The organism is Micromonospora sp. HK10 (genome assembly GCF_000982955.1).
Classification (GTDB): Bacteria; Actinomycetota; Actinomycetes; order Mycobacteriales; family Micromonosporaceae; genus Micromonospora.
Window position 1 is genome coordinate 1 of record NZ_KQ058859.1, and the last position, 45,932, is coordinate 45,932.

At 74.5% G+C, this 45,932-nt stretch carries 38 protein-coding genes and 1 pseudogene; 21 read left to right on the forward strand and 18 right to left on the reverse strand.

Features of this window, described 5'->3' with window-relative positions:
* Positions 1-42 precede the first annotated feature (42 nt).
* Positions 43-372 (reverse strand): hypothetical protein, encoded by a 330-nt coding sequence (locus LQ51_RS22600; RefSeq protein ID WP_046568922.1) that lies wholly within the window; start codon positions 370-372, stop codon positions 43-45.
* Between the two features lie 177 nt (positions 373-549).
* Between LQ51_RS22600 and lpdA the strand changes: the two genes are divergently transcribed.
* The 6 genes from lpdA to LQ51_RS22630 all read left to right on the forward strand — a co-directional run bounded on the left by lpdA (position 550) and on the right by LQ51_RS22630 (position 8,016).
* Complete coding sequence (gene lpdA / locus LQ51_RS22605; protein WP_046568863.1) at positions 550-1,941, forward strand: dihydrolipoyl dehydrogenase; 1,392 nt, start codon at positions 550-552, stop codon at positions 1,939-1,941.
* A 67-nt stretch (positions 1,942-2,008) separates the two neighbouring features.
* Positions 2,009-3,865 (forward strand): 2-oxoglutarate dehydrogenase, E2 component, dihydrolipoamide succinyltransferase, encoded by a 1,857-nt coding sequence (sucB, locus tag LQ51_RS22610; protein WP_046568864.1) that lies wholly within the window; start codon positions 2,009-2,011, stop codon positions 3,863-3,865.
* A 160-nt stretch (positions 3,866-4,025) separates the two neighbouring features.
* Positions 4,026-5,357: a low temperature requirement protein A gene (locus tag LQ51_RS22615; protein WP_046568866.1), complete on the forward strand. Its 1,332-nt coding sequence runs from the start codon at positions 4,026-4,028 to the stop codon at positions 5,355-5,357.
* Between the two features lie 93 nt (positions 5,358-5,450).
* On the forward strand, positions 5,451-5,963 hold the full coding sequence (locus tag LQ51_RS22620) for a hemerythrin domain-containing protein (protein WP_046568867.1): 513 nt from the start codon (positions 5,451-5,453) through the stop codon (positions 5,961-5,963).
* The gene (locus LQ51_RS22625; protein ID WP_046568868.1) at positions 5,960-6,868 is read left to right on the forward strand and encodes an oxidoreductase; all 909 of its coding nucleotides are present in this window, start codon (positions 5,960-5,962) and stop codon (positions 6,866-6,868) included. Before LQ51_RS22620 ends, LQ51_RS22625 begins: the two co-directional genes overlap by 4 nt.
* A gap of 230 nt (positions 6,869-7,098) precedes the next feature.
* A complete protein-coding gene (locus LQ51_RS22630; RefSeq protein WP_046568869.1) occupies positions 7,099-8,016 on the forward strand; it encodes an LLM class flavin-dependent oxidoreductase in 918 nt (305 codons plus the stop codon).
* 402 nt (positions 8,017-8,418) lie between these two features.
* Here the strand turns inward: LQ51_RS22630 and LQ51_RS22635 are convergent, their stop codons facing one another.
* Positions 8,419-8,805, reverse strand: a complete 387-nt coding sequence (locus tag LQ51_RS22635) for a MerR family transcriptional regulator (protein ID WP_046568871.1) — start codon at positions 8,803-8,805, stop codon at positions 8,419-8,421.
* Positions 8,806-8,877: 72 nt separating this feature from the next.
* Here LQ51_RS22635 and LQ51_RS22640 point away from each other — a divergent pair, with 72 nt between their 5' ends.
* Both LQ51_RS22640 and LQ51_RS22645 read left to right on the forward strand, forming a co-directional pair.
* Positions 8,878-9,888 (forward strand): aldo/keto reductase, encoded by a 1,011-nt coding sequence (locus tag LQ51_RS22640; RefSeq protein WP_046568872.1) that lies wholly within the window; start codon positions 8,878-8,880, stop codon positions 9,886-9,888.
* Positions 9,889-9,988: 100 nt separating this feature from the next.
* Complete coding sequence (locus LQ51_RS22645) at positions 9,989-10,888, forward strand: TIGR01777 family oxidoreductase (protein WP_046568924.1); 900 nt, start codon at positions 9,989-9,991, stop codon at positions 10,886-10,888.
* A 27-nt stretch (positions 10,889-10,915) separates the two neighbouring features.
* On the opposite strand, the gene LQ51_RS22650 is transcribed toward LQ51_RS22645, so the two are convergent.
* Entirely contained in the window at positions 10,916-12,142 is a 1,227-nt protein-coding gene (locus LQ51_RS22650) for an extracellular catalytic domain type 1 short-chain-length polyhydroxyalkanoate depolymerase (RefSeq protein ID WP_046568874.1), read from the reverse strand.
* 187 nt (positions 12,143-12,329) lie between these two features.
* Here LQ51_RS22650 and LQ51_RS22655 point away from each other — a divergent pair, with 187 nt between their 5' ends.
* The 5 genes from LQ51_RS22655 (at position 12,330) to LQ51_RS22675 (ending at position 17,046) form a co-directional block, all read left to right on the forward strand.
* The gene (locus LQ51_RS22655) at positions 12,330-14,153 is read left to right on the forward strand and encodes a TgpA N-terminal domain-containing protein (protein WP_046568876.1); all 1,824 of its coding nucleotides are present in this window, start codon (positions 12,330-12,332) and stop codon (positions 14,151-14,153) included.
* A 183-nt stretch (positions 14,154-14,336) separates the two neighbouring features.
* A complete protein-coding gene (lipB, locus tag LQ51_RS22660) occupies positions 14,337-14,981 on the forward strand; it encodes a lipoyl(octanoyl) transferase LipB (protein ID WP_046568877.1) in 645 nt (214 codons plus the stop codon).
* Positions 14,982-15,021: 40 nt separating this feature from the next.
* On the forward strand, positions 15,022-15,414 hold the full coding sequence (locus tag LQ51_RS22665) for a VOC family protein (RefSeq protein WP_046568878.1): 393 nt from the start codon (positions 15,022-15,024) through the stop codon (positions 15,412-15,414).
* Between the two features lie 17 nt (positions 15,415-15,431).
* On the forward strand, positions 15,432-16,256 hold the full coding sequence (gene nadE / locus LQ51_RS22670) for an ammonia-dependent NAD(+) synthetase (protein WP_046568880.1): 825 nt from the start codon (positions 15,432-15,434) through the stop codon (positions 16,254-16,256).
* A 109-nt stretch (positions 16,257-16,365) separates the two neighbouring features.
* Entirely contained in the window at positions 16,366-17,046 is a 681-nt protein-coding gene (locus LQ51_RS22675; RefSeq protein ID WP_046568882.1) for a lytic polysaccharide monooxygenase auxiliary activity family 9 protein, read from the forward strand.
* A 62-nt stretch (positions 17,047-17,108) separates the two neighbouring features.
* Here the strand turns inward: LQ51_RS22675 and aspS are convergent, their stop codons facing one another.
* Positions 17,109-18,395 carry an aspartate--tRNA(Asn) ligase gene (gene aspS, locus LQ51_RS22680; protein ID WP_046568884.1) on the reverse strand — a complete coding sequence of 429 codons (1,287 nt, stop codon included), beginning with the start codon at positions 18,393-18,395 and terminating at the stop codon, positions 17,109-17,111.
* A 383-nt stretch (positions 18,396-18,778) separates the two neighbouring features.
* Between aspS and lipA the strand changes: the two genes are divergently transcribed.
* The gene (gene lipA / locus LQ51_RS22685) at positions 18,779-19,825 is read left to right on the forward strand and encodes a lipoyl synthase (RefSeq protein WP_197087878.1); all 1,047 of its coding nucleotides are present in this window, start codon (positions 18,779-18,781) and stop codon (positions 19,823-19,825) included.
* Positions 19,826-20,026: 201 nt separating this feature from the next.
* Here lipA and LQ51_RS22690 read toward each other — a convergent pair whose 3' ends face one another.
* A complete protein-coding gene (locus LQ51_RS22690) occupies positions 20,027-22,996 on the reverse strand; it encodes a helix-turn-helix transcriptional regulator (RefSeq protein ID WP_231605835.1) in 2,970 nt (989 codons plus the stop codon).
* Between the two features lie 407 nt (positions 22,997-23,403).
* Positions 23,404-23,574, reverse strand: a complete 171-nt coding sequence (locus LQ51_RS33500; protein ID WP_197087879.1) for a hypothetical protein — start codon at positions 23,572-23,574, stop codon at positions 23,404-23,406.
* 213 nt (positions 23,575-23,787) lie between these two features.
* Here LQ51_RS33500 and LQ51_RS22695 point away from each other — a divergent pair, with 213 nt between their 5' ends.
* The gene (locus LQ51_RS22695; RefSeq protein WP_046568888.1) at positions 23,788-24,477 is read left to right on the forward strand and encodes a DUF4191 domain-containing protein; all 690 of its coding nucleotides are present in this window, start codon (positions 23,788-23,790) and stop codon (positions 24,475-24,477) included.
* A gap of 63 nt (positions 24,478-24,540) precedes the next feature.
* On the opposite strand, the gene LQ51_RS22700 is transcribed toward LQ51_RS22695, so the two are convergent.
* Positions 24,541-24,951: an RDD family protein gene (locus LQ51_RS22700; RefSeq protein ID WP_046568891.1), complete on the reverse strand. Its 411-nt coding sequence runs from the start codon at positions 24,949-24,951 to the stop codon at positions 24,541-24,543.
* Between the two features lie 339 nt (positions 24,952-25,290).
* Between LQ51_RS22700 and glnA (LQ51_RS22705) the strand changes: the two genes are divergently transcribed.
* Complete coding sequence (glnA, locus tag LQ51_RS22705) at positions 25,291-26,715, forward strand: type I glutamate--ammonia ligase (protein ID WP_046568895.1); 1,425 nt, start codon at positions 25,291-25,293, stop codon at positions 26,713-26,715.
* 182 nt (positions 26,716-26,897) lie between these two features.
* Here the strand turns inward: glnA (LQ51_RS22705) and mptB (LQ51_RS22710) are convergent, their stop codons facing one another.
* From mptB (LQ51_RS22710) to LQ51_RS22730, 5 genes are all read right to left on the reverse strand, one after another.
* The gene (mptB, locus tag LQ51_RS22710; protein WP_046568927.1) at positions 26,898-28,499 is read right to left on the reverse strand and encodes a polyprenol phosphomannose-dependent alpha 1,6 mannosyltransferase MptB; all 1,602 of its coding nucleotides are present in this window, start codon (positions 28,497-28,499) and stop codon (positions 26,898-26,900) included.
* 12 nt (positions 28,500-28,511) lie between these two features.
* Positions 28,512-29,927 carry a polyprenol phosphomannose-dependent alpha 1,6 mannosyltransferase MptB gene (mptB, locus tag LQ51_RS22715; RefSeq protein ID WP_046568897.1) on the reverse strand — a complete coding sequence of 472 codons (1,416 nt, stop codon included), beginning with the start codon at positions 29,925-29,927 and terminating at the stop codon, positions 28,512-28,514.
* Between the two features lie 62 nt (positions 29,928-29,989).
* Entirely contained in the window at positions 29,990-31,507 is a 1,518-nt protein-coding gene (locus LQ51_RS22720; RefSeq protein ID WP_231605836.1) for a hypothetical protein, read from the reverse strand.
* Positions 31,508-31,634: 127 nt separating this feature from the next.
* Positions 31,635-34,745 carry a bifunctional [glutamine synthetase] adenylyltransferase/[glutamine synthetase]-adenylyl-L-tyrosine phosphorylase gene (locus LQ51_RS22725; RefSeq protein WP_046568900.1) on the reverse strand — a complete coding sequence of 1,037 codons (3,111 nt, stop codon included), beginning with the start codon at positions 34,743-34,745 and terminating at the stop codon, positions 31,635-31,637.
* A 1-nt stretch (position 34,746) separates the two neighbouring features.
* The gene (locus tag LQ51_RS22730) at positions 34,747-35,514 is read right to left on the reverse strand and encodes a type 1 glutamine amidotransferase (RefSeq protein WP_046568928.1); all 768 of its coding nucleotides are present in this window, start codon (positions 35,512-35,514) and stop codon (positions 34,747-34,749) included.
* A 76-nt stretch (positions 35,515-35,590) separates the two neighbouring features.
* On the opposite strand from LQ51_RS22730, the gene LQ51_RS22735 reads away from it, so the two are divergent.
* Positions 35,591-36,520 carry a S66 peptidase family protein gene (locus tag LQ51_RS22735; protein ID WP_046568902.1) on the forward strand — a complete coding sequence of 310 codons (930 nt, stop codon included), beginning with the start codon at positions 35,591-35,593 and terminating at the stop codon, positions 36,518-36,520.
* Here LQ51_RS22735 and LQ51_RS22740 read toward each other — a convergent pair.
* Positions 36,501-37,415 carry a Vgb family protein gene (locus LQ51_RS22740; protein WP_046568903.1) on the reverse strand — a complete coding sequence of 305 codons (915 nt, stop codon included), beginning with the start codon at positions 37,413-37,415 and terminating at the stop codon, positions 36,501-36,503. The genes LQ51_RS22735 and LQ51_RS22740 overlap by 20 nt on opposite strands.
* A gap of 181 nt (positions 37,416-37,596) precedes the next feature.
* On the opposite strand from LQ51_RS22740, the gene LQ51_RS22745 reads away from it, so the two are divergent.
* Positions 37,597-38,088, forward strand: coding sequence for a hypothetical protein (locus LQ51_RS22745; protein WP_046568906.1), 492 nt, complete (start codon positions 37,597-37,599; stop codon positions 38,086-38,088).
* Positions 38,089-38,161: 73 nt separating this feature from the next.
* Here the strand turns inward: LQ51_RS22745 and LQ51_RS22750 are convergent, their stop codons facing one another.
* The 3 genes from LQ51_RS22750 to glnA (LQ51_RS22760) form a co-directional block, all read right to left on the reverse strand.
* Positions 38,162-38,533, reverse strand: coding sequence for a VOC family protein (locus LQ51_RS22750; RefSeq protein ID WP_046568907.1), 372 nt, complete (start codon positions 38,531-38,533; stop codon positions 38,162-38,164).
* Positions 38,534-38,644: 111 nt separating this feature from the next.
* Positions 38,645-39,337 carry a helix-turn-helix transcriptional regulator gene (locus LQ51_RS22755; RefSeq protein ID WP_046568930.1) on the reverse strand — a complete coding sequence of 231 codons (693 nt, stop codon included), beginning with the start codon at positions 39,335-39,337 and terminating at the stop codon, positions 38,645-38,647.
* A gap of 46 nt (positions 39,338-39,383) precedes the next feature.
* A complete protein-coding gene (gene glnA, locus LQ51_RS22760; protein ID WP_046568911.1) occupies positions 39,384-40,733 on the reverse strand; it encodes a type I glutamate--ammonia ligase in 1,350 nt (449 codons plus the stop codon).
* Positions 40,734-40,963: 230 nt separating this feature from the next.
* Between glnA (LQ51_RS22760) and LQ51_RS22765 the strand changes: the two genes are divergently transcribed.
* The 3 genes from LQ51_RS22765 (at position 40,964) to LQ51_RS22775 (ending at position 44,407) form a co-directional block, all read left to right on the forward strand.
* The gene (locus LQ51_RS22765; RefSeq protein WP_046568913.1) at positions 40,964-42,727 is read left to right on the forward strand and encodes an NAD+ synthase; all 1,764 of its coding nucleotides are present in this window, start codon (positions 40,964-40,966) and stop codon (positions 42,725-42,727) included.
* Between the two features lie 132 nt (positions 42,728-42,859).
* Positions 42,860-43,705 (forward strand): 3-methyl-2-oxobutanoate hydroxymethyltransferase, encoded by an 846-nt coding sequence (gene panB, locus LQ51_RS22770; RefSeq protein ID WP_046568915.1) that lies wholly within the window; start codon positions 42,860-42,862, stop codon positions 43,703-43,705.
* 60 nt (positions 43,706-43,765) lie between these two features.
* The gene (locus LQ51_RS22775) at positions 43,766-44,407 is read left to right on the forward strand and encodes a ribonuclease FAU-1 family protein (protein ID WP_046568917.1); all 642 of its coding nucleotides are present in this window, start codon (positions 43,766-43,768) and stop codon (positions 44,405-44,407) included.
* A 3-nt stretch (positions 44,408-44,410) separates the two neighbouring features.
* Here the strand turns inward: LQ51_RS22775 and npdG are convergent, their stop codons facing one another.
* Together npdG and LQ51_RS33505 are read right to left on the reverse strand one after the other, a co-directional pair.
* Positions 44,411-45,109 carry an NADPH-dependent F420 reductase gene (npdG, locus tag LQ51_RS22780; RefSeq protein ID WP_046568918.1) on the reverse strand — a complete coding sequence of 233 codons (699 nt, stop codon included), beginning with the start codon at positions 45,107-45,109 and terminating at the stop codon, positions 44,411-44,413.
* A gap of 576 nt (positions 45,110-45,685) precedes the next feature.
* Positions 45,686-45,932 (reverse strand): annotated as a pseudogene (locus tag LQ51_RS33505) (hypothetical protein); the annotation flags it as partial.

Here is a 45,932-nt window from a genome sequence, read left to right on the forward strand (position 1 = left end):
CGGGGCGCCCTCCCGGGAGGGCGCCCCGTCGGCGGGTACGGGTCAGAAGAGTTCCGGGCGCCGCTTGCGGCGCTCGTTGTAGTCGCGCATCCGCTGCGGGTAGCCCATCAGCCGCACGTCGTAGATCGGGATGGCGGTCCGGTGGGCCCAGCGCCGGGCGTCCTCCGGGCTGCCGACCCGCCGCCGGGTCCATTCCCCGTCGTCGGCGATGAGCATGACCGTGGTCTCGGTGACCGTGGTCCGGGGTTCCAGGTACGCCTCGACGCCCCGCCGGGTCCGGACGAAGTTCTCAAGGTGGTCCAGATCGGCGCGATCGGCGGCACGGTCGCGGCTCGCCGCGGCCACCCGCTTGCGTCGTCGGAACAGCGCCACCGGACCCACTCCTCCCCCGGCCGTCATCGAAGACGATGCCAAGGGTACGTGCCGGCGACGTGTCGTTGGGCACCTCGGTACGCGCTCGGCCCTCGGTGGTGACAAGATGACCGAGGTGGGGTGTGCCTGTTACTCCGCCGTAACCCCCGATGCAGTGACGCGACCTGGGAGTTGGATGTGAGCGAGCCGAACGACACGACCTTCGACATCGTCATCCTCGGAGGTGGTAGCGGCGGCTACGCGACCGCGTTGCGCGCCGTCCAGCTGGGCCTGAATGTCGCCCTGATCGAGAAGGGCAAGCTCGGCGGCACCTGCCTGCACAACGGCTGCATCCCCACCAAGGCGCTGCTGCACGCCGCCGAGATCGCCGACCAGACCCGCGAGTCCGAGCAGTTCGGCGTGAAGGCCGAGCTGGTGGGCATCGACATGGCGGCGGTCAACTCGTACAAGGACGGCGTGATCGCCCGCCTCTACAAGGGCCTGCAGGGGATGCTCAAGAGCAACAAGTCGATCACCATCGTCGAGGGCTACGGCAAGCTGGTCGGCAAGAACGTGGTCGAGGTCGACGGCAAGCGCTACACCGGCCGCAACGTCGTGCTGGCCTCCGGCTCGTACGCGAAGAGCCTGCCCGGCCTGGAGATCGACGGCGAGCGGATCATCACCAGCGACCACGCGCTCACCATGGACCGGATCCCGGCCTCGGTGATCGTGCTCGGCGGCGGCGTGATCGGCGTCGAGTTCGCCAGCGTCTGGAAGTCCTTCGGCGTCGACGTGACCATCGTCGAGGCGCTGCCCCGCCTGGTCGCCGCCGAGGACGAGGAGTCGTCGAAGGCGCTGGAGCGGGCGTTCCGCAAGCGGAAGATCAACTTTAAGGTCGGCAAGCCGTTCGAGAAGGTCGAGAAGACCGACAAGGGCGTGAAGCTGACCATCCAGGGCGGCGACACGGTCGAGGCCGAGCTGCTGCTGGTCGCCGTGGGCCGCGGCCCGAACACCGCCAACCTCGGTTACGAGGAGCAGGGCGTCAAGATGGACCGCGGCTACGTGCTGACCGACGAGCGGCTGCGCACCAGCGTGCCGAACGTCTACGCGGTCGGCGACATCGTGCCCGGCCTCCAGCTCGCGCACCGCGGCTTCCAGCAGGGCATCTTCGTCGCCGAGGAGATCGCCGGCCAGAACCCGGCCGTGATCGACGAGGTCGGCATCCCGCGCGTCACCTACTGCGACCCCGAGCTGGCGTCGGTCGGCCTGACCGAGACGAAGGCCAAGGAGCAGTACGGCGCCGACAAGGTCAAGACCTACACCTACCCGCTGGGCGGCAACGGCAAGAGCCAGATCCTCAAGACCACCGGCCACGTGAAGCTGGTCCGGGTGGACGACGGCCCGGTGGTCGGCGTGCACATGGTCGGCGCCCGGGTCGGCGAGCTGATCGGCGAGGCCCAGCTCATCTACAACTGGGAGGCCTACCCGGCCGAGGTGGCGCAGCTCGTGCACGCCCACCCGACCCAGAACGAGGCCCTGGGCGAGGCGCACCTGGCCCTGGCCGGCAAGCCGCTGCACGCGCACAACTGACCACGACAACCGCGGCGTCCGGCGACGGGCGAGGATCCCACCAGGGGAACAAAGGAGTCTGGAGAACATGCCGGTATCGGTCACCATGCCCCGGCTCGGCGAGAGCGTCACCGAGGGCACCGTCACGCGCTGGCTCAAGCAGGAGGGTGACACCGTCGAGGTCGACGAACCCCTGCTGGAGGTGTCGACCGACAAGGTCGACACCGAGATCCCGTCGCCCGCGGCGGGCGTGCTGAGCCGGATCGTGGTCGGCGAGGACGAGACCGCCGAGGTCGGCAGCGAGCTGGCGGTCATCGCCGGCGAGGGCGAGGACGCCGGCGCGGCGCCCACCCAGGAGGCCGAGCCGGCCACCGAGCCGACGGCCGCCGCCGAGGGCACCGGCCCCGAGCCGGAGCAGCAGGCCGCGCAGGCCGCGGCCGAGCCGGGCGCCGAGGCCGAGCAGTCGGCCGTCGCGGAGCCGGCGCAGCCCGCCGCGCCGTCGGGCGAGGGCACGCCGGTGACCATGCCGGCCCTGGGCGAGAGCGTCACCGAGGGTACGGTGACCCGCTGGCTCAAGCAGGTCGGCGAGACCGTCGAGGTCGACGAGCCGCTGCTGGAGGTCTCCACCGACAAGGTGGACACCGAGATCCCGTCGCCGGTCGCCGGCACGCTGCTGGAGATCAAGGTCCCCGAGGACGAGACCGCCGAGGTCGGCGGCGTCCTGGCGATCGTCGGGGCGGCCGGCGGCGCGCCGGCCCAGCCGCAGGCGCAGCCGAAGCCCGAGCCCAAGGCCGAGGCGAAGCCCGAGCCCAAGCCGGAGCCCAAGGCCGAGCCGAAGCCGGAGCCGAAGGTCGAGGAGCCGACCCCGGGCCTGTCGTACAACGAGCCGGCCGCCGAGGCCGAGCAGGCCGCCCAGCCGGCCAAGGCCGAGCAGGCCGCGACCCCGCCTGCGGCGGCCAGCGCCCCGCAGCGGCCGGCCCAGGCCGGCGGCGAGGAGGCCGCCGGCTACGTGACCCCGCTGGTGCGCAAGCTGGCCGCCGAGCACGGCGTGGACCTCTCCTCGCTCAGCGGCAGCGGCGTCGGCGGCCGGATCCGCAAGCAGGACGTGCTGGACGCGGCCGAGAAGGCCAGGGCCGCCAAGGCCGCGCCGGCCGCCGTCGAGCCGCCGGCCGCCGCCAAGGCGCCAGCCCAGCCGGCCGCCGCCAAGCCGCAGCCCAGCGCCAAGCGGGGCACCACGGAGAAGTTGCCGCGGATCCGGGCGACCATCGCCAAGCGGATGCAGCAGTCGCTGCACGAGACGGCGCAGTTGACCACGGTCGTCGAGGTCGACGTCACCAAGGTCGCCAAGCTGCGGGCCCGGGCCAAGGACTCCTTCCAGCAGCGGTACGGCGTGAAGCTGTCCTTCCTGCCGTTCTTCGCGCTGGCGGCCATCGAGGCGCTCCAGACCCACCCGATCATCCAGGCCAGCATGGACCTGGAGGGCGGGACGATCACCTACCCGGCCGCGGAGCACCTGGGCATCGCGGTGGACACCGAGCGCGGGCTGCTCGTGCCGGTCATCCACAACGCCGGTGACCTCAACATGGGCGGCATCGCCAAGCGGATCGCCGACCTGGCCGAGCGCACCCGGGCCAACAAGATCACTCCGGACGAGATGGCCGGCGCGACGTTCACGCTGACCAACACCGGCAGCCGGGGCGCGCTCTTCGACACCCCGATCGTGCCGTCGCCGCAGTCGGCGATGCTCGGCACGGGTGCCGTGGTGAAGCGCCCGGTCGTGGTCAACGACCCGGAGCTGGGCGAGGTCATCGCGGTCCGGTCGATGGTCTACCTGGCCATGTCCTACGACCACCGGCTGATCGACGGCGCCGACGCCGCCCGCTTCCTGACCTCGGTCAAGGAGCGGCTGGAGGGCGGCAACTTCGAGGCCGAGCTGGGGCTCTGACCTCCTGACGGGTCGAAGGGGCGCGCGGCGAGAGCCGCGCGCCCCTTTCGCCGTCCACGGGTCGGCCGCACCGGCGGCGTGCGCACCGACGCGGTACGCCGACGTGCTCGCTGAACCCAATCCGGCCCGCCGTCGACCCGGACGCTGACAGACTCGGTCGGTGAGCGGCTTCGGGTGGCGGGGACGCCTCGGGCCGGCGGTGCCGGTGGCCCCCGGGGCCCGGGTGGACCGGTTCGAGGTCTTCTTCGACCTGGTCTTCGTCTTCTCGTTTTTCATCATCACCCGGGCCACCGCGCTCCAGGTCAACGGCGCCGCGCTGCTGCACGCGCTGCTGGTCCTCGCCGTGCTGTGGTGGACCTGGGTGGTGCACAGCATCGTGGCCACCCGGATCCGGCTGGGCGAGGGCTTCGTCCCGGTGCTCATGACGGTCGGCATGGCCGCCCTGTTCACCTTCGCCCTGTCCCTGCCGAACGCCTTCCGGGACCCGCGCGGCAACGCGGCCGGGCCGATCGTCGCGGCGATCAGCTACATCGTCATCCGCGGCGTTCACCTGCTGCTCTACCTGCACGCCGTGCGGGACAGCCCGGCGGAGCGGCGCCAACTGCTCCGGTTCATGCCCGAGCTGGTGGGCAGCACGCTGCTGCTCGGGGTCGCCGCGCTGATCCCGCCGAAGATCGACGATCTGGTCTCGGCCGCCGTGGTCCGGGACGGGCTCTGGGCGATCGTGGTGCTGCTCCAGTACTCCACCGGCCTCGTCGCGGGCACCTGGGGTTGGGGCGTCGCCTCCGCCGAGCACTGGACCGAACGATACGACCTCATTCTGATCATCGCGCTGGGCGAGTCGGTCATCTCGGTGGGCGTCGGCAGCAACCTGCTCGGCCACCCGCCGACCTGGCCGGCCGTGGCCGCCGCCGCGCTCGGCATCTTCTTCACCGCCGCGCTCTGGTGGGCGCACTACGACATGATCGGGCCGGCCGCCCGGATCGCCCTGCACGCCGCCGAGGACGGCCCCCGCGTCGCCATGGCCCGGGACGCCTACGGCTACCTGTTCCTGCCGATGATCGCGGGCATCATCCTGTTCGCGCTCGGCGCGGAGATGATCGTGCACCAGATCGCCGACCCGGAGGTGCCACAGCACCTGCCGACGCTGGGCCCCGGCGTACCGCTGCTCTTCGGCGGGGTGATCTGCTACCTCTGCGGCAACATGCTCTTCCAGCTGCGCACCCTGCGCACGCTGAGCTGGACCCGGATCGTCGCCGTCCTGTTGCTCGCGGTGACCATGCCGCTCGCCCGGCACCTGCCGGCGCTGGTCGCGTTCACGATGCTGACCGCCATCACGGTCGGCCTGGTGGCGGCCGAGGTGGTGCTCTTCGACGAGGGCCGGCGGGCGCTGCGCGGGCTGGTCTTCGAGGAGCGCACCAGCCACGAGGCCCACGAGGCGGAGTACCGCGCCCGCTGGCACGAGCCCCGCGAACCCGACGAGGGCGAGTGAGCACAGCGGTGTCCTAGACTGCCGGGCAGCGTCGCGGTGCACCCGGCAAACAGGCCGCCGTGGGCATGGAGGCGCGGGACAGCAGGGGACCATGTGCAGCCATCCCACCCGTCGAGCGGCCGGCTGACCGCCCTCGGCATCCAGTTGATCGAGATCCACGACTGGCTCCGCGAGGAGCTGGCCCGGCTCCGCGCGAGCCTCGACTCCCCCACCGGCGGTGGCGCCCTCACCCGGGAGCTGCGCGCGCACTGCGTCGGTTTCTGCGCCGCGCTGGACCGGCACCACACCGGCGAGGACGGCGGCGCGTTCCCAGCCCTGGCCGAACGGGTGCCCGAGCTGCGTCCGGTGCTCGCCGAGCTGAGCGCCGACCACCGGGTGGTCGCCGACCTGCTGCGCCGGATCGACGCGCTGCTCGCCGGCGCGTCCGACGGCCGGTCCGTCCGGGCCGAGTTGGACGGGCTGGCCGGGCTGCTGGAGTCGCACTTCAGCTACGAGGAGCGGAAACTCGTCGCCGCGTTGAACCGGCTGGCCGGCGACCCCGTGGAACTGCTCGGCAGCACGCCACCCGGGAACGGGGAGAGCCTCGAACGGACGGAGACCGCATGACCATCGACACCGTCGACGCCGCCGCTGCGGGCACCTGGCAGCTCGGCGACCTGACCGTCAACCGGATCGGCTTCGGCGCGATGCGGCTGACCGCCAACGCCGACGGCAGCCCCAGCGACCGGGACCGGGCGGTGGCGGTGCTGCGCCGCGCGGTCGAGCTGGGCGTCAACCACATCGACACGGCGGCGTTCTACTTCTCGCCGCTGCGCTCGGCCAACGAGCTGATCAACCGGGCGTTGTCGCCGTACCCGCAGGACCTGGTCATCGTGGCCAAGGTCGGGCCGGGCAAGGACCCGTCCGGCCAGTGGCTGCCGATGGCCCGGCCGGACCAACTCCGCGGCCAGGTCGAGGAGAACCTGCGCCAGCTCGGCCGGGACCACCTCGACGTGGTCTACCTCCGGGTGTTCGGTCCCGAGCCGCTGGCCGAGCACTTCGGCGCGCTCGCCGAGCTGCGCGACGCCGGCCTGATCCGGCACCTCGGCGTCTCCGCCGTGCGGGCGCACCAGGTCACCGAGGCGCGGACCATCGCCCCGGTGGTCTGCGTGTCCAACTCGTACGGCCTGGGTTACCGGGCCAGCAACGACGCGTTGATCCACGACTGCGCCGCGCACGGCACCGCGTTCGTCCCGTTCTTCTCGCTGGTCACCAACGGCCGCGAGGCGGGCGCGACCGGGGCCGAACACGACGAGGTCCGTGCCGTCGCCCGCGAGCACGGGGTCAGCGCGGCCCAGGTCCGGCTCGCCTGGACGCTGAGCCGGGGCCCGAACGTGCTCGCCATTCCCGGCACCGGCAACCCGGACCACCTGGTGCAGAACGTGGCGGCCGGTGCGCTGCGCCTGTCACCGGAGGACCTGGCCCGGCTGGACGCCGTGCACCGGGCCGCGGCCGAACAGCCCGCCGGCTGACCCCGGCGGGCCCGCGAGTCGCCGACTGGCCGGCTGGCCGGCGTCTCCGCCGGCCAGCCAGCGCGGGCGGGCGATCCGCCGGGCAGGCCGGCGCGGGCGGGCGATCCGCCGGGCAGCCCGGCCCGGGCGGGCGATCCGCCGGTCAGCCCGGCCCGGGCGGGCGATTCGCCGGTCAGCAGAATCGGCCGAGGCGGCTGGCCGGACGGCGCCGGCGCGGCCATGCTGGGCCGATGGCGATCTTCTCCGTGCAGGCCCGACCCACCGACGCGGCGAGCTGGACCGAGCTGGCCCGCCGGGTCGAGGCGGCCGGCTACGACGCGTTGCTGGCGGCCGACCACCCCGGTCACGGCGCGTCCCCGTTCGTGGCGCTCGCCGCCGCCGCGGCGGTCACCTCGACGCTGGGCCTCGGCTCGTACGTCTCCAACGCCGGCATCCGGGAGCCGATCCTGCTCGCCACCGACGTGGCCACCCTCGACGTGGTCTCCGGCGGGCGGGCCCGGCTCGGCCTGGGCGCCGGCCACACCCCGGCCGAGTGGCGGGCGGTCGGGTGGGAGCGGCCCGACGTCGCCGGCCGGGTCCGCCGGTGCGTCGCCGTGGCCGAGGCGGTGCGGGCCCTCCTGGCCGGCGAGGAGGTCACGGTGGACAGCCCCGAGCTGGCCGCGTACGCCACCCGCCTCACCGAGCTGCGGCCGGTCCAGGACCGGATCCCGCTCACCATGGGTACGGCCAACTCCACCCTGCTCCGCTGGGCCGGCGCGCACGCCGACGTGGTCGGCCTGACCGGCTTCGGCCGTACCCTGCCCGACGGCCACCAGCACGAGGTCCGGTGGGGGTCCGACCAGATCGAGGCGCAGCTCGCCCAGGTGACCGCCGGGGCGGCCGGCCGGGACCGCCCGCCGGCCCTGGAGGCCCTGGTCCAGCAGGTCACCGTCACCGACGACGCCGAGGCCGCCGCCGCGGTGATCGCCGCCGACACCGGCCTCACCACCGCCGCCGTGCTGGCCACCCCGTTCGTGTTGATCGGCACGGCCGACGAGATCGTCGCGGCCGTCGGCCACCACCAGCGCCGCTGGGGGATCACCCGCTTCGTGGTACGCGTCGACGCCGTCGAGGCGTTGGCCCCCCTCCTGCCCCGGCTCACCGCCTGATCGGCCCGACGGCGACGCCGCCGAACCGCGTCCGGTGGCGTGACAAGACGGCGAAGTGCCGAGCACGTCCGACCGTCATCGTGCACGCGGGAAAGACTGCCCGGCGAACACCTCCGACCGTCATCGTGCACGCGGGAAAGACTGCCCGGGAAACACGGTCGGCCGTCATTGTGCATGCGGGAGAAGACTGCCGGGGAAAGCGATATGCCTCTCCGGCATATTCATGTCGGAGAGGCATATCGCTCTCAGGTCTTCTCGCGCCCGTTCGCTCTCAGGTCTTCTCGCGCCCGTTCACTCTCAGGTCTTCTCGCGCCTGTCGAGGTCCGGTCCCGGCGCCACGAGCAGCGAGGTGCCGACGATGCTGCCCGGCCCGCCTTGTTCCCGGCCAGCGGGGTCGGGCGGTCAGTTGGCCGGTGCGGCGGTGGCGGCGACGACGCCCTCGTAGTAGCGGATCTTGTCGCGCAGGTGGTCGTACTGGCGGCGGAGCAGGGCCATCTGCTCCTCGACCCGCCCGGCGTGCCGTTCCAGCAGCTCCTGCCGTTCCCGGGCGGTGTGCTCACCGTCGCGGGCCAGCTCGGCGTAGCGGCACATCTCGGCGATCGGCATGCCGGTGTCGCGCAGGCAGCGGAACACCTCCAGCCAGCCCAGGTCCTCATCGGTGAAGACGCGGCGGCCGCCGGCCGTGCGGCCGATGCCGCTGAGCAGGCCGATCTTCTCGTAGTAGCGCAGGGTGTCGAGGCTGAAACCGCTGCGTCGGGCCGCCTCGGACGGCGAGTATCGTCCGCTCACGTCCCGCAGGGTAGCCGTCGGTCCACAACCCGCGCTTGACCTGGAGCGCACTCCAGGTTGAACAGTGGTCCCATGACGACGACACGACGACTGGGTCGCAGCGGGATCGAGGTCAGCGCCATCGGCATGGGCTGCTGGGCGATCGGAGGGCCGCTGTGGGACGGCGAGCAGCCGCTCGGCTGGGGCGAGGTGGACGACGACGAGTCGATCCGGACGATCCACCGGGCGCTCGACCTCGGGGCCACCCTCTTCGACACGTCCAGCAACTACGGCGCGGGGCACAGCGAGCGGGTGCTCGGCCGCGCGCTCGCCGGCCGCCGTGACCGGGCGGTGATCGCCACCAAGTTCGGCTACCCCACCGACGAGGCGACCCGGCAGGCCACCGGCGAGGACGCCAGCCCGGCGTACGCCCGGCGCAGCCTGGAGGACTCGCTGCGCCGGCTGGGCACCGACTACATCGACCTCTACCAGTTGCACCTCAACGGGCTGCCGGTGCCGGCGGCGCTGGATCTGGTGGGCACGCTGGAGGACCTGGTCGGCCAGGGCAAGATCCGGGCGTACGGCTGGAGCACCGACGACCCCGGCTCGGCGCGGGCGTTCGCCGCCGCGGGCCCGCACTGCACGGCCATCCAACACGACCAGTCCGTGCTGCGGGACAACGCCGCGATGCTCGCGGTCTGCGACGAGTTCGACCTGGCCAGCCTCAACCGGGGGCCGTTGGCGATGGGCCTGCTCACCGCCAAGTACCAGGGCACGCCGGCCGCCCGGGGCGGCGACGACGTGCGCGGGATCGCCCCCGAGTGGCTGCCCTGGTTCAGCGGCGGGGTGCCGCGCGCCGAATGGGCCGACCGGGTGGCCCGGGTCCGGGCGGTGCTCACCGCCGACGGCCGGACCCTGGCCCAGGGGGCGCTGGGCTGGCTGCTCGCCCGCAGCGAGCGGACCCTGCCCATCCCCGGCTGCCGGACGGTGGCCCAGGCCGAGGAGAACCTGGGCACCCTGGCGTACGGCCCGCTTCCCGACGCGGCCTTCGCCGAGGTGGAGCGGCTCCTCGCCGAGCTGCGCGGCGCCCCGGCGCACGCCTGACCCGCGGGCCGGGCGCGCGGCCGTGAGGGACACCGGCGTGATGAGGTGAGTGATGTCGCTCAACGCATCCGCCCGCGGCCGCGTACCCGAAGATATGCACATGCGGATCCTCATGGCCGGTGTGTCCGGCTTCCTCGGCACCCGACTGGTCGACCGGCTCACCGCGGACGGGCACCAGGTCACCCGCCTGGTCCGCCGCCCACCCCGGGGCAGCGACGAGCGGCAGTGGAACCCGTCCGCGGCGCAGCTCGACCCGCAGCTCGTCGCCGAGTCCGACGCCGTGGTCAACCTGGCCGGGGCCGGGGTGGGCGACAAGCGCTGGGACGCGGCGTACCAGGGGTTGATCCGGAGCAGCCGGGTGGACAGCACCACCACGCTCGCCATCACCATGGCCGGCCTGCCCGCCGCGGACCGGCCGGCTGTCCTGCTCAACGCCTCCGCGGTCGGCTGGTACGGCAACACCGGCGACCGGGTGGTCGAGGAGGACTCGCCGGCCGGGGACGGCTTCCTGGCCGACGTGTGCCGGGTCTGGGAGGCCGCGACCCGGCCGGCCGAGGACGCCGGCGTGCGGGTGGTCCGGCTGCGCACCGGGCTGCCGCTGGACCGCGCCGGCGGCCTGCTCAAGCCGCAGCTGCTGCCGTTCCGGTTGGGTGTCGGCGGTCGGCTGGGCAACGGCCGGCAGTGGCTGCCCTGGATCTCGATGCGGGACTGGCTGGACGCGCTGACCTTCCTGCTCGACCGCGCGGATCTCGCCGGGCCGGTCAACGTGGTCGGTCCGGCGCCGGTGACCAACGCCGAGTTCAGCCGGGAGCTGGGCCGGCAGCTGCACCGGCCGGCGGTCATGTGGGTGCCGGCGCTGGCCTTGAAGATCGCCCTGGGTGGCTTCGCCCACGAGGCGCTGACCAGCGCGCGGGTCCTTCCGGGGGTGCTGGACCGGGCCGGGTTCCGGTGGACCCATCCCGACCTGCCGGGCGCGCTGCGCGCCGCTCTCACCGGCTGAGCCGGCGGGAGCGGCGCGGGCCGCGGGTCAGCAGCCGATCACCCAGTAGCCGGGGCCGGTCTGCTTGAGGGTGGACGTGTAGAAGGTGTTGTAGAGCCCCATCCGCTGGTTGCTGCCAAGCGCGTAGGCGTAGCCGCCGGACTGGTAGGCCCGGCCGGCGGTCACGTGCGCGTAGTTGCTGGCGGTGACGCAGACCGGGGCGACGGTCGGCGAGGGCGACGCCGTCGGGGTCGGGCTCGGGGACGCCGTGGGGGTCGCGGTCGGGCTCGGCGTCACCCCGCCGTCGAGGCCGAAGAAGAGCGCGTCCCGGTACGTCGAGCAGATGGTGTCCAGGAAGTACGCGGCGGTGCTGCCGCACTGGTCGGTGGCGGAGCCGGGGTCGACCGGCGTGCCGTGGCCCATCCCGGAGACCCGGTAGAGCCGGACCTGGTCGGCGCCGTACACCTCGAGGCTGGTGCCGCCGGGCAGGGTGCCGGTGCTGGTCGGGGTCGACGGGACGCCGAGCACGTTGGTCCACTGGTCGCGCGACTCGGCGGCGTTCAGCGGCGCGACCGTGGTGTCCGAGGTGCCGTGCCAGATGGCCACCCGGGGTCGCTTGCCGCCGTAGCCGGAGTAGGCGTTGCGGACCAGGTCGCCCCACTGCGCCGGGGTCTTGTCCACGCCCGGGTTCATGCAGCTGAAGGCGTTGACCATGCTGGTGGCGCAGCGGTAGGGCAGGCCGGCGATCACCGAGCCGGCGGCGAACACGTCGGGGTAGGTGGCGAGCATGACGGCGCTCATCGCGCCACCGCCCGACAGGCCGCTGACGTAGACCCGGCCCGGGTCGGTGCCGTAGCTGGTCTTCGCGTGGTCGACCATCTGTTTGATCGACAGCGCCTCGCCCTGGCCCCGGGCGGTGTCGCCGGTCTCGAACCAGTTGAAGCACGAGTTGGCGTTGTTGGCCGAGGGCTGCTGGGGCACGATCAGGGTGAACTTCCACAGGTCGGCGTACTTCTGCCAGCCGGAGTTGGTGAAGTAGCCGGTGGCGTTCTGGGTGCAGCCGTGCAGCAGCACCACGGCGGGCGCGTTGGCCGGCAGCCCGTCCGGCCGGTACGCGTACATGGCCAGGTTGCCGGGGTTGGAGCCGAAGCCGGTGACCTGGGTGAGCGCGGCGGCCTGGGCGGGCAGGGCGGCGGTGAGGACGGCGGCGGCGGCCAGCACCACGCCGGCGGCCGCCCCGGCGAGTCGGGTGAGCAGGGTCGAGGAGCGGCGCACGACGGCCTCCCTGGTGGCGGAATGTGAACTGGGTCACTTTCGAGTTGCCGAGACGTTACGACGTTGTTTCACCGCGCCGGAATGGCGTCCACTCACACATTCACGACCGCCGAAGTGTTGACCGCCGGATGAGGAAAGGTTAGGAGTCTGACCGGCCTGTCCAGGTCCGGTTGGTAACGTCCGCTCCGTGCCGTCCTCCCCGTCCCTGGTCCCGGGCCCGCCGCCCGCCTCCGAGCCCGGCCACCGGGACCGGCGGGCCGACCTCGTCGTGGTGCTCGCCGCGGTGGCCCTGGCCTGCTGGGTGACCAGCGGCATGTGGTGGGGCCCGAACACCCGGGCCATCACGGTCAACTCCAGCGACCAGGCGCTCTTCGAGTGGCTGCTGGCCTTCGGTGGGCACGCGCTCACCCACGGCGGGAACCCTTTCTTCACCGACCTGATCAACGTCCCGGACGGGGTCAACCTCGCGGTCAACACCTCGATCACCGCGTACGCCGTGGTCTTCGCGCCGCTGACGTACCTGATCGGGCCGCCCGCCACCTTCCTGGTGATCCTCACCCTCAACCTCGCCGCCACCGCGGTGGCCTGGTACTGGCTGCTCAGCCGGTACCTGGTCGGCAGCCGGCTGGCCGCCGGGGTGGGCGCGCTCTTCATCGCCTACTGCCCGGCGATGGTCTCGCACGCCAACGCGCACCTGAACTGGACCGCCGGCTGGCTGGTGCCGCTGCTGATCTGGGGCGTGTTCCGGCTGCGCCGACCCGGCCGGGCGATCCGCGGCGGCATCGTGCTCGGCGTGCTGGTCGCGGTCGCCTTCTCGATCGCCGCCGAAGGGCTCTTCTTCACCGCCCTGGCGCTCGCCTTCTTCCTGCTGGTCCGCACGGTGCACCCGGCCCGCCGGGCACAGGCCCGGGCGGATCTGCTCCCCTTCCTGCGCGGCCTCGGGGTGACCGCGCTGGTGGCCGGGGTGCTGCTGGCGTACCCGCTGTGGCTGCACTTCGCCGGCCCGCAGCGCTTCCACGGCACCGGCTTCGACCCGATGATCCACTCCGAGGACATCGCGGCGTTCGGGTCGTACCCGCGCCGGTCCCTGGCCGGCTGGGCCGGGCTGGGCACCTCGCTGGCCCCCAATCCGACCGAGGAGAACTCCTTCTTCGGCATTCCGCTGCTGCTGCTCGCGGCCGGCTGCTTCGCCTTCCTGTGGACCCGGGCGGACCGGGCGTTCCGGGCCACCCTCACCGCGCTGGGCCTGACCGCCGTGGTCTTCGCGGTGCTCTCCTGGGGACCCCGGGCCAAGTGGAACGGCCGGCGCACCGACCAGCTCCTGCCGTTCGGGGTGCTGGACAACCTGCCGGTGATCAACGCGGCGCTGCCGTCCCGGCTGGCCCTGGTGGTGGCCCCGGTGATCGGCCTGCTGCTGGCGTACACCATCGACGGGCTGCGCGCCCGGCCACCCCGGCCGCGCTGGACCGGGCCAGTCTGGGTGCTCGCCTTCGTCGCCGCGCTGCTGCCGTTGCTGCCGACCCCGCTGCTCACCAGCGTGCGCGAGCCGATCCCCGACTTCATCACGAGCGGGACCTGGCAGCGCTACGTCTCGCCCGACGGGGTGCTCACCCCGGTGCCGACGACCGTCGACCTCTACCCCGACGGCCAGCGCTGGCAGGCGTACGCGCTGGCCCACCAGCAGCGCACCTTCCGCATCCCGGCCGGATTCTTCCTCGGCCCCGGCGGGCCGGACGGGCGCGGGCGGATCGGGCCGGTGCCGCGCAGCTTCAGCGCCCTGATGGACCAGGCGGGGCGGACCGGCCTGGTGCCGATCATCACCGACGGCAGCATCCGGGAGGCGCTGGCCGACCTGCACTACTGGCGGGTCGAGACGGTGGTGCTGGCGGACCGGGTGCACGGCGCCAAGTTCGACGTCGACGAGGAGGCGGTGCGGCGCACCGCCACCGCGCTGCTCGGGCCGCCCGAGCGGGTGGACGACGTCTGGCTCTGGCGGGTCCCGCCCGGGTGAGCCGGCGCGCCTCCCCGGGACGGCGCTCGCGGTGAGCCGACGCACCTCGCCGGGACGGCGCTCGCGGTGAGCCGGCGCACCTCGCCGGGACGGCGCTCGGCCCGCCGGCGCGACCGCTCACCCGGGCCCGACGCGACGAGGCTCACGCCGCCCGCCCGCCCGGGACGGGACTAGGCTGGACGGGTGAGCGTGACGACTTCCGGGCTGACCACCGTCCGTGCCGGGGTGCTGGACTACCAGGCCGCGTGGGACGAGCAACGCCGGCTGCACGAGGCCGTGGTGGCCGGCGGGCGCGGCGACACCGTGCTGCTGCTGGAGCACCCCAGCGTCTACACCGCCGGCAAGCGGACCGAGCCGTGGGACCGCCCGATGGACGGCACCCCGGTGGTCGACGTGGACCGCGGCGGCAAGATCACCTGGCACGGCCCGGGGCAGCTGGTCGGCTACCCCATCGTCACGCTGCCCGACCCGGTCGACGTGGTCGCCTACGTGCGACGCGTGGAGCAGATGCTGATCGACGTGTGCGCCGAGTTCGGGCTGGCCGCCGGCCGGGTCGAGGGGCGCAGCGGCGTCTGGGTGCCGCAGGACGACCGGGGGCCGGCGCGCAAGGTGGCGGCCATCGGCATCCGGGTGGCGCGCGGCGTGACCCTGCACGGCTTCTCGATCAACTGCGACTGCGACCTGACCTACTTCGACCGGATCGTCCCGTGCGGGATCCGGGACGCCGGGGTCACCTCGCTCAGCGCCGAGCTGGGCCGCCCGATCACGGTGGCCGACGTGCTGCCGGTCGTCGAGCGGCACCTCGCCACCATCGTCGCGGCCGGCTGACCGCGTCCCGCGGGTCCGGGCCGGCGCGTAGTCTCGTCGGGTGCGGATCGATCTCGTCACCCTGGTCGTCGCCGAGTACGACCCGGCGATCACCTTCTTCACCGAGGTGCTCGGCTTCGAGCTGGTGGAGGACAAGCCGTCGCTGACCAACGACGGACGGCCCAAGCGGTGGGTGGTGGTCCGCCCGCCGGGCGGCGGCACCGGCCTGCTGCTGGCCCGCGCCGACGGCCCGCACCAGGAGGCTGCGGTGGGCGAGCAGACCCACGGCCGGGTCGGCTTCTTCCTCCAGGTCGACGACTTCGACGCCACCTACCGGCGGATGGTCGAGGCCAAGGTCGAGTTCGTGCGCCCCCCGCGCACCGAGCCGTACGGCCGGGTCGCCGTCTTCCGGGACCTGGCCGGCAACCCCTGGGACCTGCTCGGTCCCGCCTGACCCGAGAGAGGACCTCGATGACCGACGTGCTGCCGATCCAGCGACGGATCGCCGCGGAGCTCCAGGTGCCGGCGACCTTCGACGCCGCCGAGGAGATCGAACGACGGCTGGTCTTCCTCGCCGACCGCCTGGTCGACACCGGCCTGGCCACCCTGGTGCTCGGCATCAGCGGCGGCGTCGACTCCACCACCGCCGGGCGGCTCTGCCAGCTCGCCGCGGCACGGGCCCGGGAGGCCGGTCACCGGGCCGAGTTCGTCGCCATGCGCCTGCCGTACGGGGTGCAGGCCGACGAGCAGCACGCCCAGGCCGCGCTGGATTTCATCCGTCCCGACCGGGTGCTCACCGTCGACGTCAAGCCGGCCGCTGACGCCGCCCTGGACGCGCTGGTCGCCGGCGGGCTGACGTTCCGCGACGCGGCCCAGCGGGACTTCGTGCTCGGCAACATCAAGGCCCGGCAGCGCATGGTCGCCCAGTACGCGGTCGCCGGCGCGACGGGCGGGCTGGTGGTGGGCACCGATCACGCCGCCGAGGCGGTCACCGGCTTCTTCACCAAGCACGGCGACGGGGCGGCGGACGTGATCCCGTTGACCGGGCTGACCAAGCGCCGGGTGCGGGCGCTGGCCGAGGCGCTCGGCGCCCCCGCCGAACTGGTCGGCAAGGCGCCCACCGCCGACCTGGAGAGCCTGGCCCCCGGCAGGCTCGACGAGGACGCGCTCGGCCTGGCGTACGAGCAGATCGACGACTACCTGGAGGGCCGGCCGGTGCCCGCGGAGGTCGAGGAGAAGCTGGTCGCCCGCTACCGGGCCACCGACCACAAGCGCCGGCTCCCGGTCGCCCCGTAGGGCACCTCGGTCCACTATATAGACGTCGATTGATATCGATCACCCTTGATGCAAGGCTGGCTTGGAAGCGCTCCCACCACCGACTCCACGCGCCGAAGGAGGACGTATCGTGCGTTCCCACCAGCCCGAGCAACCCGGCCGGCAGCCCCGGTCAGCCGTCCGCCATCCCGTACGAGCGCTTGCCGTGGTGCTGACCATGCTGGTCGGCCTGCTCACCGCGCCCGGCGCGGCCGGGGCCCACGGCACCATCGTCAGCCCGGGCACCCGGGCCTACAAGTGCTGGCAGACCTGGGGAAACAACCACACCAACCCGGCCATGCAGCAGCAGGACCCGATGTGCTGGCAGGCGTTCCAGGCCAACCCCGACACCATGTGGAACTGGATGAGCGCGCTGCGGGACGGCCTCGGCGGGCAGTTCCAGGCCCGTACCCCCGACGGGCAGCTGTGCAGCAACGCCCTCTCCCGCAACGACAGCCTGAACCGGCCCGGAGCGTGGAAGACGACCAACCTCGGCCGCGCCTTCACGATCCAGCTCTACGACCAGGCCAGCCACGGCGCCGACTACTTCCGGGTGTACGTCAGCAAGAACGGGTTCAACCCCACCACCCAGCGCCTGGGCTGGGGCAACCTCGACTTCATCACGCAGACCGGACGGTACGCGCCGGCACAGAACATCAGCTTCAACGTCTCGACCTCCGGATACACCGGGCAGCACATCGTCTTCGTCATCTGGCAGGCATCGCACCAGGACCAGACGTACATGTGGTGCAGTGACGTGACCTTCACCTGATCCGCCCGACCGCACCACTCCGGCCCAGGGCGTGCGCGTCCCGGGCCGGAGCCGGCCGGCGGTCAGGGCGTGAGCCGGTGCAGGTCCCGGGGGAAGGCGGTCACCTCCCGGACGTTGGCCGCGCCGGTCAGCCGGGCCACGAACCGTTCCAGCCCGATCGCGAAGCCGCCGTGCGGCGGCATGCCGTGCCGGAACGCGTCCACGTACCCGGCGTACGGCTCGACCGGCTCACCCCGGGCCGCCAGGGCGGCCAGGTAGTCCTCGTACCGGTGCAGTCGCTGCCCGCCGGTGACCAGCTCCAACCCCCGGAACAGCAGGTCGAAGCCGTTGGAGTGGCCCGGCCGGGCCGGGTCCGGGTGGGTGTAGAAGGGCCGCTTCGCCATCGGGTAGCCGGTGACGAAGAGGAAGTCGCTGCCGTGCTCGGCCCGCGCCCACTCCCCCAGCGCCCGCTCGTGGGCCGGGGCGAGGTCCGGCTCGTCGGCCGGCGCCCCGGCGATCGCCAACGCCTCGGTGAAGTGCACCGCGGGGATCTCGGCGGGCACCCCGGGCAGGGTCAGGCCCAGCGTGCCGAGCGCGGTGCCGGCCCGGTCCGCCACCGCCGCCAGCATTCCGGCGAGGACGTCCCGCAGCACCGCCATCACCTCCCGGTGGTCGGTGACGAAGCCCAGCTCGACGTCGAGCGAGGTGTACTGGGCCAGGTGCCGGACCGTGTCGTGCGGCTCGGCGCGGAACACCGGCCCCACCTCGTACACCCGCTCGAAGACGCCGACCATGAGCTGCTTGTAGAACTGCGGCGACTGGGCCAGGTACGCGGGCCGGCCGAACCAGTCCAGCGCGAAGACGTTCGCCCCGCTCTCGGTGGAGGTGGCGACCACCTTCGGGGTGTGGATCTCCACGAAGCCGCGTTCGTCCAGCGCGGCCCGGAAGCCGGCCACCGCCGCCGCCGAGATCCGCAGCGCCGCCGCCCGGGTGGGGTGGCGCAGCGCCGTCGGGGCGTGGTCGAGCTGGGTGGGCAGGGAGGCGGTGAGCGCCGGCCGGTACAGGTCGAACGGCGGCGGCACGGCGGGCGGCCCGAGCGGTCGTACCGTCGGGTCGACGACCTCGACCCCGGCGGGCGCGGTCGGGTTCGCGACCGCCGTGCCGGTGACCTCGACGACGCTCTCCTCGGGCAGCGCCTCGAGCGCGGCGCGCGCGGCGGGGTCGGTGACCACCACCTGGGCCAGGCCGGCGGCGTCCCGGACGATCAGGAAGGCCACCGACTTGAGCAGCCGGCGGCGGTGCGTCCAGCCGGCGATCCGGACGGGTCCGCCGACATGGTGGTTGAGCTGGGAAGACAGGATGCGTTGCATGGTGGCTACCTCCTTGATCAATCGCAACGCGATCCCCAGGGAGTGTGGGCGAGCGGGATCCTCGCGGTGCCACCACACCTTCGCCCCCGCTCCCGCGGGGGCCTCGTTCGACGCCTTTTCACCGGGGCCAGCCGGGCGGGTTCTACTGGGTGCGCCTGCTCGGCGGGCGTTTCCACCCCGCCCCGCACCGTTCTTCCCGCAGCTCGGGAGGGTCTTCGCGCGCCGGCGCCAGACCGCCTCTCAGCAACCGGCGGCTCTCTGCGCTGGCGGGTCGGCGCGCTACTCGGCTCCGTCGCAGCTCTGCCGGCCACGCTAACACCCGGAGCGGGCCGCTGTGACGGCCATTTTTCTCCACTGGTGTCCGGTGTCACAACATCTGGCGCGTGACGCCCGTCGCCCGAAGTCCATCGACGGCCACCGACCGGCGTACGCTCGGCGTTGTGACGATCGAGCACTCCGCGCCGACGACTGGGCAGGCCGCGCGCCCCGCAACCGTCGCCCCCGAGGGGCGGCGGATGCTGCGGATCGAGGCGCGCAACGCCGAGACGCCGATCGAGCGCAAGCCACCGTGGATCAAGGTCAAGGCCAAGATGGGCCCGGAGTACACCCAACTGCGCGGGCTGGTCTCGCGGGAAGGGCTGCACACCGTCTGCCAGGAGGCCGGCTGCCCCAACATCTACGAATGCTGGGAGGACCGGGAGGCCACCTTCCTCATCGGCGGCGACCAGTGCACCCGGCGCTGCGACTTCTGCCAGATCGACACCGGCAAGCCGGCCGATTTCGACGCCGACGAGCCGCGCCGGGTCGCCGAATCGGTCGCCGCGATGGGCCTGCGCTACGCCACCATCACCGGCGTGGCCCGCGACGACCTGCCCGACGGCGGCGCCTGGCTCTACGCCGAGACGGTCCGGCAGATCCACGCCCTCCAGTCCGGCTGCGGCGTCGAGCTGCTGATCCCCGACTTCAACGCGGTGCCCGAGCAGCTCGCCGAGGTCTTCGGCTCCCGACCCGAGGTGCTCGCGCACAACGTGGAGACCGTGCCGCGGATCTTCAAGCGGATCCGCCCGGCGTTCCGCTACGAGCGCTCGCTCGACGTGATCCGGCAGGCCCGCGCCGATGGCCTGGTCACCAAGAGCAACCTGATCCTCGGCATGGGCGAGGAGCGGGCCGAGGTCTCCCAGGCGCTGCGCGACCTGCACGAGGCCGGCTGCGAGCTGATCACCATCACCCAGTACCTGCGCCCCTCCCCCCGGCACCACCCGGTCACCCGCTGGGTCAAGCCGGAGGAGTTCGTCGAGCTGCGCGAGGAGGCCGAGGAGATCGGCTTCGCCGGCGTGATGAGCGGGCCGCTGGTCCGCTCCTCGTACCGGGCGGGCCGGCTCTACCAGCAGGCCCTGTCGGCCCGCGAGGCGGTCACCGCCGCCGGCTGAAGCGGTCCATCTGCCGCGTCACCCGTCGCCCCGGCCCGGTCCCCGGTCCGGGGCGATCGACGTGCCGACCGGCCCTGCCGCTGGTCCGGCCCGCTCGCGCGGCCACCGGCCACCGGCCACCGGCTGCCGGCTGGTCCGCACGCTCGCGCGGCCCGCGTGTGGGTCCGGCTGGCTGGCGCCGCTACCAGCCCACTGGCGCCGCTACCGGGCGTGCCGCCGGTCCGGCACGCTCGCCGGCGGCTCCAGCAGGCCGAGGCGGTGGGCCAGGGCGGCCGCCTCGACCCGGTTGCCCACGTCCAGCTTCGCGATGATCCGGGACACGTGCACGCTCGCCGTCTTCGGCGAGATGAACAGCTGCTCGGCGATGCGGCTGTTGCTGTGCCCCTCGGCGACCAGCCGCAGCACCTCCTGCTCCCGGCTGGTGAGCAGGTCCGGCCCCGGGCGGCCACCGCCGCGCAACCCGACCCGGCGGGCCAGGGTGGCGGCCTGCTCGGCCAGCGGGGTGGCACCGAGCCGCCCGGCGATCTCGGCGGCCTCGCGGACCGCCGCGGCGACCTCGTCCCGCTCCCCGAGCGTGGCGGCGGCCTCGGCCAGCCCGAGCAGCGCACGGCCCAGCGGGTACGGCGGCCCGGCTTCCCGCCACGCCGCCACCGCCACGCGCCACGCCGCCAGCACCCCGCCAGGTCCGGCGGGCCGCGCGCCCGCCGCGTCGGCGGCCGGGACCTGACCGCCGGCCCCGTCGATGCCGGCGAGGATCGCGGTGACCTGGGCGGCGTGCGCCTTCTCCGCCGGATAGCGGGCCGGCAGCGCGGCCGCCATCCTGGCCACCTCTGCGGCCAGCCCGGCGTCGCCGACCAGCGCGGCGGCCCGGGCGGCCGCGCTGAGCAGCGGCCAGCCCTCCCGGGGCAGGTCGAAGAGGCGCTCGTCGGCCAGGGCGGACCAGGCCGCCGACCCGGACTCCACCTTGTCACCGGCCGCGAGCGCGGCCTCGATCCGCAGCTCCCGCAACGGCAGCCGGAGGTTCGGCCACAGATAGGGGCGGGCCAGGAAGGCCAGCGCCCGGCCGACCAGCTCGTCGGCGGCGGGGTGCGCCCGGGCCAGCCGAAGCCCGGCCCGGAGCTGGAGCCAGTGCAGCCCGGACACGCCCGGGGGGTCGATCCGGGCCGCCTGCGCGCAGGCCTCGTCGGCCTCGTCCCAGCGGCCCAGCGCGATCAGCGCCTCGGCCCGGTTGGAGAGCAGGTACGCCCCGGTCGAGCGGCTGATCCCGACCCGGCGCGCCTCGGCGACCCCGCCCGCCGCCGCCTCCGCGGACTCGGCGTACGCGCCCAGCTCGTAGAGCACGTCAGAGAGGTGGACCAGGGCGCTGACCAGCGCCGGCGCGTTGCCGCTGGCGCGGGCCAGGGCCTCCGCCCGGCGCAGCTCGACCAGCCCCAGGTCCGGGGCGCGACCGGTGCGGCAGAGCATGGCGATCCGGGTGGCCAGCAGGGCCACGCCCTCACCGGCCGCCTCCGCGGCGGCCATCGCCTCGGCGGCCACCGAGCCGGCCTCACCTGGATCGATCTTCACGAGGTGCGTGGCGATGTCGGCGAGCAGCCGGACCCGTTCGGGGCCGTCCGGCGTGCCGGCGGCCAGCCGGTAGCCCTCGCGTACCTCTGCGGTGCCGTCGGTCTTGCCGAGCAGGGCGAGCAGCCGGCCGCGCTGGTAGAGCAGGCGGCCGGCGCGGAGCGGCTCGACGGCGGAATCCACCTCCGCGAGCGCGGCCCGGGTGAGGGTGAGCGCCCGGGTGTAGTCGCCGGCCGTGACCGCGGCGGCCAGGGTCTCCTCCAGCACCCGCAGGTGGTCCATGCCCAGCCGGTCGGCGGCGTCGGGCACCAGCTCCCAGAGTTCGAGGACCCGTTCCAGCAGTCGGCTCTGCTCGGCATAGGCGTACCGGTCGGCGGCCGCGCTGGCCGCGGTCCGGGCGGCGACCAGGGCGCGCGGGTGGTCGTGCGCGGCGTACCAGTGGTGGGCGATCTCGGCCGGGGCGCGGCCGGCGGCCACCAGGTGCGGCTGCGCCTCGATGGCGACGGCGTACCGGGCGTGCAGCCGGGCGTGCTCGCCGGGCAGCAGCTCGTCGTGGACCGCCTCGCGGACCAGGGCGTGCCGGAACTCGTAGTCCCCGTCCGGGTCGGCCACCACGAGCTGGCTGGCCACGGCGGCGCGCAGCGCGTCCTCCAGCTCCAGCTCGGGCAGGCCGGCCACCTCGGCGAGAAGCTGGTGGGCGAAACGGGTACCGCCGGCGGCGGCGATCCGCAGCACCCGCTGGGCCGGTTCGGGCAGCCGGTCCACCCGGGCCAGCAGCAGATCGCGCAGCGTCTCCGGGAGCGTGGCGCAGCCCACCGGGTCGCCCGCGGCGGCCAGCTCCTCGATGAAGAACGGGTTGCCCTGGGTACGTTCGTGCACGTCGTCGACGGCCCGGGGCGCCGGTTCGGCGCCGATCAGGTCGGCGAGGATCGCGGCCGTGCCGTCCCGGTCCAGCCGGCTCAGCTCGACCCGGTCCACGCCGCGCGCCCGGTCCAGCTCGGCCAGGAACGGGCGCAGCGGATGGCCGCGGTGCAGCTCGTCGGTCCGGTAGGTGCAGACCAGCAGCAGGCGGGCGGCCCGCGCGGCCCGGACCAGGAAGCCGATCAGGTCCCGGGTGGAACGGTCCGCCCAGTGCAGGTCCTCGATCACCAGCACCAGCGGGCGTTCCTCGGCGATCCGGCCGAACAGCTCGCAGACCAGGTCGAACAGGTAGCCCCGCGGGGTGTCCGAGGCGGGCAGCCCGGCGGGCACGGCCACCGCCGCCGGCACTCGGGCCAGCTCCGGGACCAGCCGGGCGAACTCCGCCTCGTACCCGGCGAAGGGCGCCGGGCCGTCGCGGCGCAGCACCTCCCGCAGCACGGCCGCGAACGGGGCGAACGGCAGGCCCGCCTCGCCGAGCTCGAGACACTGGCCGACCAGCATCCGAGCCCCGGCGGCCGCGACGTGGGCGCGGAACTCCTCCAGCAGCCGGGTCTTGCCGACGCCGGCCTCGCCGCCGACCAGCACGGTGACGGGCTCGCCGGCGCGGGCCCGGCCGAGCGCGGCGCGCAACTCGGCCAGCTCCTCCTGGCGGCCCACGAGGACGGTGCTGGCGGCGCGTACGGTCACGCCGTCGAGCATGCCACGGCCGGGCGGCGTACCGTCCCGGCCGACCGGCCGGTCTGCGGGACCGGCACCCGCCGGGCCGGCCGCCCCCGTGGCGGCCGGCCCGGTGGCGACCGGTCCCGTGGCAACCGGCCCGGTGGCGGCCGGCCCGGTGGCAACCGGCCCGGAGGTGGCTGGCCCCGTGGCGACCGGCCCGGTGGTGGCTGGCCCCGCGGAGCCGCGATCCGGACCGGCCGCGCCGAATCCGACCGGAGCGACCGGCCCGGCGGAGCCGCGACCCGCGCCGGTCGGGTGTGGTGCGGGATCCCGCTCGGCCGGGCCGGACGCGTCGCCGGAGGGCGGCGGCACCGGACCGGCCGGACGGGGTGTGCTTTCGCCCCGGCCGCCGGTGGGCGGCGCGGCGAGGGTGGTCACCGGCGGCCCTGGGCGGTACGCGCGGTGTCGTGGCGCCGGCTCAGCCAGCTGCGCTGGTGGCGGCGCGGCACCGACCGGGCGAGCCGGTCGCGGGCCGCGTCGGCCTGGAGCTCGGAGGCGTGGGTGCGGTGGATCGTGAGCATGAGCTCCGCGTCGTTGCCGAACATGTCGGTTCCCCTGTCGTGTCGTTCGTTCTCGCTGTCGACACTCACTTTCCGCGTGAAGGTGGCCCCGGGGCATGGGTCCACTGCCTGATCTTCGCCCGCTCCCCCTCCTTACCGGCGGGCCTGAGTGGGCCGCCAGCGGCGTAAGGTACTCAGCCCGCACGGAAGGCCGGCCACGGATCAACGGGTGGCGGGGCGACCACTAGACTCTGCGGCATGGCAAAGCCCCAGGAGAAGGTCTCGTTCGGCCAGCGGCTGAAGCAGATCGGGATGGTGTTCCAGTTCACCGCCAAGCAGGACCGGTGGTTCGCGCCGCTGACCGCGGCGGCGGTGCTGATCCCGCTGGCGCTCACCGTGGTCGCCGTGCTCCTGTGGGGTTGGATCTGGCTGCCGATCGGCATCCTGTTCATCCTGCTCGCGGTGCTGATCGTGCTCAACCTGCGGTCCAACAAGGCGATGATGAACGCCGCCGAGGGACAGCCCGGCGCGGCGGCGCAGATCATGGAGAGCATGCGGGGCGACTGGCGGGTCACCCCGGCGGTCAGCTCGACCACCCAGATGGACATGGTGCACCTGGTGATCGGCCGCCCCGGGGTGATCCTGCTCGCCGAGGGGAACCCGCAGCGGGTGCGCGGCCTGCTCGGCCAGGAGAAGCGCCGGCTCGCCAAGGTGATCGGCACCGCCCCGCTGCACGACTACGTGATCGGTCAGGGCGAGGGCGAGCTGCCGATCCGCAAGCTGCGGATGACCCTGATGCGGCTGCCCCGCAACCTCGCCCCGAAGGACGTCAACGCCCTCGACAAGCGGCTCAAGGCGCTCACCGCCCGCCCGCAGCTGCCCAAGGGCGCGATCCCCAAGAACATGCGGCCGCCGCGCGGCGCGTTCCGCCAGACCCGGGGTCGCTGACCCGAGGCGTACGCGACAAGGAGCCGGACCCGCGCGGGGCCGGCTCCTTGGTCGTCCGGTGGGTCAGCGGCGGGCCGGCCGGGGAGCGTCGACGATGACCGAGCCGGTGAGCCGGTCGTGCAGGCCCCGCCGGTGCTCGTCCATGATCAGGGCGGGGACGACCAGGGCCAGCAGCAGACCGCGCAGCAGCGCCCGGGCCAGGCCGATCCGCCCGCCGTCGGCCCAGGACAGGCAGCGGACCCGGGTGACGTACATGCCCGGGGTCTGGGCGAACAGGCCGAGGAAGAAGCCGTACTCCAGCACCAGCACCAGCACCGGGGCCCAGCCGTCCCGGACCGGGTCGGCGAAGAGGTTGGCGACCAGCAGGCAGAGCACCCAGTCGATGACGAGCGCACCGAAGCGGCGGCCCAGGCTCGGCGGGGTGAAGGTGGGGTCCGCGGCGGGTGGCACCGGCACGGCGGCGGTATCGGTCACAGCGGTCAAGGGTAGTCAGCCCGTTTCCCGGTACGGGCAGCACGGCGGCGCCGCGGGGCACCGGTCACCGCCGGGTGCGCCGGTCGCTGCCGGATGTGCCGGTCGCTGCCCGGCTCGGCCGGATCGCCGCCCAGCAAGAAAACGGACCATTGCCATCAATCAGCGGCACATCGGCACAGCGGGTATCGTCCGAACGGAGACTCCACGGCGACTGAGCGGCTCGGATGACGCTCCGCGAGGGACGTAACACGGCGGAAACAGAGGAGACACGGCCGGGCAACCGCACGGCCATAGCGTCGCCAGGAGCCAGCGACCGGAGTGGACCTGCCAGGAGGACGTGTGTTCGCCAACCCCGAGGAACTCCTGCGATACCTCAAGAACGAGGACGTGAAGTTCGTCGACGTACGTTTCTGTGACCTGCCCGGCGTGATGCAGCACTTCAACCTGCCGGTCGAGTCCTTCGACGACAGCGTCTTCACCGACGGCCTCGCGTTCGACGGTTCGTCGATCCGCGGCTTCCAGGCGATCCACGAGTCGGACATGCTCCTGCTCCCGGACGTCGCCACCGCCTTCATCGACCCGTTCCGCGCGCAGAAGACCCTCGCGCTCAACTTCTTCATCCACGACCCGTTCACCCGCGAGGCGTACTCGCGGGACCCGCGGAACGTGGCGAAGAAGGCCGAGGCGTTCCTGGCCGCGAGCGGCATCGCCGACACCGCGTACTTCGGCGCCGAGGCGGAGTTCTACATCTTCGACTCGATCCGCCACGAGACCTCCGCGCACCGGTCGTTCTACTACATCGACTCGATCGAGGGCGCGTGGAACTCCGGCCGCGAGGAGGAGGGCGGCAACCGCGGCTACAAGACCGCGTACAAGGGCGGCTACTTCCCGGTGCCGCCGGTGGACCACTACGCCGACCTGCGCGACAGCATGGTCCGTCGCCTGATCGAGGCCGGCTTCACCGTGGAGCGTTCGCACCACGAGGTCGGCACCGCCGGCCAGTCGGAGATCAACTACAAGTTCTCCACCCTGCTGCACTCCGCCGACCAGCTCCAGCTCTTCAAGTACCTGATCAAGAACGAGGCCTGGGCCGCCGGCAAGACCGCCACCTTCATGCCGAAGCCGCTCTTCGGCGACAACGGCTCCGGCATGCACACCCACCAGAGCCTCTGGCTCAACGGTGAGCCGCTGTTCTACGACGAGACCGGCTACGCCGGCCTCTCCGACACGGCCCGCTGGTACATCGGCGGCCTGCTGCACCACGCGCCGTCGCTGCTGGCCTTCACCAACCCGACGGTCAACTCGTACCGCCGGCTGGTGCCGGGCTTCGAGGCGCCGGTCAACCTGGTCTACTCGCAGCGCAACCGCTCCGCCTGCACCCGGATCCCGGTCACCGGCAACAACCCGAAGGCCAAGCGGGTCGAGTTCCGGGTGCCGGACCCGTCCAGCAACCCGTACCTCGCCTTCTCCGCCATGATGATGGCCGGCCTGGACGGCATCAAGAACAAGATCGAGCCGCCGGCGCCGATCGACAAGGACCTGTACGACCTGCCCCCGGAGGAGTGGGGCGACGTCAAGCAGGTGCCGGGCTCGCTGCCCGCCGTGCTCGACGCCCTCGAAGCCGACCACGACTACCTGCTCGACGGCGGCGTCTTCACGCCGGACCTGATCTCCACCTGGGTGTCCTGGAAGCGGACCAACGAGGTCGACCCGGTACGCCTGCGCCCGACCCCGCACGAGTTCGCAATGTACTTCGACTGCTGATCCGCCAGGCGACACACACCACAGCAGCGGCCGGGCCGGCTCCGCGACAGCGGGGCCGGCCCGGCCGTCTTCGGTGCACACCGGCCCGCGGCTGGCCCTCGACCTCTATTGATCGACTCCGGTTGCCGCGAATCGGGGTCTCGCCGCGGTTTGAGACCACAGCATGCCGCAACCCGAGTCGATCAAGGCAGCCCGGACTGGCGGGCGGGGCGGGGCCGGGCGGCGCGGATGGCCGCGGCGGCCACCGCCAGGACCAGGGCCGTCATCGCGATCGCGCCCGGTGCCTTGGTGAACCGGGCCAGGTTCGTGCCGTCGGGGAGGACGAGCAGCCCGGCCAGCGCGCAGGGCGCCACGAACCAGGCCGTCCGGGCCGGCGACCGGGTCGCCGCGGCGAGCAGCGCGAGGGGCCAGACCGCGTACCAGGGGTGGAAGACCGGGGCGAGCAGGACCGTGGCGGCCAGTGCCAGGCCCGCCCCGAGCAGCGCCACCCGGGGCGCGGCCACGGCCGGCTGCGCAGCCGACAGCGGCATCGGTGCGGGCACCGGCTTCAGGGCTGACGCCGGCTCCCGGGCGGCGCCCGGTCCGCGCAGCACCGTCCACGCCCACCACCAGAGCGCCACCAGCAGCACGGCGAGCAGGGCCAGCGCGACCAGCCGGGCCGCCGGCACGGCGTCGGGCTCCCGGCCGAACAGGCCGCCCGCATAGTCGACGACGAACCCCACGGCGGTCGGCGGGGAGGTCCACTGCTGCGAGTCGCCGCTGCGCGCCAGCCCGCCCAGCCAGCCCAGGCCCAGCCCGGCGGCCAGCGAGGTGGCCAGCAGCGCGGCCAGCGCTCCGCCGGCGAGCCCGGCGCCGGCGCCCAGCAGGGCCCGTACCCGGGCGGCCGGCACCGCGCCAGCGAGCCCGGCAGCGCCGGGTCGCGGGGAGCGGCCGGGCGCCGCGACCAGCGCGGCGAACGGCAGCACCACCACGGCGACCGCCTTCACCGCCACCGCGAGGCCCAGCAGCAACCCGGCGAGCAGCAGCACGCCCGGCCGGCCCGGCCGGCGGAGGAGCACCAGCAGCCCGCACAGGACCAGCCCGAGCGCGAGGGCGTCGTTGTGCGCGCCGGCCACCAGGTGCACCCCGACCAGCGGGCAGGCCAGCACCAGCCACGCCGCCCGCCGGGCCGGCACGCCGGCGGCGCGGGCCAGGCCGGGCAGGCAGAGCGCGGTCAGCAGCACCCCGGCCACCGCGACCACCCGCAGCGCCACCAGCGCACCGACTAGGCCGCCGCTGGCCAGCACGGCCAGGCCGGCCAGCAGCACGAAGAGCGGCCCGTACGGGGCGGGGGTGTCCCGCCAGATCGGGGGCACCGCGTCGGTCCACGGGCAGCCGGCCGCGGCCACCCCGACGCGGTAGGGATCTGCGCCGTGCGTCCAGGACCAGCCCTGGCAGGCGTACGAGTAGACGTCCCGGCTGCCCAGCGGCGGCGCGGCCAGCAGCGGCAGCAGCCACAGCCCGGCGGTCAGGTACGCCCACCGGGCCGACGGGGCGCCCCAGCGCAGCGACCACCAGGCGCCGACCAGCAGCACCGTGCCGGCCAGCCAGCAGGCCAGGACCAGGGGCCCGTGCGGGGCGCGCCAGAGGTCGGCGAGGCGGGTGACCGGCGGGGTGTCGGGCAGCGCGCCGCCCAGCCAGCCGGCGACGGTCAGCAGCACCGCGCCGAGCAGCCCGGCGTACCGGGCGAGCGCGGCGGCGACCGGCCGGACCGGGCCGTCGGCAGGGGTGCCCGGCTCGCTCACCGGCACCCCTCCTCAGTCGGCTGCCGCCTGCGCGGGGACCGCCTTCCGGGCCGCCCGAGCCGACCGTACCAACCGGACGGTGACCACGATCACCAACAGCGTCATCAAGGGCGCGCCGGGCATCTTGGTCCACCGGGGCAGGCCGAGCCCGTCCGGCAGGATCAGGAAGCAGCCGACGAGCGCGACCACCAGGTACCACTTCTCCCGCACCGCGGCGGTCGCGGCGAGCACGGCCAGCGGCCAGGTCCAGTACCAGGGGTGCACCACCGGGGAGAGCGCCACGGTCAGCGCCAGCGCCAGCCCCGCGTGATAGAACGGGTCCCGGTGCCGGGCGCGCCACCAGAGCCAGACCAGCAGCACGGCGAGCAGCACCACGGCGATCCCTCGGGTCACCGGGAGAGCGTCGATGTGCGCGCCGGACGGCACCGCGAGGTAGCCGATGGTCTGCCCGACCGCCGTGGGCGGGGACGTCCAGGCCACCGCCACCCCGCCCTGGGACAGACCGCCGACCCAGCCGAAGTCTAGGCCGCCGCCGAAGGTGACCGCGACCACGACCGCCACGGCGCCGCCGACCACCCACCCGCCGTCGCGCACCAGGGTCCGGATCCGGTACGGCCCGACCATCGCGGCCAGCGCGGCGAACGGCACCACGACCAGCGCGGTCACCTTGATCGCCACGGCCACGCCGAGCAGCGCTCCCGCGGCCAGCAGCGGTCCCGGGCGGCCCGGTCGGGACGCCACCAGGGCCAGCCCGGCGACCAACGCCCCGACCATCAGGGCGTCGTTGTGCGGGCCGCCGATCAGGTGCATGGCGACCAGCGGGCAGGCCAGCGCCAGCCACACCGCCCGCCCGGCGGGCACCCCGCGACGCCGGGCGAGCACCGGCACGGCGTACCCGATGAGCGCCACGCCGGCCAGGCTGAGCAGGCGGAACAGCACGATGCTCGCGGTCAGCGAGCCGGTCGCCTTGACCACCGCCCCGGCGATCAGCACGAAGAGCGGCCCGTACGGGGCCGGCGTGTCCCGCCAGATGAACGAGACGGTGTCCAGCCACGGGCAGGGCAGCGCGGAGACGCCCTGCTCGTACGGGCTGATCCCGCCCGCGTAGCTGGCGCCCTGGCAGGCGTACGCGTAGACGTCCCGGCTGCCGAACGGCGGCGCGATCAGCATCGGCAGCAGCCAGAGCCCGGCGGTGACCAGCGCCCAGCGCACCGACGGCACCCCGTCCCGCAGCGACCACCAGGCCCACGCCAGCAGCGCGGTGCCGACCAGCCAGGCGGCGACGATCAGTGGCCCGTTCGGGCCCTGCCAGATGCCGACCGGGGTGGGGCGCAGGTTCGCGTGCGGGAACGCGCCGCCGAGGAAGGCGGACAGGGCGAGCAGCGCCGAACCGGCCAGGCCGGTCCAGCGCGAGACGTGGTGAGGCACCCCGCCATGCTGCCAGCCCGGCCGGCCGGGACCGACGCTGGGCACCGGGCCGGGGCGCGGGTTCAGCAGTGCCCCCGCGGCGTCAGGCTGCTGGCGACGGTGAACTCGCCGGGGGTACGCACCCGCACCGCGGTCCAGCCGTCCGGCCCGGGCCGCAGGCAGCCGTCGCCGCCGGCGAGGGTCAGCCAGCGGGACCAGCGGACCCGGACCGGCACGTCACCGGCCCGGTCCGCGGTGAAGCGCACCCGGGCCTGGTCGGCGGCGACCAGCCGGCCCGGCGCACCGACCAGCGGCGTCGGGTCGACCACGGCGTACAGCCGCCAGTGCGGGTCGCGCCACACCTCCCGCAGGTACGGCTGGCCCGCTTCGATCAGGTCGGCCTCGGCGCGTCCCCACCGGTCCGGCGGGGCGTCGGGGGCGACCGCCACGTACTGGACGGCCTCCCGGCGCAGCCAGTCCGCGTACCCGTCGGGGGTCAGCGGGTCGGCGTAGAAGATCCCGTTGCGGTCGGTGTCCACCTGCCGTTCCCAGCCCCGGGCCAGCGGCACGGTCGGCGGCAGGTACGCCGACTCCCAGTGGTCGCGCAGCGGCACCACCTCGACCCGGCCGACCGGCTGCCGCCGGGCCAGCTCGTCGGCGAGCGGGCGGTGGAACGCGGGGTCGCTCTCCGCCGCGCCCGCCCGGGTCACGTCGCTGACCATCACCGGGTTCTGCCACCAGACGGTCGCGGCGAGCAGCGCGGCCAACCACGGGCCGGGCAGCGGGGCGTAGCCGGCGAGGACGGGCAGCGCGAAGAGCATCGGCAGCCGCAGCGCGTTGGAGCCGACCGGGCTGGGCAGGTAGAAGGCGGCGACCAACAGCAGCACGGTGAGCGCCGCGCCGATCCGCAGCACCCGGCGGCGCCGGGGCAGCACGGCGAAGACCAGCACGGCCAGCGCCACGTTGATCCGCATCGACTCGGCCGAGTACGGCTGGCTGCCGCCGTTGCCGAACAGCACGGCCATCGGGGCGAGCGCGAGCGCCGGCGCGAGGCAGAGCACCAGGCTCTCGGCCAGCGGACGGTCCGCCCGCCAGCCGCCCGGCAACGGCCGGCCCGGGCCGTCGCCGCGGCGCAGCCCGGCCAGCAGCAGCGCCGCGCCGGCCACGCCGGTGAACAGCCCGGCCACCGGGCTGGCCCAGGTGGCGGAGGCGGCGAGCGCGGCGGCCAGGACCAGGCGCGCGGGCCGCCCCGGCCGGTCGGCGCTCACCGCGGCGAGCGCGACCAGCCCGAAGGCCAGGCCGACGGCGAAGGTGATCCGGCCGCTGGCCAGGTTGCCGACCAGCACCACCGCGCCGAGCACCCCGGCCAGCACCGGCCGGCGGGCCCGGTGCCGGGCGAAGAGCCAGCCCAGCGCCGCGGCGCCGAGCACCGCGGCGAGGACGCCCAGCGGCCGTACCCCGAGCGCGGCGCCCAGCCGGGCGGTGAAGAGGCTGTAGCCGTACTGGTTGACCCCGCCGTACCAGCCGAGGTCGATCGGGGCCGCGCCGTGCCGGTCGACGAAGCCGGCCCGGGCGACCTGGGCGGCCAGGTCGGTGCCCATCGGCGGGGCGAGCAGGAACGCCACGCCGAGCAGCAGCGCGACGCCGGCCGCCAGCACGCCGGGCCACCCGACCAACCGGGGACCGCCGCGGGGCGGGCGGCGATCGGACGGGACCTGGCCGGGCGCCTCAGGCACCGAGGACCCGCTCCATGGCCGCCCGGGAGCGGCGGCCGGTCCGCAGGTAGTCGTCCAGGAACTCGCCCGGGTCGTCCCGGCCGAGCAGGCGGACCACGCCGGCCAGCTCCACCCCGTGCCGGGGCAGTTGGTCGCCGGCCCGGCCGCGGACCAGCATCAGCGCGTTGCGTACCTGCGCGGCGAGCGTCCAGCCGGCGGCCATCGCGGCGGCGTCGTCCGGGTCGACCAGGCCGGCGTCCCGGGCGGCGGCGAGGGCGTCGAGGGTACGCGTGCCGCGCAGCTCCGGGTGCCGGCCGGCGTGCCGGAGCTGGAGCAGCTGCACCGCCCACTCGACGTCGGCGAGCGCGCCCCGGCCCAGCTTGGTGTGGGTGGCCGGGTCGGCGCCCCGGGGCAGCCGCTCGGTCTCCACCCGGGCCTTGATCCGGCGGATCTCCACCACCTGCTCGCGGGTCAGCCCGTCGGCCGGGTAGCGCACCCGGTCGGCCATCGCCTCGAACTCGGCGCCCAGGTCGGCGTCTCCGCAGACGAACCGGGCCCGCAGCAGCGCCTGCGCCTCCCACACCTTCGACCAGCGGGCGTAGTACTGCGCGTACGCGGCGAGGCTGCGCACCAGCGGGCCCTGCCGGCCCTCCGGGCGCAGGTCGGCGTCGACGCCGAGCGGCGGGTCGGGGGCCGGTGCGGAGAGCAGCCGGCGCAGCTCCTCGGCGACGGCGTGGGCGGCGGCGCTGGCCGCGCTCTCCTCGCCGCCCGGCGGCGGGTCGTAGACGAAGAGCACGTCGGCGTCGGAGAGGTAGTTCGACTCGTACCCGCCGAGCCGGCCCATGCCGATCACGGCGAAGCGGAGGCCCGGCGGCACCGGTTGGGTGGCCCGGGCGGTGCGCAGCGCGGCGGCGAGGGTGGCGTCCGCGACGTCGGAGAGGGCGGTGCCGACCGCGCCGATGTCGGCCAGCGTCGGGATCCGGGGGGCGCCGTCGGCGGAGCGGGGGGTGAGCGGGGCGAGCGCGCCGGCCCGGCTGAGCACGTCGGCGCAGGCCAGCCGGACCAGTTCGCGGCGGCGCAGGGCGCGGATCGCCCGGGTCGCCTCGACCGGGTCGTCGTGCCGGGCCGCCGCCGCGGTGAAGCCCTCGCAGAGCACCTCGCGGGGGCGCGGGGTCAGCTCGCTCTCCTCGGCCAGCAGGCGCAGCGCCTCCGGCTCGCGGGACAGCAGGTCGGCCGCGTACCGGGAGGAGGAGAGCACCCGGGCCAGCCGGCGGGCCACCGGCCCGGAGTCCCGCAGCAGCCGCAGGTACCAGGGGGTGCTGCCGAGCTTGTCGGAGACCTGCCGGTAGTTGAGCAGCCCCCGGTCCGGCTCCGGCGCGTCGGCGAACTCGCTGAGCAGCACCGGCAGCAGGGTGCGCTGGATGGCCGCGGTCCGGCTCACCCCGCCGGTGAGGGCCTGCAGGTGGCGCAGCGCGCCGGCCGGGTCGGCGAAGCCGAGGATCTCCAGCCGGTGCCGGGCCGCCTCCGGGGTGAGCCGCAGCCCTTCGGCCGGCACCCGGGCCACCGACTCCAGCAGCGGCCGGTAGAGCAGCTTGGCGTGCAGTCGGCGTACCTCGGTGGCGTGGGTGACCCACTCGGCGCGGAACTCCTCGACGGCGCTGCGGCCCGGGCTGGCCTGGTAGCCGAGCGCGGCGGCCAGCCAGCGCAGCGCGGCCGGCTCGGTCGGCACGGTGTGGGTCCGGCGCAGGGCCTGAAGCTGGAGGCGGTGCTCGACGCCGCGCAGGAAGCGGTAGCCGCGCAGCAGCGCCTCGCCGTCGGCGCGACCGACGTAGCCGCCGGTGACCAGGGCGCGCAGCGCCGGAATGGTGCCGGGCGCCCGCAGCGACTCGTCGGCCCGGCCGTGCACGAGCTGGAGCAGCTGGACGGCGAACTCGATGTCGCGCAGCCCGCCGGGACCGCGCTTGATCTCGCGTTCCAGCTCCTTGGGCGGGATGTTGTCGATGATCTTTCGACGCATGGCGCGGACGTCCTCGACCGCCTCCGGGCGTTCGGCGGCGGTCCACACCAGCGGGGCGAGCTGCTCGATCCACTCCCCGGCCAGCGCCAGGTCGCCGGCCGCCGGGCGGGCCTTGAGCAGCGCCTGGAACTCCCAGGTCCGGGCCCAGCGCCGGTAGTAGGCGAGGTGGCTGGCGAGGGTACGCACCAGCGGCCCGCGGCTGCCCTCCGGCCGCAACGCGGCGTCGACCGGCCAGGCGACCAGCCCGCACACGTGGATCAGCCGGGTGGCCACCTGGGTGGCGGCGGCCAGGTCGTCGTCGGTGGCGGCGACGAAGATGACGTCCACGTCCGAGACGTAGTTGAGCTCGTGGCCGCCGCACTTGCCCATCGCCACCACGCCGAGCCGGGGGCGGGCGGTCCCCTCCGGCAGCTCGGCCACGGCGATGTCGAACGCGGCGGCCAGGGTGGCGTCCGCAAGCCGGGACAGCGCCGCCATCGTCTGCTCCAGGCCGCGCCCGCCGGTCAGGTCGGCCGCCGCGATCCGCAGCAGCGCCAGCCGGTACGCCTGCCGCAGCACCGGCACCGGCTGCGACCCGGCGCTGAACCCGGCGGCGGCCAGGTCGAGCCGGCCGTCGGCGGCCGGGGCGAGCCCGTCCGGGTCGGTGGCCAGCACCAGCCACTGGCCCGGGTTGGCGACCAGGTGATCGCCGAGCGCCGAGGAGGCGCCGAGCACCGCGACCAGGCGCCGGCACAGCCCCGGGTCCGCGTGCAGGGCGTCGAGCAGGGGTGACCGGCCCGGTGCCGATCCGGCACTGCCCGCCGCCGGCGCGGCGGCGGCGGCCGGCGCGTTGGCGGCCGGCGCGTTGGCGGCCGGCGCGGCGGCGGGCGTACCGGCGGCCCGGCGTTCGGCCTCGACGAGGCGGTGCAGCTGGCGCAGGGCCAGATCGGGGTCGGCGGCGCGGGACAGCGCGGTGAGCAGCCCGGCGGCCCGCTCGTCGGCCGGCTCCTGCTCCTCGACCCGCCACAGCCCCAGCCCGTCCGGGCCGAGCAGGTCGGCGGCGCGCACCCCGGCGTCGCCCTCGGCGAAGCCGTAGCGGGCGAGCCGGCCCCTGGTCGGTCGGGTCATCTCAGTGCCCGAGCAGCGGCAGGCTGCGCCGGAGGCTGTCGTCGGTCAGCTCGCCGGTGGCCAGGGCGGCGAACCGGACCGCGAACGGCTGCCAGACCTCCTCCACGTCGGCCATCACCCGGTCACAGGCGGCCACCACCAGCTCCGGGTCGTAGCCCAGCTCGGCCAGGAGCGTCGAGTCGCGGGCCCAGTCGGCGATCATCGCGGTGTCGCACTCGATGTGGAACTGCAGCCCCCAGGCCCGGTCGCCGAGGCGGAACGCCTGGTGCGGGTAGCGGGTGGAGGCGGCCAGCAGGGTGGCGCCGTGCGGCAGCTCGGTGATCTCGTCGGAGTGCCACTGGAGCACGTCCGGCATCAGCGGCACGTACCGGAAGAGGGGATCCTGCTCGGCGGCGTCGCGCCGGCCCACCACGGCCGGGCCGACCTCGGGCCCGGACGGGCTGCGCTCGACCTGGCCGGCGTGCGCGCTGGCCAGCAGCTGCCCGCCCAGACAGACGCCGAGGGTGGGAACCCGCTGGCGGACCGCCTTGCGCAGCAGGCCCTCCAGGGCGGGGAACCAGGGCGCCCCCGGGCTGCCGTCCGGCCGCGGGTAGGCCTGCTGCTCACCGCCGAGCACCACCAGCGCGGCGTAGCCGTCCAGGTCGCCGGGGAGCTCGTCGCCGGCGTGCGGGCGCAGCACCCACAGGTCCAGGCCCCCCTCGGTGAGCCAGTCCCCCAGGCGGCGGAGGTCGTCGGTCGGGTCGTTCTCGATCACCAGCGCGGTTGCCACGGCACCGAGGCTATCCGGTACGGCCGACGCCGCCCGGTCCGGCTCGGCGCGGCGGGCGCCCACTAGGCTCCGGCAGGTGCCCACCGACGACTGCCTGCGCCCACCGGTCCTGCGTCCCGGTGACCCGGTGATGCTGGTGTCGCCCTCCGGCCCCACCCGGCCCGAGCGGGTGGCCCGCGGCATCGAGCTGCTGACCGGCTGGGGGTTGCGGCCGGTGCTGGCCCGCCACGCGTACGCCCGGCAGGGCTACCTGGCCGGCGGGGACGAGCTGCGCGCCGCCGACCTGAACGCCGCCTTCGCCGACCCCGAGGTGCGCGGGGTGATCTGCACCCGCGGCGGGTACGGCGCGCAGCGGGTGGTCGACCTGATCGACATGGCCGCGGTCCGCCGCGACCCCAAGGTGGTGGCCGGCTTCTCCGACATCACCGCCCTGCAGTTCGCGCTCTGGCGGGGCGCCCGGCTGGCGAGCGTGCACGGCCCCGGGGCCGCCTGGCTGGACGAACGCACCCCGCTCAGCTCGGCCGAGTCGCTGCACGCCGCGCTGATGACCACCGAACCGGTGACCGTGGCGGCGGCGCGGGACGAGGAGACGTACGCCGTGCGGGTGCCCGGCCGGGCGACCGGCCCGCTCCTCGGCGGCAACCTCTGCCTGATCACCGCGTCGATCGGCACCCCGGACATGCCGGACCTGACCGGGGCGGTGCTGTTGATCGAGGAGGTGCAGGAGCCGCCGTACAAGGTCGACCGGATGCTCACCCACCTGCGCCGCTGCGGTGCCCTGGACGGCCTGGCCGGGGTGGCCGTGGGCCAGTTCACCGAGTGCGCCGACGGCTGGGACACCACGGTCGTCGACGTGCTCGCCGACCGGCTGGGTGATCTCGGCGTCCCGGTGCTCGGCGGCCTGCCGATCGGCCACGGCGTGGGGCAGCTCACCGTCCCCGTGGGCACCGAGGCCACCCTCGACGCCGACGCCGGCATCCTCACGGTCACTCCCGCCGTCGCCTGACCCCGGCCGGGTCGGGGGTGAGGTGGGCTGCCGCGCCGGTTTCCAGGGCGATCCAGACGCTGTGGTCGGGGGCCACGGTGAGGCCGTGCGGCTCCGAGTGGGGGGTGGGCAGGTCGTGGGCGGTGATCCGGCCGGACGCGTCGACGTGGCCGATCCGGTTGGCGCCCCACTCGGTGAACCAGCAGCCGCCGGCCGGGTCGGCCACGATGGCGTGCGGCCGGGCGGCCCGGTCCGGCAACGGGATCTCACTGATCGAGCCGTCCGGGGTGATCCGGCCGAGCTGACCGGCGGCGATCTCCACGAACCAGAGCGCCCCGTCCCCGCCGAGGGTGATGCCGACCGGCCCGGCCGCCCCGGTCGGCAGCGGATGCAGGGTCACCTGGCCGTCCACGGCCACCCGGGCGATCGCGTTCGCCTGGTTGAGGGTGAGCCAGAGCGCCCCGTCCGGGCCGGCGGCCAGCATCGACGGGAAACCCTTGGCGACCGGCAGCGGGAACGTGCTGACCGCGCCGTCGACGGTGACCCGGCCGACGGTGTCATCGCCCATCCCGGCGTACCAGAGGGCGTCGTCCGGGCCGACCGCGAGGCCGCACGGGGCGGTCCCGGCCGGCAGCGCGACGGAGCTGGTCGCACCGTCGACGGTGATCCGGCCGAGGTGATCGTCGCCGGAGCGGGTGTACCAGAGCGCGCCGTCCGGACCGGTGGTGATGATCAGCGGCCGGCTCTCCGCCGGGTCGTCGCGGTACGTCCGCACCGTCCCGTCGGCGTCGAGCCGGACGACCCCGCCGGAGCCGGCCAGCGTGAGCCAGCAGGCCCCGTCCGGGCCGATGGTGATCCCGTACGGCCCGGAGCCCGCGCCGGTCAGCGGGATCTCCCGGATACGCGGGGACGTCATGGCGGGCCGCCTTTCCTCGTCGGACCGCCCACCCTGCCGGGCGGCCACCACCCTCGCAACTGCTTTGTCCGGGTTTCCGGGCCGGATTTTCAGCGGGTTCATAGGGTCGCGATGGGGTTTCCCCAGGTTCGCCGGTCACTGTCGGTGACGTCATCGCACCACCACGGGACAGGAGAACCGCATGATCCGCAGGCTGTCGAAGAAGCACCTGCTGGCCGGCCTGGCCACCGCCGGCGTGCTCGGCGTCGGGATCGCCGCCCCGACGGTGGCGCTCGCCGGCGACAAGAACCCCAGCCCGTCGCCGAGCGCCAGCACGAGCACCGACCGGGGCGGCGACCGTCAGCAGGAGTTCGCCGAGGCCCTCGCCAAGGAGCTGGGCGTGTCGACCGACAAGGTCACCGCGGCGCTGGAGAAGCTGCGCGAGCAGCGCCAGGCCGACCGGCCGCAGCGGCCGTCCGCCGAGGACCGCCAGGAGCGGCTGAAGGACCGGCAGGAGCAGCTGAAGGAGCGGCTGGACCAGGCCGTCAAGGACGGCAAGCTCACCCAGGAGCAGGCCGACGCGGTGCTGAAGGCCGTCGAGGCCGGCGTCTTCCCGGGCCCGGGCGGGGGCCACGGCCCCGGCGACCGTCCCGGCCACGGCCCCCGGGGCTGGTCCGGCACCGGCGACAAGTGACCCGGGTGGCCCCGCCCCCTCCGCACCGGCCGACCTCCCTCCCGGCCGGCCCCGGCGGGGCCACCCCGACCGCTCACCCCGCGGGCGGCGGGGTGAAGACGCCGATCCGGTTGCCCGACGGGTCGAGCAGGTGGGCGAGGGTGAGCCCGCTCGGCGCGGTCCGCAGCGGCAGCAGCACCTTGCCGCCGGCCGCCTCGGCCCGCCGGCAGCTCTCCGCCACGTCCGCCACCTCGGCGTAGAAGATCGCGTAGTTCGGCGCGGTCCCGTCGAGGCCCCGGATCGCCCCACCGATCCCCCGCTCCCCGCCGCCCGTCGTCTGCCGGTACGACCCCTGCGGGCCGCCCTGCTCCTCGAACGTCCAGCCGAACAGCTCGGCGTAGAAGCCCTGGACCTCGTCGGGGCGGTCGGAACCGATCTCGAACCAGGTCACCGGAATGCTGGACATGCTGCCTCCTCGTGGTCGCGCCGGCCGGTCGGCCGGCGCCGTCAGGAGTCAGCCTCCAGGGCCGCCGCGACAGCGTCCTGTCGGTGTTTCCGGCTCAACCGCTGTCGGGTTTCAGACCAGGCTCAGCGGACGCAGCCGGTCCCGCGGGATGTCGATGTCCTCGGGGCGCAGCTCCCGGGTGACCGGCTCGGCCAGCGGGCGCACCGAGACGATCCGGTCGGTGCGGAAGCAGCGCACCCCGTCGCGCAGCCGGCACCAGGCCACCAGGTACCAGTGGGTCGGGTTGCCCAGGTAGGCCAGCGGCTCCACGTCGCGCAGCGAGTCCGTGCCGCCCCGGTCCGCGTACCGCAGCCGCAGCACCCGCCCGGCGGCGACCGCGTCGGCGACGGCGGCCGGGACGGGACCGGCCGGCCCGCGGTCGATCAGGTGCACCCGGCCGGCGAGCCGGTGCGCCTCGGCCACGTCGGCCGGCGGCATCACCGCCACCAGCTTGCGCAGCGCCGCGCCGGCGGCCGGGGCGAACGGGGTGCCGGCGAGGCGGTGCAGCGCCACGGCCATCGCCACCGCCTCACCCGGGCTCAGGTTGACCGGCGGCAGGGTGCGCGACCGGTCGACCACGTAGCCGCCGGTGCGCCCCGGCTCGGCCCAGATCGGCACCCCGGCCTGCTGGAGCGCGGTGATGTCCCGCTCGACCGTGCGGGTGCTGACCTCGAAGCGCTGCGCCAGCCAGCGGGCGCTGCGCGGGCGGGGCGACACCGCGCGCAGCTCCTCCACCAGGGCGTAGAGACGGTCCGTCCGGTTCACCCCCCGCACGCTATGCCCGGGGTACGACAGCGCGCGGCCGGTCGACCTAGAGCGAGAGGTAGCGCTGCCGCTCGTACGGGGTGACCTCGCGGCGGTACTGCTCCCACTCGGCCCGCTTGTTGCGCAGGAAGAAGTCGAAGACGTGCTCGCCGAGCACCTCGGCGACCAGCTCCGAACCGGCCATCACGTCAATCGCCTCGGACAGGTTCTCCGGCAGCGCCTCGTACCCCATGGCGCGCCGCTCGGCGCTGCTCAGCGACCAGACGTCGTCCTCGGCGCCCGGGGGCAGCTCGTACCCCTCCTCGATGCCCTTGAGGCCGGCGCCGAGCATGACCGCGAAGGCCAGGTACGGGTTGGTCGCCGAGTCCAGCGAGCGGACCTCGACCCGGGCCGAGTTCGGCTTGCCGTACGCCGGCACCCGGACCAGCGCGGACCGGTTCAGGTGACCCCAGCAGACGTACGCCGGGCTCTCGGTGATCCGGTCCGGCAGCGCCTGCGGGAAGAGCCGCTTGTACGAGTTGACCCACTGGTTGGTGACGGCGGTGTACTCGCGGGCGTGGGTGAGCAGGCCGGCGATGAACGACTTGGCCACCTTGGAGAGCTTCATCGGGTCGCCGCCGTCGTGGAACGCGTTGCGCTCCCCCTCGAACAACGACAGGTGGGTGTGCATGCCGCTGCCCGGCTGGTCGGTGAAGGGCTTCGGCATGAAGCTGGCCTGCACCCCGGTGGAGAGCGCCACCTCCTTCACCACGTGCCGGAAGGTCATGATGTTGTCGGCGGTGGTCAGGGCGTCGGCGTAGCGCAGGTCGATCTCCTGCTGGCCGGGGGCCACCTCGTGGTGGCTGTACTCCACCGAGATGCCGATCCGCTCCAGCGCCAGCACCGCCTGGCGGCGGAAGTCCCGGGCCACCGCGTGGGTGGTGTGCTCGAAGTAGCCGCCGGTGTCCACCGGGGTCGGCGGCGAGCCGTCCTGGGGGCCGTTCTCCAGCAGGAAGAACTCGATCTCCGGGTGGGTGTAGAAGGTGAAGCCCTTCTCGGCCGCCTTGGACAGCGCCCGGCGCAGCACGTGCCGCGGGTCGGCCCAGGACGGGCTGCCGTCGGGGAGCAGGATGTCGCAGAACATCCGGGCGCTCTCGCCGCTCACCCCGCCCTCGAACGGGAAGACCTGGAAGGTGGTCGGGTCCGGCATGGCGACCATGTCCGACTCGAAGACCCGGGCGAAGCCCTCGATCGCCGAGCCGTCGAAACCGATGCCCTCCTCGAAGGCCGCCTCCAGCTCCGCGGGGGCCACCGACACGCTCTTGAGGGTGCCGAGCACGTCGGTGAACCACAGCCGGACGAACCGGATGTCCCGCTCTTCCAGCGTACGGAGGACGAACTCCTGCTGACGGTCCACTTCCACCCCTCGTGACACGTACGTCCGCACCGGTCGGGCCGGTCCGGCCTGACCGCCCAGTCTCCACCGGCCTCGTTACGCCGACGTTACGCCCCCACCCCGCGTACCGTCCTGCCGTGTCCCGCCCGCAGGGACGCCGCCCCGGACGGCCGGTCCGGACCGCGCCACCGTGGCCGGCGTCTCCCGCGTCCGGCCCGGTTCGACCCGTCCCGCTGGGGCAAGATGAGGGCATGCCCACCCTGCGTCTCGCCCTGTGCCAGGTCAATCCCACCGTCGGCGACGTCGCCGGCAACGCCGACCTGGTCCGTGCCTGGGCGCGCAAGGCCGCCGACGCCGGCGCCCAGCTCGCCCTCTTCCCAGAGTTGATGCTGACCGGGTACCCGGTCGAGGACCTGGTCTTCCGCCGTTCCTTCGTCGCCGCGTCCCGGGCCGCGCTGGAGCGGCTCGCCGCCGACCTCGCCGCCGACGGGGTCGGTGACCTGCCGGTGCTGGTGGGCTACCTCGACGCGGACGGGCCGCCGCAGGTCAGCTCGGACGCGCAGCCGGGCCACGGGGCGCGCAACGCGGCCGCGGTGCTGCACGGCGGCCGGATCGCCGCCACCTACTTCAAGCACCACCTGCCCAACTACGGCGTCTTCGACGAGGACCGCTACTTCGTGCCCGGGGACACCCTCACCGTGGTGCGGGTCGGCGGGGTGGACGTGGCGCTGACCATCTGCGAGGACCTGTGGCAGGCCGGGGGCCCGTTCGCGGTGGCCCGGCAGGCCGGCGTGGGGCTGGTGCTCAGCATCAACGGCTCGCCGTACGAGCTGAACAAGGACGACGTCCGGCTGCCGCTGGTCCGCCGCCGGGCCGCAGAGGCCGGCGCCGCCGTCGCGTACGTGAACATGGTCGGCGGCCAGGACGAGCTGGTCTTCGACGGCGACTCGATGGTCGTCGACGCGGGCGGCACGCTGCTCGCCCGGGCGCCGCAGTTCGTCGAGCACCTGCTGCTCCACGACCTCGAGCTGCCGCCGGCGAAGGAGCCGGTCGACGGGGAGCAGGAGCTGGCGGACGGGATGCGGGTGGTCCGGGCCAAGGTCAGCGACATCCTGCCGCCGGCCGCCACCGACAACGTCGCCGTGGGCGGCATCATCGAGCCCGTCGCCGACGAGGCCGAGGTGTGGCACGCGCTCGTGCTGGGTCTGCGCGACTACGTCAACAAGAACCGCTTCCCGTCGGTGGTGCTCGGCCTCTCCGGCGGCATCGACTCGGCGGTGTGCGCGGCCCTCGCGGTCGACGCGCTCGGCGCGGACCGGGTGGTCGGCGTCTCGCTGCCCAGCCAGCATTCCTCCGAGCACTCCCGGGCGGACGCCGAGGAGCTGGCCAAGCGGACCGGCCTGGACTACCGGATCGAGCCGATCCAGCCGATGGTGGACGCCTTCCTGGCCAACCTGTCGCTGTCCGGGGTGACCGTGGAGAACCTCCAGGCCCGGGTGCGCGGGGTGATCCTCATGGCGCTGTCGAACCAGGAGGGCCACCTGGTCCTCACCACCGGCAACAAGAGCGAGCTGGCGGTGGGCTACTCCACCCTCTACGGCGACTCGGTGGGCGGCTACAACCCGGTCAAGGACGTCTGGAAGACGCTGATCTGGCGGCTGGCCAAGTGGCGCAACGCCGAGGCGGAGCGGCGCGGCGAAACCCCGCCGATCCCGGAGAACTCCATCGGCAAGCCCCCGTCGGCCGAGCTGAGCCCCGGCCAGCTCGACAGTGACAGCCTGCCCGAGTACGACGTGCTCGACCCGATCCTGATCGGCTATGTGGACGGCGACCTGGGCCGGGACGGGCTGGTCGAGTCCGGCCACGACCCGGCGATCGTGGACCGGGTGCTGCGGATGGTGGATACCGCCGAGTACAAGCGGCGGCAGTCCGCGCCGGGCACGAAGATCTCCATCAAGGCGTTCGGCCGGGACCGCCGGCTGCCGATCACCAACCGCTGGCGCGAGGACGGCTGACCACCCGGCGGCGGCCGTCGGCCGGCCGCGAGTGAAATCCTCCACTCCGCCCTGCCGCCGCCCGCTCGTCCGGTGCGACGATCGCGGCGGAACCCGGGGACCGCGAAGGCGGCCTCGAGGAAGGAGAGAGTCATGGTGGAGTCCACCCCGGCCGAGGTGACCGCCCTCTACGGCGGGCCGGCCACCCGGCGGGTCCGTACCCGCGACCTGATCGCCGCCAAGGAGCGCGGCGAGCGGTGGCCGATGCTGACCTCGTACGACCAGTACACCGCCGCGATCTTCGACCAGGCGGGCATCCCGGTGCTGCTGGTCGGCGACTCGGCGGCGAACAACGTGTTCGGCTACGAGACCACCCTGCCGGTGACCGCCGAGGAGCTGCTGCCGCTGGTGCGCGCCGTGGTGCGGGCGACGAAGCACTCGCTCGTCGTCGGCGACCTGCCCTTCGGCTCGTACGAGGAAGGGCCCGCGCAGGCGCTGCGCACCGCGGTCCGGTTCATGAAGGAGGGCGGCTGCCACGCGGTGAAGCTGGAGGGCGGCCGGCGCTGCGCCGCCCAGATCGAGGCGATCGTCGGGGCGGGCATTCCGGTGATGGCGCACATCGGCTTCACCCCGCAGAGCGAGCACACCCTGGGCGGCTACCGGGTGCAGGGCCGCGGCGACACCGCCGAGGAGGTGCTCGCCGACGCCCGGGCCGTGGCCGAGGCGGGCGCGTTCGCGGTGGTGCTGGAGATGGTGCCCGGTGAGGTGGCCAAGCGGATCACCGCCGAGCTGGCCATCCCCACCGTCGGCATCGGTGCCGGCCCGGACACCGACGCCCAGGTGCTGGTCTGGCAGGACCTGGCCGGCCTGCGCACCGGGAAGGCGCCGCGCTTCGTGAAGCGTTACGCGGACCTGGCCGGGGCGCTGACCGACGCCACCCGCCGGTTCGCCGACGAGGTGCGCGGCGGCGAGTTCCCCGCCGCCGAGCACACCTTCTGAGGTACGCCGGGCGGCGCGGCCACGCCCCGCGCCGCCCGCGGCTTCCGGTACGGTGCGTTGATGATCTTCAGAACGGGGCAGGTCATCACCCGCCGTTACCTGCGCGATGGCCGGTGCTCCTGGCTGCAACCCATGCTGGTGGTCGCCGACGACGCGGACGGCCTGCTGCTCTGGCACCCGGTCGGCAGCGACTACGCCCGGCTGGTCGACGCCGACGGCAACACCCTGCACGAGCTTCCCGTCGACCGGATGCGCGACGCGAAGCTGGCCGTCCAGGCCTGGACGGGCTACGACATCCTCGTGCTCATGCCGCCCGCCGCGGCGTACTCGGTGTGGTGGTTCTTCCGGGACGGCGCCTTCGCCGGCTGGTACGTCAACCTCGAGGACCCGTACGCCCGGCGGCCCGACGGCGTCGACACCGTCGACCACGTCCTCGACATCGTCGTGACGCCGCAGCGGCGGTGGGAGTGGAAGGACACCGGCGAGTTTACCGAGCGGATCGGGCACCTGGCCTACTTCGACCGGGCGGCCGCCGACGCCGTCCGCGCGGAGGGCGAGCGGCTGGTCGCGCTCGTGGAGGCCGGCGAGTTCCCGTTCGACGGCACGCACACCGGCTTCCGGCCGGATCCGGGCTGGCCGCCGATGCTGCGCCTCACCCCGGACCTGCTCCGGGCCGCCCAGGCTCCGCGTGCGGGCGGCTGACCGTCAGAGGTCGGTGACCCGGATCCCGGCGTGCGCCTTGTACCGCTTGTTGATCGCGATCAGGTTGGCGGTGAACGCCTCGATCTGGTGCGCGTTGCGCAGCCGGCCGGCGTAGATGCCCCGCATACCGGGGATCCGGGCGGCCAGCGCGGCGACCACGCCGACCAGCTCCCGGTCCTCGGTGCAAATCAGCACGTCCAGGTCGATCCGGTCGACCTCCGGGTCGGCCAGCAGCGGCGCGGAGACGTGGTTGAACGCGGCGCAGACCCGGGAGTCGGGCAGCAGCGCGGCGGCCTGCTGGACGGCGCTGCCCTCCGGCACGGCCAGCGCGTACGGCCCCTGCTTGTCAAAGCCGAGCGGGTTCACGCAGTCGATGACGATCTTGCCGGCGAGCGGGGCGGCCAGGGCGGCGACGGTGGCGGCGTGCCCGTCCCACGGCACCGCGACGATCACCACGTCGCTGCGGCGCGCGACCTCGTCGTTGTCCGCGCCGGTCACCTGGGCGCCGGCCGGCACGCCCGGCAGTGCGGCGATCTCCGCGGCGGCCTGGGCCGCCCGGTCGGCGGCGCGGGAACCGATCAGCACGGCCTGTCCGGCCCGGGCGAACCGGTAGGCGAGTCCCCGCCCCTGATCCCCGGTGCCACCGATGATGCCGACGGTGAGCCCGGAGACGTCGGGCAGGGTGGTCGCGTCGTAAGCCATGCGGCCATCCTCGCAAAGGTCATCGTTCGGTGGGACGGCCGGGCGCTGTGACAATCCCCGCTGCCGGCTCCGCTCGTCGGCCCCCGGGATCTCGCCGCCACCCCCCGTGGGCGACCGCCGCTCGCCCGCCCCGATCGGGAACTCGCCACCATCCAGACGACGGCGTCCCGGCGCGAGCCTGGCGTTCGACGCGAGGGCCCGCATCGCCCGGCGGCCGCTACCGACTTGATGACCAGGCGACGGCGTCCCGGCGCGAGCCTGGCGTTCGACGCGAGGGCCGGCATCGCCCGGCGGCCGCTACCGACTTGATGACGTGAATGACTCAGCCGGCCGGGATCGCTGCGACCAGGTGATCCACCTACGACATCACATCGGTAGGCGGTGACCAGGAGGCGGCCGGCCTGAGGTGCCGGCGGGTCTTGACCAACACCCGACGGTGCCGCCGAGGACCCGCCCCGGTAGCTCAGCGGGCCGTCAGGATGGCGATGAGCCAGTCCGCCCGGTCTGCTCCGCGCCGGAGCGGCATTCCCGACAGCGGTCGCCAGGACTCCGCACCGGAGCGGCCGGCGATGCCGGTCAGGCGCGTTCGAAGAGAACCTTGCGCTCGGCGGGGTCGGCGGTGACCAGGCGGACCGTCACCCGCTCACCGAGCGGCAGCTCGCCCAGGCACCGGGCCCGGACCGGCGGTTCGTCCAGCGCGACGGTGCCGCCGGGCGGGCGGCCGGGCCGGCCGCCACCGTTGGCACCACGATCCGCCCCGGCGTTCCCGGATGACCGCCGCGGGTCGACGCCGGTGGCCTCGGGCGGGCGGGGCGGCTCGGCG

What these genes read in the sequence shown, in the direction of transcription:
- LQ51_RS22740 (WP_046568903.1), bottom strand. Translation starts at nt 37,415, where the DNA reads ATGACGTCCCCGCGTATCCGGGAGATCCCGCTGACCGGCGCGGGCTCC.
- panB (WP_046568915.1), top strand. Translation starts at nt 42,860, where the DNA reads ATGGTGGAGTCCACCCCGGCCGAGGTGACCGCCCTCTACGGCGGGCCG.
- LQ51_RS22725 (WP_046568900.1), bottom strand. Translation starts at nt 34,745, where the DNA reads ATGACCCGACCGACCAGGGGCCGGCTCGCCCGCTACGGCTTCGCCGAG.
- LQ51_RS22745 (WP_046568906.1), top strand. Translation starts at nt 37,597, where the DNA reads ATGATCCGCAGGCTGTCGAAGAAGCACCTGCTGGCCGGCCTGGCCACC.
- LQ51_RS22775 (WP_046568917.1), top strand. Translation starts at nt 43,766, where the DNA reads ATGATCTTCAGAACGGGGCAGGTCATCACCCGCCGTTACCTGCGCGAT.
- npdG (WP_046568918.1), bottom strand. Translation starts at nt 45,109, where the DNA reads ATGGCTTACGACGCGACCACCCTGCCCGACGTCTCCGGGCTCACCGTC.
- LQ51_RS33500 (WP_197087879.1), bottom strand. Translation starts at nt 23,574, where the DNA reads ATGTTCGGCAACGACGCGGAGCTCATGCTCACGATCCACCGCACCCAC.
- sucB (WP_046568864.1), top strand. Translation starts at nt 2,009, where the DNA reads ATGCCGGTATCGGTCACCATGCCCCGGCTCGGCGAGAGCGTCACCGAG.
- LQ51_RS22625 (WP_046568868.1), top strand. Translation starts at nt 5,960, where the DNA reads ATGACCATCGACACCGTCGACGCCGCCGCTGCGGGCACCTGGCAGCTC.
- LQ51_RS22630 (WP_046568869.1), top strand. Translation starts at nt 7,099, where the DNA reads ATGGCGATCTTCTCCGTGCAGGCCCGACCCACCGACGCGGCGAGCTGG.
- aspS (WP_046568884.1), bottom strand. Translation starts at nt 18,395, where the DNA reads ATGCAACGCATCCTGTCTTCCCAGCTCAACCACCATGTCGGCGGACCC.
- nadE (WP_046568880.1), top strand. Translation starts at nt 15,432, where the DNA reads ATGACCGACGTGCTGCCGATCCAGCGACGGATCGCCGCGGAGCTCCAG.
- LQ51_RS22720 (WP_231605836.1), bottom strand. Translation starts at nt 31,507, where the DNA reads ATGGGCACCGACCTGGCCGCCCAGGTCGCCCGGGCCGGCTTCGTCGAC.
- LQ51_RS22695 (WP_046568888.1), top strand. Translation starts at nt 23,788, where the DNA reads ATGGCAAAGCCCCAGGAGAAGGTCTCGTTCGGCCAGCGGCTGAAGCAG.
- LQ51_RS22765 (WP_046568913.1), top strand. Translation starts at nt 40,964, where the DNA reads ATGCCCACCCTGCGTCTCGCCCTGTGCCAGGTCAATCCCACCGTCGGC.
- LQ51_RS22750 (WP_046568907.1), bottom strand. Translation starts at nt 38,533, where the DNA reads ATGTCCAGCATTCCGGTGACCTGGTTCGAGATCGGTTCCGACCGCCCC.
- LQ51_RS22645 (WP_046568924.1), top strand. Translation starts at nt 9,989, where the DNA reads ATGCGGATCCTCATGGCCGGTGTGTCCGGCTTCCTCGGCACCCGACTG.
- LQ51_RS22640 (WP_046568872.1), top strand. Translation starts at nt 8,878, where the DNA reads ATGACGACGACACGACGACTGGGTCGCAGCGGGATCGAGGTCAGCGCC.